General features: G+C 69.3%; 58 protein-coding genes (2 of these 58 running past the window's edge). 36 read left to right on the forward strand and 22 right to left on the reverse strand.

Annotated features, from left to right (window positions below; translation table 11 throughout):
- The 12 genes from prcB to MWM45_RS08900 form a co-directional block, all read left to right on the forward strand.
- Positions 1-200, forward strand: the end of a protein-coding gene (prcB, locus tag MWM45_RS08845) for a proteasome subunit beta (protein WP_247826139.1). 628 nt of this gene lie to the left of the window's left edge; only the last 200 of its 828 coding nucleotides appear in the window; its start codon lies beyond the left edge, outside the window; the stop codon is at positions 198-200.
- Positions 201-203: 3 nt separating this feature from the next.
- The gene (gene prcA / locus MWM45_RS08850) at positions 204-944 is read left to right on the forward strand and encodes a proteasome subunit alpha (protein ID WP_247826140.1); all 741 of its coding nucleotides are present in this window, start codon (positions 204-206) and stop codon (positions 942-944) included.
- Positions 944-2,305 (forward strand): Pup--protein ligase, encoded by a 1,362-nt coding sequence (gene pafA / locus MWM45_RS08855; protein ID WP_247826141.1) that lies wholly within the window; start codon positions 944-946, stop codon positions 2,303-2,305. Before prcA ends, pafA begins: the two co-directional genes overlap by 1 nt.
- 201 nt (positions 2,306-2,506) lie before the next feature.
- A complete protein-coding gene (locus tag MWM45_RS08860) occupies positions 2,507-3,478 on the forward strand; it encodes an FKBP-type peptidyl-prolyl cis-trans isomerase (RefSeq protein WP_247826142.1) in 972 nt (323 codons plus the stop codon).
- Positions 3,479-3,522: 44 nt separating this feature from the next.
- Complete coding sequence (locus MWM45_RS08865) at positions 3,523-3,918, forward strand: FKBP-type peptidyl-prolyl cis-trans isomerase (RefSeq protein ID WP_043445366.1); 396 nt, start codon at positions 3,523-3,525, stop codon at positions 3,916-3,918.
- Between the two features lie 119 nt (positions 3,919-4,037).
- Complete coding sequence (locus tag MWM45_RS08870; protein WP_247826143.1) at positions 4,038-6,026, forward strand: helix-turn-helix transcriptional regulator; 1,989 nt, start codon at positions 4,038-4,040, stop codon at positions 6,024-6,026.
- A 9-nt stretch (positions 6,027-6,035) separates the two neighbouring features.
- On the forward strand, positions 6,036-6,398 hold the full coding sequence (locus MWM45_RS08875; RefSeq protein WP_043445368.1) for a hypothetical protein: 363 nt from the start codon (positions 6,036-6,038) through the stop codon (positions 6,396-6,398).
- A gap of 37 nt (positions 6,399-6,435) precedes the next feature.
- Positions 6,436-6,825, forward strand: coding sequence for a Sec-independent protein translocase subunit TatA (gene tatA / locus MWM45_RS17660; RefSeq protein WP_269076541.1), 390 nt, complete (start codon positions 6,436-6,438; stop codon positions 6,823-6,825).
- Positions 6,826-6,894: 69 nt separating this feature from the next.
- The gene (tatC, locus tag MWM45_RS08885) at positions 6,895-7,680 is read left to right on the forward strand and encodes a twin-arginine translocase subunit TatC (protein ID WP_043446500.1); all 786 of its coding nucleotides are present in this window, start codon (positions 6,895-6,897) and stop codon (positions 7,678-7,680) included.
- A gap of 102 nt (positions 7,681-7,782) precedes the next feature.
- Positions 7,783-10,605 (forward strand): DEAD/DEAH box helicase, encoded by a 2,823-nt coding sequence (locus tag MWM45_RS08890; RefSeq protein ID WP_247829187.1) that lies wholly within the window; start codon positions 7,783-7,785, stop codon positions 10,603-10,605.
- A 48-nt stretch (positions 10,606-10,653) separates the two neighbouring features.
- On the forward strand, positions 10,654-12,294 hold the full coding sequence (locus tag MWM45_RS08895; RefSeq protein ID WP_247826144.1) for an amidohydrolase: 1,641 nt from the start codon (positions 10,654-10,656) through the stop codon (positions 12,292-12,294).
- Between the two features lie 420 nt (positions 12,295-12,714).
- The gene (locus tag MWM45_RS08900) at positions 12,715-13,440 is read left to right on the forward strand and encodes a polyprenol monophosphomannose synthase (RefSeq protein ID WP_043445373.1); all 726 of its coding nucleotides are present in this window, start codon (positions 12,715-12,717) and stop codon (positions 13,438-13,440) included.
- 67 nt (positions 13,441-13,507) lie between these two features.
- On the opposite strand, the gene MWM45_RS08905 is transcribed toward MWM45_RS08900, so the two are convergent.
- From MWM45_RS08905 to MWM45_RS08920, 4 genes are all read right to left on the reverse strand, one after another.
- Positions 13,508-13,855: an RNA polymerase-binding protein RbpA gene (locus MWM45_RS08905; protein ID WP_043445375.1), complete on the reverse strand. Its 348-nt coding sequence runs from the start codon at positions 13,853-13,855 to the stop codon at positions 13,508-13,510.
- Between the two features lie 204 nt (positions 13,856-14,059).
- Entirely contained in the window at positions 14,060-14,992 is a 933-nt protein-coding gene (locus MWM45_RS08910) for an SPFH domain-containing protein (protein ID WP_247826145.1), read from the reverse strand.
- A 72-nt stretch (positions 14,993-15,064) separates the two neighbouring features.
- Positions 15,065-15,541, reverse strand: coding sequence for an NfeD family protein (locus MWM45_RS08915; protein ID WP_043445380.1), 477 nt, complete (start codon positions 15,539-15,541; stop codon positions 15,065-15,067).
- A 103-nt stretch (positions 15,542-15,644) separates the two neighbouring features.
- Positions 15,645-16,535 (reverse strand): putative RNA methyltransferase, encoded by an 891-nt coding sequence (locus MWM45_RS08920; protein ID WP_247826146.1) that lies wholly within the window; start codon positions 16,533-16,535, stop codon positions 15,645-15,647.
- 72 nt (positions 16,536-16,607) lie between these two features.
- Here MWM45_RS08920 and MWM45_RS08925 point away from each other — a divergent pair, with 72 nt between their 5' ends.
- Positions 16,608-18,653, forward strand: a complete 2,046-nt coding sequence (locus MWM45_RS08925; RefSeq protein ID WP_247826147.1) for a S9 family peptidase — start codon at positions 16,608-16,610, stop codon at positions 18,651-18,653.
- 19 nt (positions 18,654-18,672) lie between these two features.
- On the opposite strand, the gene MWM45_RS08930 is transcribed toward MWM45_RS08925, so the two are convergent.
- Complete coding sequence (locus MWM45_RS08930; RefSeq protein ID WP_247826148.1) at positions 18,673-19,329, reverse strand: peptide deformylase; 657 nt, start codon at positions 19,327-19,329, stop codon at positions 18,673-18,675.
- A gap of 166 nt (positions 19,330-19,495) precedes the next feature.
- Here MWM45_RS08930 and MWM45_RS08935 point away from each other — a divergent pair, with 166 nt between their 5' ends.
- Entirely contained in the window at positions 19,496-21,883 is a 2,388-nt protein-coding gene (locus tag MWM45_RS08935) for an ATP-binding cassette domain-containing protein (RefSeq protein WP_247826149.1), read from the forward strand.
- Here MWM45_RS08935 and MWM45_RS08940 read toward each other — a convergent pair.
- The 4 genes from MWM45_RS08940 to cls form a co-directional block, all read right to left on the reverse strand.
- A complete protein-coding gene (locus MWM45_RS08940; protein ID WP_247826150.1) occupies positions 21,873-23,174 on the reverse strand; it encodes an alpha/beta hydrolase in 1,302 nt (433 codons plus the stop codon). The genes MWM45_RS08935 and MWM45_RS08940 overlap by 11 nt on opposite strands.
- A gap of 84 nt (positions 23,175-23,258) precedes the next feature.
- On the reverse strand, positions 23,259-23,723 hold the full coding sequence (locus tag MWM45_RS08945; protein WP_247826151.1) for a hypothetical protein: 465 nt from the start codon (positions 23,721-23,723) through the stop codon (positions 23,259-23,261).
- An 11-nt stretch (positions 23,724-23,734) separates the two neighbouring features.
- On the reverse strand, positions 23,735-23,953 hold the full coding sequence (locus tag MWM45_RS08950) for a hypothetical protein (RefSeq protein WP_247826152.1): 219 nt from the start codon (positions 23,951-23,953) through the stop codon (positions 23,735-23,737).
- 112 nt (positions 23,954-24,065) lie between these two features.
- Positions 24,066-25,550, reverse strand: coding sequence for a cardiolipin synthase (cls, locus tag MWM45_RS08955; RefSeq protein ID WP_247826153.1), 1,485 nt, complete (start codon positions 25,548-25,550; stop codon positions 24,066-24,068).
- A 425-nt stretch (positions 25,551-25,975) separates the two neighbouring features.
- On the opposite strand from cls, the gene MWM45_RS08960 reads away from it, so the two are divergent.
- The gene (locus MWM45_RS08960) at positions 25,976-26,737 is read left to right on the forward strand and encodes an alpha/beta fold hydrolase (protein WP_247826154.1); all 762 of its coding nucleotides are present in this window, start codon (positions 25,976-25,978) and stop codon (positions 26,735-26,737) included.
- 67 nt (positions 26,738-26,804) lie between these two features.
- On the opposite strand, the gene MWM45_RS08965 is transcribed toward MWM45_RS08960, so the two are convergent.
- From MWM45_RS08965 to MWM45_RS08975, 3 genes are all read right to left on the reverse strand, one after another.
- Entirely contained in the window at positions 26,805-27,005 is a 201-nt protein-coding gene (locus tag MWM45_RS08965) for an AsnC family protein (protein ID WP_247826155.1), read from the reverse strand.
- An 898-nt stretch (positions 27,006-27,903) separates the two neighbouring features.
- Positions 27,904-28,959, reverse strand: coding sequence for a PDDEXK nuclease domain-containing protein (locus MWM45_RS08970; protein ID WP_247826156.1), 1,056 nt, complete (start codon positions 28,957-28,959; stop codon positions 27,904-27,906).
- 103 nt (positions 28,960-29,062) lie between these two features.
- Entirely contained in the window at positions 29,063-29,239 is a 177-nt protein-coding gene (locus MWM45_RS08975; protein WP_247826157.1) for a CsbD family protein, read from the reverse strand.
- A 539-nt stretch (positions 29,240-29,778) separates the two neighbouring features.
- Between MWM45_RS08975 and MWM45_RS08980 the strand changes: the two genes are divergently transcribed.
- The 5 genes from MWM45_RS08980 (at position 29,779) to MWM45_RS09000 (ending at position 34,510) form a co-directional block, all read left to right on the forward strand.
- Complete coding sequence (locus tag MWM45_RS08980; RefSeq protein WP_247826158.1) at positions 29,779-30,273, forward strand: universal stress protein; 495 nt, start codon at positions 29,779-29,781, stop codon at positions 30,271-30,273.
- Between the two features lie 83 nt (positions 30,274-30,356).
- Positions 30,357-31,493: a lycopene cyclase family protein gene (locus tag MWM45_RS08985; protein ID WP_247826159.1), complete on the forward strand. Its 1,137-nt coding sequence runs from the start codon at positions 30,357-30,359 to the stop codon at positions 31,491-31,493.
- A gap of 229 nt (positions 31,494-31,722) precedes the next feature.
- Complete coding sequence (locus MWM45_RS08990) at positions 31,723-31,941, forward strand: hypothetical protein (RefSeq protein WP_247826160.1); 219 nt, start codon at positions 31,723-31,725, stop codon at positions 31,939-31,941.
- A gap of 75 nt (positions 31,942-32,016) precedes the next feature.
- Positions 32,017-33,558 carry a DUF4389 domain-containing protein gene (locus MWM45_RS08995; protein ID WP_247826161.1) on the forward strand — a complete coding sequence of 514 codons (1,542 nt, stop codon included), beginning with the start codon at positions 32,017-32,019 and terminating at the stop codon, positions 33,556-33,558.
- Positions 33,559-33,610: 52 nt separating this feature from the next.
- Positions 33,611-34,510, forward strand: coding sequence for a hypothetical protein (locus MWM45_RS09000; protein ID WP_247826162.1), 900 nt, complete (start codon positions 33,611-33,613; stop codon positions 34,508-34,510).
- Between the two features lies 1 nt (position 34,511).
- Here MWM45_RS09000 and MWM45_RS09005 read toward each other — a convergent pair whose 3' ends face one another.
- Both MWM45_RS09005 and MWM45_RS09010 read right to left on the reverse strand, forming a co-directional pair.
- Entirely contained in the window at positions 34,512-35,378 is an 867-nt protein-coding gene (locus MWM45_RS09005) for a universal stress protein (RefSeq protein ID WP_247826163.1), read from the reverse strand.
- Entirely contained in the window at positions 35,375-35,863 is a 489-nt protein-coding gene (locus MWM45_RS09010; RefSeq protein WP_247826164.1) for a universal stress protein, read from the reverse strand. Before MWM45_RS09010 ends, MWM45_RS09005 begins: the two co-directional genes overlap by 4 nt.
- Positions 35,864-36,075: 212 nt before the next feature.
- On the opposite strand from MWM45_RS09010, the gene MWM45_RS09015 reads away from it, so the two are divergent.
- Entirely contained in the window at positions 36,076-36,765 is a 690-nt protein-coding gene (locus tag MWM45_RS09015; RefSeq protein ID WP_247826165.1) for a response regulator, read from the forward strand.
- Here the strand turns inward: MWM45_RS09015 and MWM45_RS09020 are convergent.
- Positions 36,713-38,395, reverse strand: coding sequence for a GAF domain-containing sensor histidine kinase (locus MWM45_RS09020; protein WP_247826166.1), 1,683 nt, complete (start codon positions 38,393-38,395; stop codon positions 36,713-36,715). The two genes, MWM45_RS09015 and MWM45_RS09020, sit on opposite strands and share 53 nt — an antisense overlap.
- Before the next feature lie 142 nt (positions 38,396-38,537).
- On the opposite strand from MWM45_RS09020, the gene MWM45_RS09025 reads away from it, so the two are divergent.
- On the forward strand, positions 38,538-38,987 hold the full coding sequence (locus MWM45_RS09025) for a pyridoxamine 5'-phosphate oxidase family protein (protein WP_247826167.1): 450 nt from the start codon (positions 38,538-38,540) through the stop codon (positions 38,985-38,987).
- Here the strand turns inward: MWM45_RS09025 and MWM45_RS09030 are convergent.
- Entirely contained in the window at positions 38,917-39,840 is a 924-nt protein-coding gene (locus tag MWM45_RS09030) for a universal stress protein (protein ID WP_247826168.1), read from the reverse strand. The two genes, MWM45_RS09025 and MWM45_RS09030, sit on opposite strands and share 71 nt — an antisense overlap.
- Positions 39,841-40,136: 296 nt before the next feature.
- On the opposite strand from MWM45_RS09030, the gene MWM45_RS09035 reads away from it, so the two are divergent.
- A complete protein-coding gene (locus MWM45_RS09035; RefSeq protein ID WP_247826169.1) occupies positions 40,137-40,586 on the forward strand; it encodes a pyridoxamine 5'-phosphate oxidase family protein in 450 nt (149 codons plus the stop codon).
- Positions 40,587-41,005: 419 nt separating this feature from the next.
- Here the strand turns inward: MWM45_RS09035 and MWM45_RS09040 are convergent, their stop codons facing one another.
- Positions 41,006-41,374 carry a hypothetical protein gene (locus MWM45_RS09040; RefSeq protein WP_247826170.1) on the reverse strand — a complete coding sequence of 123 codons (369 nt, stop codon included), beginning with the start codon at positions 41,372-41,374 and terminating at the stop codon, positions 41,006-41,008.
- Positions 41,375-41,442: 68 nt separating this feature from the next.
- Positions 41,443-41,724, reverse strand: coding sequence for a hypothetical protein (locus MWM45_RS09045; RefSeq protein WP_247826171.1), 282 nt, complete (start codon positions 41,722-41,724; stop codon positions 41,443-41,445).
- Positions 41,725-41,904: 180 nt separating this feature from the next.
- On the opposite strand from MWM45_RS09045, the gene MWM45_RS09050 reads away from it, so the two are divergent.
- The 5 genes from MWM45_RS09050 (at position 41,905) to MWM45_RS09070 (ending at position 47,040) form a co-directional block, all read left to right on the forward strand.
- Entirely contained in the window at positions 41,905-42,174 is a 270-nt protein-coding gene (locus MWM45_RS09050) for a BON domain-containing protein (protein WP_247826172.1), read from the forward strand.
- 172 nt (positions 42,175-42,346) lie between these two features.
- On the forward strand, positions 42,347-42,988 hold the full coding sequence (locus MWM45_RS09055; protein WP_247826173.1) for an NADPH-dependent F420 reductase: 642 nt from the start codon (positions 42,347-42,349) through the stop codon (positions 42,986-42,988).
- Positions 42,989-43,030: 42 nt separating this feature from the next.
- Positions 43,031-45,031, forward strand: coding sequence for a heavy metal translocating P-type ATPase (locus tag MWM45_RS09060; RefSeq protein WP_247826174.1), 2,001 nt, complete (start codon positions 43,031-43,033; stop codon positions 45,029-45,031).
- Between the two features lie 279 nt (positions 45,032-45,310).
- Positions 45,311-45,883 (forward strand): MOSC domain-containing protein, encoded by a 573-nt coding sequence (locus MWM45_RS09065; protein WP_247826175.1) that lies wholly within the window; start codon positions 45,311-45,313, stop codon positions 45,881-45,883.
- 191 nt (positions 45,884-46,074) lie between these two features.
- A complete protein-coding gene (locus MWM45_RS09070) occupies positions 46,075-47,040 on the forward strand; it encodes a helix-turn-helix domain-containing protein (protein WP_247826176.1) in 966 nt (321 codons plus the stop codon).
- 4 nt (positions 47,041-47,044) lie between these two features.
- Here MWM45_RS09070 and MWM45_RS09075 read toward each other — a convergent pair whose 3' ends face one another.
- Positions 47,045-47,905 carry a helix-turn-helix transcriptional regulator gene (locus MWM45_RS09075; RefSeq protein ID WP_247826177.1) on the reverse strand — a complete coding sequence of 287 codons (861 nt, stop codon included), beginning with the start codon at positions 47,903-47,905 and terminating at the stop codon, positions 47,045-47,047.
- A gap of 4 nt (positions 47,906-47,909) precedes the next feature.
- Positions 47,910-49,184 (reverse strand): DUF998 domain-containing protein, encoded by a 1,275-nt coding sequence (locus MWM45_RS09080; protein ID WP_247826178.1) that lies wholly within the window; start codon positions 49,182-49,184, stop codon positions 47,910-47,912.
- 249 nt (positions 49,185-49,433) lie between these two features.
- On the opposite strand from MWM45_RS09080, the gene MWM45_RS09085 reads away from it, so the two are divergent.
- Complete coding sequence (locus MWM45_RS09085; protein ID WP_247826179.1) at positions 49,434-49,679, forward strand: lipopolysaccharide assembly protein LapA domain-containing protein; 246 nt, start codon at positions 49,434-49,436, stop codon at positions 49,677-49,679.
- Positions 49,652-50,755, forward strand: coding sequence for a glutaminase A (glsA, locus tag MWM45_RS09090; protein WP_269076542.1), 1,104 nt, complete (start codon positions 49,652-49,654; stop codon positions 50,753-50,755). The genes MWM45_RS09085 and glsA overlap by 28 nt, the downstream gene beginning before the upstream one ends.
- A gap of 49 nt (positions 50,756-50,804) precedes the next feature.
- Here glsA and MWM45_RS09095 read toward each other — a convergent pair whose 3' ends face one another.
- On the reverse strand, positions 50,805-51,368 hold the full coding sequence (locus MWM45_RS09095) for an isochorismatase family protein (RefSeq protein ID WP_247826180.1): 564 nt from the start codon (positions 51,366-51,368) through the stop codon (positions 50,805-50,807).
- 289 nt (positions 51,369-51,657) lie between these two features.
- Between MWM45_RS09095 and MWM45_RS09100 the strand changes: the two genes are divergently transcribed.
- The gene (locus tag MWM45_RS09100) at positions 51,658-52,086 is read left to right on the forward strand and encodes a DUF3054 domain-containing protein (protein ID WP_247826181.1); all 429 of its coding nucleotides are present in this window, start codon (positions 51,658-51,660) and stop codon (positions 52,084-52,086) included.
- A gap of 34 nt (positions 52,087-52,120) precedes the next feature.
- On the forward strand, positions 52,121-52,405 hold the full coding sequence (locus MWM45_RS09105) for an Lrp/AsnC family transcriptional regulator (RefSeq protein WP_043445421.1): 285 nt from the start codon (positions 52,121-52,123) through the stop codon (positions 52,403-52,405).
- A gap of 38 nt (positions 52,406-52,443) precedes the next feature.
- On the opposite strand, the gene trpD is transcribed toward MWM45_RS09105, so the two are convergent.
- Positions 52,444-53,505 (reverse strand): anthranilate phosphoribosyltransferase, encoded by a 1,062-nt coding sequence (gene trpD / locus MWM45_RS09110; RefSeq protein WP_247826182.1) that lies wholly within the window; start codon positions 53,503-53,505, stop codon positions 52,444-52,446.
- Positions 53,506-53,652: 147 nt separating this feature from the next.
- Here trpD and ctaE point away from each other — a divergent pair, with 147 nt between their 5' ends.
- The 4 genes from ctaE to qcrB all read left to right on the forward strand — a co-directional run.
- Positions 53,653-54,291 carry an aa3-type cytochrome oxidase subunit III gene (gene ctaE / locus MWM45_RS09115; RefSeq protein ID WP_247826183.1) on the forward strand — a complete coding sequence of 213 codons (639 nt, stop codon included), beginning with the start codon at positions 53,653-53,655 and terminating at the stop codon, positions 54,289-54,291.
- A gap of 84 nt (positions 54,292-54,375) precedes the next feature.
- Positions 54,376-55,167 (forward strand): cytochrome bc1 complex diheme cytochrome c subunit, encoded by a 792-nt coding sequence (gene qcrC, locus MWM45_RS09120; protein WP_247826184.1) that lies wholly within the window; start codon positions 54,376-54,378, stop codon positions 55,165-55,167.
- Positions 55,168-55,236: 69 nt separating this feature from the next.
- Positions 55,237-56,259: a cytochrome bc1 complex Rieske iron-sulfur subunit gene (gene qcrA, locus MWM45_RS09125; protein WP_247826185.1), complete on the forward strand. Its 1,023-nt coding sequence runs from the start codon at positions 55,237-55,239 to the stop codon at positions 56,257-56,259.
- Position 56,260: 1 nt separating this feature from the next.
- Positions 56,261-56,451, forward strand: partial view of a cytochrome bc1 complex cytochrome b subunit gene (gene qcrB / locus MWM45_RS09130; protein ID WP_247826186.1) — the 5' portion only. It continues 1,495 nt past the right edge of the window; only the first 191 of its 1,686 coding nucleotides appear in the window; it begins with the start codon at positions 56,261-56,263; its stop codon lies off the right edge, out of view.

Below are 56,451 nucleotides of genomic sequence, written 5' to 3' on the forward strand. Positions count from 1 at the left end.
CCGTCCGCGTGGCGGTCGAGGCCCTCTACGACGCGGCCGACGACGACTCCGCGACCGGCGGACCGGACACCGTGCGCGGCCTGTGGCCCGTGGTCTACGTCGTGGACGCCGCCGGCACGCGGCGCGTCCCGGAGCGTGACCTCGAAGCCGTGGCGCACACCATCATCGACGCCCGTTCCTCCGCGGGCCGGGAGGCATAGGCCATGACCCAGCAGTTCTACGTCTCGCCCGAGCAGCTGATGAAGGACCGCGCCGATTTCGCGCGCAAGGGCATCTCGCGCGGCCGATCGGTGGTGGTGATCAGCTGCCGGGACGGCATCGCCCTCGTCGCCCAGAACCCCTCGCCCTCCCTCCACAAGCTCGGCGAGATCTACGACCGCATCGCCTTCGCGGCGGTCGGCAAGTACAACGAGTTCGAGAGCCTCCGCCAGGCCGGGGTCCGCTACGCCGACGTCCGCGGGTACTCCTACGCGCGCGAGGACGTCACGGCGCGCGGCCTCGCCAGCGTCTATGCGCAGAGCCTGGGCGCCGTGTTCACGGCCGAGAGCAAGCCCTTCGAGGTGGAGCTCGTGGTCGCCGAGGTGGGCCGCTCCCAGGACACCGACCACCTCTACCGGCTCACCTTCGACGGCTCCATCGCCGACGAGGCCGGCTTCGTGGTCATGGGCGGTGCGGCCGACGCCGTCGTCGGAGCCCTCCGCGGCACCTGGTCCGCGGACGTAGGCCTGACCGACGGCGTCCGGGCCGCCGCCCGGGCCCTCGCGAGCGCCGCACCCCCCGCTGCCGACGGCGACCGGCCGGGGGCTCCCGCCCTCGACCCGTCCGTCCTCGAGGTCGCGTTCCTCGAACGCGACCCGGACACCCTGCGTGGCAGCCACCGCGCGTTCCGCCGGATCGGCGGACCCGAACTCGAGACCATGCTCCAGGGCGGACAGGACAGCTGATGGACCGGCGTATCTTCGGGGTCGAGACCGAGTTCGGCATCTCCTACTCAGGGCCCAATTCCCGCCCGCTGTCCCCCGAGGAGGTGGCCCGCTACCTCTTCCGCAAGGTCGTCAGCTGGGGCAGGTCCTCGAACGTCTTCCTGACGAACGGGTCCCGGCTCTACCTGGACGTCGGCTCCCACCCCGAATACGCGACGGCGGAGTGCGACGACCTCGCCCAGCTCGTCGCCCACGACCGCGCCGGAGAGCTGATCCTGGAGGACCTCGTCTCCGAGGCGCAGCGGAAGCTGGCGCAGGAGGGCTACGACGGGCGGATCTACCTCTTCAAGAACAACACGGACTCCGCGGGCAACTCCTACGGCAGCCACGAGAACTACCTGATCCCTCGCAAGCTCGAGTTCGCCCGGCTCGCCGACATCCTCATCCCGTTCCTCGTGACGCGGCAGCTGCTCGTCGGGGCCGGCAAGGTCCTGAAGACCCAGACCGGGTCCATCTACGCCTTCTCCCAGCGGGCGGACCACTTGTGGGAAGGGATCTCCTCCGCCACGACCCGCTCCCGGCCCATCATCAACACCAGGGACGAGCCGCACGCCGACGCCGAGCACTACCGCCGGCTGCACGTCATCGCCGGCGATTCCAACATGTCCGAGACCACCACGCTGCTCAAGATCGGCTCCGTGGACCTGCTGCTGCGCATGGTCGAGGCGGGTGAGCTCATGCGCGACTACCGCCTGGAGAACCCGATCCGCAGCATCCGCGAGATCTCCCACGACCTCACGGGCGGGCAGCTCCTCAAACTGGCGAACGGCCGCCACATGACCGCGCTCGAGATGCAGCGGGAGTATCTCGCGAAGGCGACGGCGTTCGTCCAGCAGCACGGCGCGCACAACCAGCACGTGCCTGCCATCCTGGACCTGTGGGAGCGGGTCCTCGACGCGGTGGAGACGGGGAACACCGCGCACATCGACCGGGAGGTCGACTGGGCGATCAAGAAGAAGCTGATCGACCGGTACCTGGCACGATCCGGCGAGGACCTCGATTCGGCGAAGGCGGCCCAGCTCGACCTCACCTATCACGACATCTCCCGCACGCGCGGCCTGTTCTTCCTCCTCCAGGCCAGGGGGGAGGCCGCCCGCGTGATCGAGGAGACGGCGGTGAAGGAGGCGGTGGACGTGCCGCCCCAGACCACCCGGGCGCGGCTCCGCGGCGAGTTCGTGCGGCGCGCCAAGGAGGCGAACCGCGACTACACGGTCGACTGGGTCCACCTCAAACTCAACGACAGGGCGCAGCAGACCATCCTCTGCAAGGACCCCTTCGCCTCCGTCGACGAGCGGGTCGAGGCACTCCTGCAGCAGTTGTGACGGCGACGGCGGCGGCCCGCAGCCCTGCCGCAGCCCTGCCCGTCACCCTCCTGACAGGGTGCTGACAGGGCGCTGACAGGGTGCTGACGCGGAGTTGGCAGGAGATTCACAGGAGCAAGCGCACCCCTGATGCCGTTAGGCTGGTCGGGGCCCATCGTTCCACGGGCACCCTGGACCGGACACCGAACCGAAAGTAGCTTCGTGCGAAAAGTACTCACAACCTCCCTTGCGCTCACGCTGGTCCTGTCAGCCTGTGGCGGGCCCACGACGGACGACCTGACGGGGGACTCGTCGGGGGATTCGTCCGGGACATCGGCCGGCGCCGCCGAGGTCTTCGACACCGTCACCGTCAGCGGAGGCTCCGACGAGGAGGCGCCGACCGTCGAGTTCGAAGCCCCGCTGGAGATCACCGGCGTGGCCGCGAAGACCCTGGAGGACGGCGACGGCGACGAGGTCGAGGCCGGGGAGCAGATCCGCTACCACCTCGTCTCGCTGAACGCCGAGGACGGCGAGGCGCTCGGGGACACCTACAGCCAGGGCGACCCTCAGGTCCTCCCGGTCGACGACATGCTGAAGGAACAGGACGCCGAGCTCTACGAGGTCCTGACCGGTTCGAAGGTCGGCGCGCAGGTCGGGTACACGCGTCCCGCACCGGAAGCCGCGGAGGGCCAGCAGGCCACCCCGGAGCAGCTGATCGTCCTGAAGGTCATCTCGGCCGAGCAGCCCCCGCCCGAGCCCGAGGTACTCTCGCCCGAGGAGGTCGAGAAGCTCGACGAGGAGGGCAAGCTGCCCACGTTCACCTTCGGGGAGGACGGCGCGCCCGCGGTCACCATCCCCGAGAACGAGCCCTCCGAGGACCTCGTCGTGAAGGTCCTCAAGGAGGGCACGGGCGAGGAGGTCGCCGAGTCGGACACCATTACCGCCAAGTACAGCGGATGGCGCTGGGAGGACGGCGAGCAGTTCGACTCCAGCTACGAGCGCGGCGAGCCCGCCGAATTCCCGCTGAACCAGGTCATCACGGGCTGGACCAAGGGCCTCGCCGGCCAGAAGGTCGGTTCCCAGGTGCTCCTGGTCATCCCCGAGCCGTGGGCCTACCCCAACGCGAGCGAGGGCCAGCCCTCCGGTACCCTCGTGTTCTTCGTCGAGATCACCGGCAAGACCGCCGCCGAGTAGCGACGGCCCGCCCAGCACCCACCCACCGCACCCAAGGAGTATCCATGTCATTCGGACACCGCGAATTCGACCGGCAGAAGCCGGAGATCGACTTCCCCGCCCACGACGTCCCCACCGACCTCGTCATCGAGGACATCATCACGGGCACCGGCGACGAGGCGAAGCCGGGCAACACCGTCTCCACCCACTACGTGGGTGTCGCCTTCTCCACGGGCGAGGAATTCGACGCCTCCTGGAACCGGGGCACCCCGCTCGACTTCAAGGTCGGCGTCGGCCAGGTCATCCAGGGCTGGGACCAGGGACTCCTCGGCATGAAGGTCGGCGGCCGCCGACGTCTCGAGATCCCGTCCCACCTCGCCTATGGCGCGAGCGGCGCGGGCTCGGCGATCGGCCCCAACGAGGCACTGATCTTCGTCGTCGACCTCCTCGGGGTCCGCTAGCACCACCCCGGCAACCGCGGATCCGCGGCCGCCCCGGGCACCACCACACGGAAGGGACGTACGTCGACCACGGTCGGTGTGCGTCCCTTCCGCCGCTCCCGTGAAGGTAGGGTTTCACCGTGTCCGCAAAACGTACCGAACGCCTCCTCACCCTCGTGATCATGCTCCTGTCGAGCCGCCGCGGGTTCACGAAGGAGGAACTGTTCGAGGAGATCGACCTGTACCGCGAGGCGACGTCGGTCGCGGCACGTGAGAAGCTCTTCGACCGCGACAAGGCCGCCTTGCGCGAGCAGGGCATCCCGCTGGAGGCCTTCAGCGAGGACGCCCTGTTCGACAACGACAACACCGTGCAGCGGTACCGGATCAGCGCCGAGGACTACCGGCTCGGCGGCGTGACCTTCCTTCCCGAGGAGTACGCGGTCCTCAACCTCGCCGCCGGGGTCTGGGACCAGGGCTCTCTCGACTCCGCGGCGTCCACGGCCCTGCGGAAGCTCAGCTCCCGCAGCATCGGCGGCGGCGTCGAACTCACGCCGCTCATCCAGCCGCGCATCACCACGGATGCGCCCTACTGGGACACTGTGTGGCAGGCCCTGACCTCCCGCACCCCGCTCCGGTTCCCGTACCGGGCCGCGAGCACGGGCCGTGAGGAGACCCGCACGGTGCATCCCTGGGGCATGGGCGCGCGCTTCGGCCACTGGTACGTGGTCGGCTTCGACACCACGCGCAAGGCCGAACGGTTCTTCCGCCTCTCGCGGATGACCGGCGAGCCCGTCATCCTGCAGGGGACGTTCGAGGTCCCGCCGTCCTTCGACATGAACCAGACGCTCTCCTCGCTGTCCCGCAGCGAGCCCGACCGGACCGCCGTCATCGCGGCGCGTCCCGGCTCCTGCCAGGTGTTGCGCGTCCGCAAGGACACCGAGATGGTGCAGGCGGGGGAGGAGTGGGACGTCCTCCGGGTGCCGTACGCGGCATCGAGCCCCATGGCCGCGACCATCGCGGGGCTGGGCGTCAATGCGAGGGTCGAGGAGCCGCAGGAGCTGGCCGCCGAGGTTGTCCGGCTCCTCGACGGCGCCCACCGGGCGGCCCTCGCCGCGCCCGAGCACCTCGAGATCACCGGCAGCGCCCGCCCCGCACCCCGGCGCAAGTCCTCCTCCCAGGATCACCTGCTGCGCCTGCTCGACCTCGTCCCGTACCTCCTGGCGAACCCGGGGGCCGAGGTGGCGGAGACGGCACGCAGGTTCGACGTGACCGAGAGCCAGCTCACCAAGGACCTCGACCTGCTGTTCGTCAGCGGGCCGCGCCACTACCCGGACGGGCTGATGGACGTGAACATCGAGGACGACCGCATCTACCTCACCAACGCGCGCGACCTCGCGGAGCCCGTGAAGCTCAGCATGGACGAGGCGTGCTCCCTGATCGTGGGGCTGCAGGCCCTCCGGGAGCTTCCCGGCATGAGGAACAACGAGGCGATCGTCAGCGCCCAGACCAAGCTGACCGCCGCGACCGGCGACGCGGCGCGTATCGGGACCGCCCTGGCGACCAAGCTCACGGAGGACGACGTCGACCCGACGCTCGAGGTGCTGCAGGCCGCCCTGCACTCGAACGTGCGCGTGGACGTGGACTACTTCGTGCCCACGCGCGACGAGATCACGCACCGCCTCCTCGAACCGGTCCGCATCTTCCTGCACCAGGACACGTGGTACCTGGAGGCCTGGAGCGTGGACTCCGACGGACTGAGGAACTTCCGGTTGGACCGCATCCAGCGGGCAACCCTGACGGAGCAGCCCGCCACCGCGGATTTGGACAAGGAGTTCCTCGCCCGCGACCGGCGGAGCGTCGCGCCCTACCGGTCCGGGGATGCCGATCTCGCCGTCACGCTCCTGCTCGAACCGCGGGCCCGCTGGATCGCGGCCCAGTACAACGCCGACGCCGTGCAGGAGCTCGGCGAGGACCGCCTGGCCGCCCGCCTCAAGGTGGCGTCCAGCACCTGGATCCCGGGCCTCGTCGCGGGCCTCGGAGGATCGGCGGCGGTCATCGCTCCGGCGGAACTGCGCCAGGAGACCCTCCGCTGGCTCGAAGCAGCCCGCGCGCACCAGGCACTGGCCTAGACTGGGATTATGTTCTGGTGGATGTGGATCGTGCTGTGGGTTGCGCTGGTGGCGGTCAGCGTCATCTTCCTCGCCGTCGTCGGCTTCCGCGTCTTCCGCCGCGGAATGCGAACACTCGGTGAATTCGGGGAGGCCATGGACCGTCTCCAGGTCGACGCACCCCCTGCCGACGCCGTCGACGAGGGCACGGGAGCAGCCCGCCCGGGAGCGCCCGGCATCCCCGTCCCGGCCGTCTTCTCAGCCCCCGAGGCGGTCCGCGCCGCCCGGGACCTGGCCAGGACCCGCCGCATCGACGACCGGCGCGCGCGCCGCGTCGCCAAGCGGGCCGAACGCGAACAGCCGCAGCTGCTGCACGACATGCCCCACCTGTGAACTAAACTCGAGGGCGAACCAACGAGAGGAATTGGGCATGAAGCTCGAAGGCTGGCATATCGTCATCATCATCGTTCTTGCGATCGTCCTGTTCGGTGCGCCGAAGCTGCCCGGGCTGGCCCGGAGTGTGGGACAGTCGCTGCGGATCTTCAAGTCCGAGGTGAAGCAGATGAAGGACGAGAACAACACGGGTGAGGCCGGGACGGATCCCGTGGAGGGCCGGGTGGTGAACACCCCGGCACCGCAGGCGTACACCCCCACCTACCAGGCGCCTGCCCAGCACCCCGTCCCGCCGCAGGGTCCGGCGCAGCCCCACGCCGGCGCCCCGTCCGCAACCCCGTCGCCGGAGGCCCGGGTTCCCGGTGCCGACGGTCACGGTCATGCGGGTCCGTCGCAGCAGAGCGGTAGCCCGCACCCCGGTCAGTAGGCAGGATCTTCTTTCGTGTCACCCGCATCGGCGCGCAAGCGCGGCAGGAAGGCCAACCCCGAGGGGCGGATGGCCCTGAAGGAGCACCTGCGCGAGGCCCGTAACCGGCTGTTCAAGTCCGCGATCGCGGTGATCGCCGCGACGGTGCTGGGTTTCTTCGTGTACGAGCCGGTGCTGCGCGCCCTGGCCGCCCCGATCATCGCGATCAACGGGCAGGAGGGTCGCACGGCGTCGCTGAACTTCGACAGTGCGGCGTCCCCGTTCGACCTGCTCATCCAGGTCTCGGTGTTCCTGGGCCTGGTGCTCTCGAGCCCGGTGTGGCTGTACCAGTTGTGGGCGTTCATCACCCCGGGGCTGAAGACCAAGGAGCGGCGGATCGCGCTGGCGTTCATCGCCGTCGCGTTCCCGTTGTTCCTGGCCGGGATCGGGTTGGCGTGGATGATCCTGCCCAACGCGGTGCGGGTGCTGACCGAGTTCACGCCGGAGGACTTCTCCAACTACATCAGCGTCTCGGTGTATTTCGCGTTTGTGCTGCGGCTGATGCTGGCCTTCGGGATCGCGTTCCTGCTGCCGGTGGTCCTGGTGGGCCTGAACATGGTGGGTCTGGTCTCGGGCCGGCAGGTCCTGAAGGCCTGGCGTATCACCGTGTTCCTGGTGTGCCTGTTCGCGGCCATGGCGGCGCCGGGCGGGGACGCGCTGAGCATGTTCTATCTCGCGGTACCCCTGCTGCTGCTGTTCTTCGTCGCGATCGGGCTGTGCCTGCTCAACGACAAGCGCCGGGCCCGCCGCGCCGCGGCCCGCGAGGCCGCCGTCGACGCCACCGCGGACACCGCCACACCCCTGGACGCCCTCTGACCCGAGGCACGCCGGAAGGCCCTCCCGCAAGGGTGGTCCGTGCCCGGGTGCGCTGCGGTGGCACCGCGTGCCCGTCTCCCGCGGAACGTCTAGGGTGGAATGATGAACACCCCCGCGGAGAGATACGCAGCTGCAAGGGCCCGCACGGACCACTCCCGGACGCAGCTGTTCCATTTCGAGCAGACCCTCGATTTCGAGCTCGATCCGTTCCAGCGGGAAGCCTGCACCGCACTCGAGGGGGGCAGGGGGGTGCTCGTCGCGGCGCCCACCGGGGCCGGCAAGACGGTCGTCGGCGAGTTCGCGGTCTTCATGGCGCTGCAGCACGGTCTCAAGGCCTTCTACACCACGCCCATCAAGGCGCTCAGCAACCAGAAGTACTCTGAGCTCGCTGCCGTGCACGGCAGCGAGCGCGTAGGTCTGCTGACCGGGGACACGAGCATCAACGGTGACGCCGACGTGATCGTGATGACCACCGAGGTGCTGCGCAACATGCTCTATGCCAACTCGGACTCCCTCGACGGCCTCGGGTACGTGGTGATGGACGAGGTGCACTACCTGGCCGACCGGTTCCGTGGCGCCGTGTGGGAGGAAGTGATCATCCACCTGCCCACCGAGGTGAAGCTGGTGTCCCTCAGTGCCACGGTGTCCAACGCGGAGGAGTTCGGCGCATGGCTGGACACCGTGCGGGGGGACACCGACGTCGTCGTGTCGGAGCACCGGCCCGTGCCCCTCTGGCAGCACGTGATGGTGGGCCACGACCTGATGGATCTGTTCGCCGGCGACGTCGCGTTCGACGAGGCGGCGCCCGCCGGGGCGGAAGCCGGCGCCCGCGACCAGTACGACGTGAACCCCGAACTGCTCGAGCTGGCCAGCAGCGAGATCCGGATGAACCAGCGGGCGGGCTGGGGCGCCGGCGGCCGGCGCGGCAAGCAGCGCAACGGCCGCGGCGGACCGCCCCCGACGACGCTGGTCCGTCGTGCCACGCGGCCGCAGGTGATCGCGGCCCTCGACCGCTCGGACCTGCTCCCGGCCATCACGTTCATCTTCTCGAGGGCCGGCTGCGAGGCCGCCGTCACTCAATGCCTGCACGCCGGGCTGTGGCTCACCACGGAGGACGAGCGTGACGAGATCAGCGAGACGGTGGACGCCGCCACGATGGACATCCCCCGGGACGACCTCGAGATCCTCGGATTCTGGACCTGGCGCGAAGGCCTCATCCGCGGGTTCACCGCCCACCATGCCGGGATGCTGCCCACGTTCAAGGAGATCGTCGAGAAGCTGTTCGCCGCGGGCCTGGTGAAGGCCGTGTTCGCCACCGAGACCCTCGCCCTCGGCGTGAACATGCCTGCCCGCACCGTGGTGCTGGAGAAGCTGGACAAGTTCAACGGTGAGGCCCACGTGAACGTGACGGCAGGGGAGTACACGCAGCTCACGGGCCGGGCCGGACGGCGCGGGATCGACGTCGAGGGCCACGCCGTCGTGCTGTGGCAGCCCGGCACGGATCCGGGAGCGGTGGCGGGCCTCGCCTCCCGCCGCACCTACCCGCTGAACTCGAGCTTCCGCCCCACCTACAACATGAGTATCAACCTCATGGCCCAGTTCGGGCAGGAACGGTCCCGAGAGATCCTCGAGACCTCCTTCGCGCAGTTCCAGGCGGACCGCTCCGTGGTGGGGCTGGCGAAGCAGGTGCGCAGTCGTGAGGACTCCCTCAAGGGCTACGAGAAGTCCATGACGTGCCACCTCGGGGACTTCCGCGAGTACGCGAACCTGCGACGCGAACTGTCCGACCTCGAATCCCGGGCCTCCCGGGACCGGTCGCGGACGCTGCGATCGGCGGCCGAGTCCTCCCTCGAGTCCCTGCGCCCCGGCGACGTGATCGACGTGCCCGGCGGGCGGAGCCAGGGGTTCGCCGTGGTGCTGGACGGCGACACGTCGAGGGAACCACGGCCCACGGTCCTCACGCTCGAGACGCAGATCCGCCGCGTCGGCGTGCAGGACCTGGACGGTCCCGTGGAGGTGCTCTCCCGCATCCGCATCCCGAAGCACTTCAGCGCGCGCAGCCCGAAGGACCGCCGCGACCTCACCTCGTCCCTCCGGAATGCGCTGCAGGAGAACCGGCCACCGCGCCAGGGTTCCGACCGGGTCTCCGCCGGGTACTCGGCGTCCGCAGCCGCGGAGGAACGCGCGATCACGGAACTCCGTCGGCGCCTCCGTGCGCACCCCTGCCACGGCTGCAGCGAACGCGAGCAGCACGCGCGCTGGGCCGAACGCTGGGGGAAGCTGCGCCGTGAGACGGACAGGATCGCCGGCCAGATCCGGGGCCGCACGAACACGATCGCCAAGACCTTCGACCGCGTCTCGGAGGTCCTCGGGCACTACGGCTACCTCGAATACACCGACGACGGCGTCGTCGTCAGTGCCTCCGGCCAGAAGCTCCGGCGGATCTACGGGGAGAAGGACCTCCTGATCGCGCTCTGCATCGAGGAGGGGGCGTTCGGCGACCTCGATGCCGCCGAACTCGCCGCGGTCATCACGGTGCTCGTGTACCAGGCAAAGCGGGAGGAGCGGGGACTGCGCCCGGTCATGCCGAGCGTGGCGCTGGAGGGGTCCGTCGAGACGATCATCCGCCGGTGGTCGCAGCTCAACGACGTCGAGGAGCAGCATCGGCTCCCTGTCACCGGAGAACCGGAGCTCTCGCTCGTGTGGCCGATGTTCAAGTGGGCGCAGGGCCGGTCCCTGCAGGCCGCCCTGAGCGGGACCGACCTCGCGGCCGGTGACTTCGTGCGCTGGTCCAAGCAGGTCATCGACCTCCTCGACCAGCTCGCGAAGGTGCCGGACCTGCCCGGGAACCTGCAGCAGACGTGCAAGCGCGCGATCGCCCTGGTCCGTCGGGGCGTGGTGGCATACTCGAACATCAGCGAGTAAGTCCCCGCCGTCGGACCCGCCCTCCACAGAAAGCCACCCAGCACCGCCATGCCAACTCCTGAGCGCCCCATGCCCGTCCTGTACCGCAACGGGTCCGTCTACAGCCCCGCCGACCCCTTCGCCACCGCCATGCTCGTGGACGGCGGGACGGTGGCGTGGGTCGGCACCGAGCACGCCGCCGCGAACCTCACCGGCCCGGGGGTCCGGACCGTGGACCTCGACGGCGCGCTCATCGCCCCCGGGTTCGTCGACGCCCACACGCACACCACGGAGACGGGCATCGCCCTCGGGTCGATCGACCTCACGGGGTGCCGTTCCCTGCAGGAGCTGCTCGACGCAGTGTCCGCTGCGGCGTCCTCCGGTGCTTCCACGATCCTCGGATTCGGCTGGGACGAGTCCCAGTGGCCGGAGAAGCGGGTGCCGACCGCCGGGGAGCTCGACCGCGCCGGCAACGGCGCCCTCGTCTACCTCGTGCGTGCCGACATCCATTCCGCCGCCGTCTCCGGCGCGCTGGCGGCCGGCCTCGGCCTGGCGGGCACGGACGGCTGGGACGACGGCTTCGTGGTCCGGGATGCCCATGAAGCAGCCCGCCGGGCCACCCGGAGCCTGTCGGCGGACCAGCGGCGCACCTACCAGCAGGCGGCACTGCTCCACGCCGCCTCCCGCGGCTACGTCGGACTGACGGAGATGGCCGCCCCGCACATCGCGCCCCTCGAGGACCTGGAGACTCTGCTCTCGATCGACGGCCCGGCACGGGAGCTGCCCCTGCCCGAGGTCATCCCCTACTGGGCGCAGCTGACGTCCTCACGGCAGGAGGTGCGCGAACTCATGCTGGGCTTCGGCGGACGCCTCGCCGGTCTCGCCGGGGATCTCAACGTCGACGGCTCGATCGGATCCCGCACCGCGGCGCTCCGCGAGCCGTACAGCGACGCGCCGGACAGCCGGGGCACGCTCTACCTGGGCGCGGACGACGTCGCCGGCCACCTGCTCGCCGCGACGGCCGAGACGGTGCAGGCCGGCTTCCATGTCATCGGCGACGCCGGGCTCGACGTCGTCCTGCAGGGTATCGAGCGGACCGCGCGGGAGCTGGGTGTGGAGGAGGTCCGCCGCGCCCGCCACCGCCTGGAACACGTGGAACTCGCCGACGACGCCGCGATCGCCGCGCTGGTGCACTACGGCGTGGCCGTCAGCGGCCAGCCCGCCTTCGATGCCCTCTGGGGCGCCGAGGACGGACTGTACGCCCAGCGACTGGGGGAGCGGCGCACCGGCATGAACCGCTTCGCCTCCCTCCTGTCCGCCGGCGTGCTCGTGGCGCTGGGCTCCGACAGCCCGGTCACGCCGCTCGACCCGTGGGCGTCGGTGCGGGCCTGCCTCCGCCACAGCACCTCCTCGGAGAACATCTCGGCGCGTGCCGCGTTCATCGCCCACACGCGCGCGAGCTGGCGGCTCGCCGGCCGCAGCCCCATGATGGGACAGCTCGCGCCGGGGACGCCCGCGTCCTTCGCGGTCTGGAAGGTCGACGAACTGATGGTGCAGACCCCGGACAACCGGGTGCAGTCCTGGAGCACAGACCCCCGCGCGGGCACCCCGCTCCTGCCGGCGCTCGATACCGAGAACGCTCCGGAATGTCTGGAGACCGTGCACGACGGGCGCCGCCTGTATGCGGCGGAGGGCTTCGCAGGCGCCTGACGCCCAGCCCGGCGCCTCACATCCGTCACCGAAAGCCAACAGCCCCCTGACCTGCACCGAAACACGTTTCCGCAGGTCAGAGGGTTGTTGACACGTCCTCCACAGCACGTAAGCTCTTGAGAACGGGTTAGAGGAACTCCTGCGGGAGGGAACCTGGCCGGTCTCCGCAAAGCGCAACGCATCGGCCTCTGTTCTGGCGCGCGTTGCCCATCCCGTCGGAGCCGGCATTCAAAGGGCAGGTCCACACGCCAGTAGAAAACGGTGGCCGCATTCGTGCGGGCACCGGTACGAAGGCGCGGGGACCTGCCCGACTGCTCTGCCCGACGGCCCGGCGGCGCCCGTCGCCTATACTTGCAGACTGGCTCCGCATCCGGAGCAGTTCCTGCGCGATGCGCATCCCGATGGAAAGGCCCCACCTGCGTGCGAGTCGTCACGATCATTCCCACCTACAACGAGATCGAGTCGCTGCCGGTGACGCTGGCCCGCCTGCGCGCCGCCGTCCCGGCCTCGGACGTGCTCATCGTGGACGACAACAGCCCGGACGGCACGGGTGACCTCGCCGACCGCGCGGCCGCGGCCGACGACCAGGTGCACGTGCTGCACCGGAAGGGCAAGGAGGGCCTCGGCGCGGCCTACATCGCCGGGTTCCGCTGGGGCCTGGAGCGGGACTACGACGTCCTCGTCGAGATGGACGCCGACGGCTCCCACAAGCCCGAGCAGCTGCAGGGCCTCCTCGACGCGGTGCACCGCGCCGACCTCGTGATCGGCAGCCGCTGGGTCCGCGGCGGGAGCGTCGTCAACTGGCCCCTGCACCGGAAGCTCCTCTCGCGCGGCGGCAGCACCTACTCGCGGCTCATGCTGGGCCTGCCCGTCCGTGACATCACCGCCGGATTCCGCGCCTTCCGCCGCTCCACGCTGGAGGCACTGGACCTCTCGGCGGTGGACTCCGTGGGCTACGGATTCCAGGTCGACATGACCTTCAGGGTCGCCCGCCTGGGCCTGACCATCGTCGAGGTGCCGATCACCTTCGTGGAGCGGGAGCTCGGGGACTCGAAGATGAGCGGGAACATCGTCTTCGAGGCCATTGCCAATGTGACCCGGTGGGGGCTCGGGGCGCGCTGGGCCAAGCTCAGCGGCCGGGCCTGAGACCGGACGACCGCATGGAAAAGGCACCCGCCGCGGCGGGTGCCTTTTTCGTGGAACCGTGTCCGGGTCAGGCGGACCGGCGCTCCCCGCGACGCTCGCGGAGGATCGTCAGGCGATCCTGCAGGATCTGCTCCAGCTCCTCGACCGAACGGCGCTCCAGGAGCATGTCCCAGTGGGTACGCACGGGCTTGTCGTTCGAGGTGTCGGGCTTCTCGCCGTCGACCAGGAGGGCTTCCTTGCCGGTCTTCGAGACCCAGGTCGCCGGGATGTCGGCCTCGGAGGAGAACGTCACGAAGACCCGCTCGCCGTCCTCGCACCGGTACTCCACGCGCTGCCGGGGAGCGGGCTCGACGCCGGACTCCGTTTCCATCGACTGCGCACCGAGGCGCATGCCACGCAGGCTGCGATCGCTCATATTGTTCTCCTCATTACCCTTGCCCCCGTCGCCGGGGACCGTTGCCGCTGTTGTTCCACCGGACGTATCGGCCCGCCCGTGCCGCCTGCACGGGCCGGATGCGCCGCCGGGAGGCGACGCGGAAGCTGTCTGTCATAACACCGCGCACCCCGGAGTTGTTCCTTCGGGGCGCACGGGTAAACAGCTAACTATACAGGGGCCCGCTCAGGTGCGGGTTGTCAGCTCCGGCCCGTCGGACGGCGAATCGGGCGTGGTGGTGCCCAGGACGCTGCCGATGCCCTTCAGGGCCTCGCCGACCTCGCTCGGGATGATCCACAGCTTGTTCGCGGACCCGTCGGCGAGCTTGGGGAGGGTCTGCAAGTACTGGTAGGCGAGGAGCTTCTGCGTCGGATTCCCCTTGTGGATGGCGTCGAACACCTTGTGGATGGCCTGGGCCTCGCCGTCCGCCCGGAGGATCGCCGCCTTCGCGTCACCCTCGGCTGCGAGGATCGCTGCCTGGCGCTGGCCCTCCGCGGTGAGGATCTGGGACTGCTTGGTGCCCTCCGCGGTGAGGATGGCCGCGCGGCGGTCACGCTCGGCGCGCATCTGCTTCTCCATGGAGTCCTGGATGGAGTGGGGCGGGTCGATCGCCTTGAGTTCCACGCGTCCCACCCTGATGCCCCACCGGCCCGTCGCCTCGTCGAGGACGCCGCGGAGCTGGCCGTTGATCTGGTCGCGCGAGGTCAGGGCCTCCTCGAGGTTCAGCCCGCCGACCACGTTCCGGAGGGTCGTCGTCGTCAGCTGCTCGACGGCCTGGATGTAGTTGGCGATCTCGTAGGTGGCCGCGCGGGGGTCGGTGACCTGGAAGTACACCACGGTATCGATGGACACCACGAGGTTGTCCTCGGTGATCACCGGCTGCGGCGGGAAGGAGACCACCTGCTCACGCAGGTCGAGCAACGGCAGCAGCCTGTCGACGAACGGGATCAGGATCGTGAGCCCGGGATTCAGCGTCCGCTGATACTTGCCGAGACGCTCGACCACCCCCGCGCGCGCCTGCGGGATGATCCGCACGGACTTCACGAGGATGACCAGGACGAAGATGATGAGGACGATCAGTACGAGGGTGAGCCCGATCGTTCCTGCGGAGGCGTTCATGTATCCCCTTCGGTGGTGGGTGCGCTCCGCCCGGCCGACCGGCCGGAGAGCGGGACAGCTAGCGGCGCGCGGTCACAGTTCGGCGACCGGAGGGCTGGGGCGCTCGAGCGCGGGCTCGACGACGGCCGTGGCCCCGTCGATCCGCGCGACGGCGAGGCGGGTGCCGGCCGGCAGGGAAGCGCCGTCGGCCGACCGGGCCGTCCAGGTGTCGCCGCCGATCTTGACCGTGCCGGAGTGCGCCGTCACGGGCTCGAGTGCGATGGCCGCGGCACCCACGAGGCGGTCGATGTTGTTCAGCTGGTCGGCCGGGCCCCTCTTGAGGTGGCGTACCGCCACGGGCCGGACGAGCAGGATCATGAGGAGGGACACCACGGCGAAGACGACGATCTGCAGGACCGGTCCCGCGCCGACGAAGTCGGCCACCAGGGCGGCGAGCGCACCGACGGCGAGCATGATGAAGAGCAGGTCGAGGGTGAGGGTCTCCACGATGGCCAGTACCAGGAACAGTGCCAGCCACAGGATCCAGCCGTTGGCGATCATCCAGTCCATCGAGCAACCCCCTTCATGTGGCACGCCTGATGCGGGCGCTACTCCCATCATGGCAAAAGGGCCCGCCATAACCTAGGGCCCGGTGGCACCGACGCCGGAGTTGTTACCCATCCGTGCCGTCAGCGGGAACCGGAGGGCGCCCGGGACCGCGCGGGGACCGGCCGGGACGGGTGAGCACCTGCACGGTGAAGCGCGCGGTGACCTCCAGCGGGGTATTAGGCCCGGTGGCCGTCGTCGTGCCCTCCGCCCCCGGGTGGCGCGCAGCGGGGCCCATCACGAGCGCCGACCGTGCGAGGTCCCAGGGCAGGGACATCGTGTAGTCGAGGTCCTCCCGACCGGTCTCCACGAGGGCGCCGTCGAAGGCGGCCCGCACGTCGTCGGCCTTCTGCGGCGGCACGGACAGGAGCGGCCCCACCTCCTCGAGGCCGGCGAGGTGGCCCGGCCGAGGGGTGACCACCACCAGGCGGCCACCCGGTGCCAGCACCCGCACGAACTCGCCGGCGTTCCGCGGCGCGAACACGTTGAGCAGCACGTCCACCGATGCGTCGGCCACGGGAAGCGTCCGCCAGACGTCCCAGACGATGCTGACGCCGCCCGGGAGGCGCCGCGCCGCGCGGCGGAGGGCGACCTTGGAGATGTCGAGAGCGACCGCGACGACGCCGGGCACCGCTGCGGCGAGGCCCTCCAGGTAGTACCCGGTCCCCGCGCCGGCATCGAGCGCCACCGCGGGCGCCTGCGCATCCCGCAGGGCGGCCGCGACCACCGCCTCGCGCAGTGGCGCGTAGTGGCCCGAGCCGAGGAACGCCTCCCGCGCCTCGACCATCCCGGCCGTGTCACCCTCGAACGGGGAGCCCCTGCCCGTCAGCAGGTTGACGTAACCCTGGCGTGCCGCGTCGAAGCGGTGCCCGCCCTCGCAGGCCAGGGCGCGGCCCACGTCCTGCAGCGCGAGCGCGCAGACCGGGCAGGTGAGGAGATGCTGGGGGAGTGCGGGCATCGTTCCATCCTAGGCAGGGACACAGCCCGTTACCCGTTGACTCAGGCCACTATTTCGGGTCTGATCGGGAGGGTGAAACCTGACCAGATAGAACTCCTGACCACCACCGGCGCTCCGACCCTCCATCCGGACGGCACGCGCCTCGTCGTCGCTGCCACCCGCCCCGACCTCCGCGCCGACGCGTACGTCGGCCAACTGTGGGAGGTCACGCTCGACGGCGGGTCCCGCCGTCGCCTGACCCGCGGCTTCCGTGACACCGCACCGCGCTACTCGCCCGACGGCGAGGTCCTCCTGTTCCTCCGCGCCGCGCCGGGCGGCAAGCCCCAGCTGTTCGCCGTCCGTGCCTCAGGAGGGGAACCCGTCCAGGTGACGGACCAGCCCCTCGGCGTGGCCCGCTTCGACATCTCCCCCGACTCGCGGACAGTGGTCTTCGCCGCGCGGGTGCCCGAGCACGGGCGCTACGGGACGCTCGACGGCGTCGACGCCGGGCTGGAGGACCCCCGCCTGGTCACGCAGTACAAGTACCGGATGAACGGCCTCGGCTACGTCACGGACAAGCGCTCGCAGCTGTTCACGGTGACGCTACCCGATGTGGACGCGGAGCCCTTCGTTGCGGCGGTCGGCCGCCTGAAGCAGCAGCACACGGACGGACCGGGCGCCCTCGAGGAGGAAGGCGCCGTCCCGAAGGCGACCCAGCTGACCACGGCCGACGCCGACCACGTGGAGCCCGCCTTCTCCGCGGACGGCCGCCGGATCTTCTTCACCGCGGCACTCCAGCCGGACGCCGACTCGACCCTCGTGACCGACGTCCACTCGATCGACCTCGACGGTGGGGATTCCCGGCAGCTCACGAACCTGGGCGGGAACACGCGCCTCGGCTGCGCGGCGCCGCGCCCGAGCGCCGACGGCGCCTCGCTGTTCTTCCTCGCCTCGGACCTCTCGCCGTCGGGCCTGGACTTCGTGGCCCGCAACACGGCCCTGTACGTCCTGCCGCTGGCGGACCCCCGGGGTGTCCGGCGCCTCACCGATCCGGAGACCATCGACTTCGGCGACGTCCAGGAGATCCTGCCGGACGGCCCCGACTCCGTGCTCGTGTTCAACCGCACCCGCGGGAGGGGTGAGCTCCTCCGCGTCTCCGCCGACGGGGTGTCCGGCACCCTCGTCACCGGGCCCACCGTCGTCACCGGGGCCGCGTCGGCCGGCAGCGCCGTCGTCGTCTCCTACACCGACCCCTCGACCTCCGGCGACGTCGCCGTCGTCGAGGGGGGCTCCCTGCGCACCGTGTCCGACTTCTCGGCCGCCCTGCGCGCCGACACGCGCGTCGGTGAGCTGCAGGAACGCACCTACACCGCACCCGACGGCACCCCCGTGCACGGGTGGGTGGTCCTGCCCGAGGGGGAGGGACCGCACCCGGTGCTCCTCGTCATCCATGGCGGACCGTTCGCCCAGTACGGCTGGGGGTACTTCGACGAGGCCCAGGTGTACGCGGCAGCCGGCTACGCCGTCCTGCTGTGCAACCCGCGCGGCGCCTCCGGCTACGGCCAGGCCCATGCGCGCGTGATCAAGGAGGCCATGGGCACCGTGGACCTCGACGACGTCCTCGCCTACGTCGACGGCGCGCTCGCCGACTTCGACGCCCTGGACAGCGAGCGGCTCGGCGTCATGGGCGGCTCCTACGGCGGCTATCTGACGGCATGGACCATCGCCAACGATCACCGCTTCCGGGCGGCCATCGTCGAGCGGGGCTACCTCGATCCGCCGTCGTTCGTGGGCTCGTCCGACATCGGCTGGTTCTTCTCGGAGGAGTACACCGGCACCGATCCGGCGCACGTCGCCGGGCAGAACCCGTTCGCGAGGATCGCCGACGTGCGGACGCCCGCGTTCGTCATCCACTCCGAGGAGGACCTGCGCTGCCCGATCGAGCAGGCCCAGCGGTACTACACGGCCCTGAAGAAGCAGGGTGTGGAGACGGAGCTGCTCGTGTTCCCGGGGGAGACGCACGAACTGTCCCGGTCGGGGTCGCCGTGGCACCGCAGGCAGCGCTTCGAGCACATCCTCCGCTGGTGGGCGAAGTACCTGCCCACGACGGCGAACCCCTCGGCCGTCGGCGCAGGGTAGGAGCGCGTGCGCGGCGGGGTCAGAAGCCGAGGCCCCGCCGCGCCTCGTCGATCGTCGGCTGGGCCCACCGGGGGTGCTCCTCGTCGGCGGTGAGCGAGCGCAGGATGGCCCGGTCGAGGTAGAGCATCCCGTCGAGGTGATCGGTCTCGTGCTGGACGATCCGCGCCGGCCAGCCCTCGAACCCCGCGGTGACGGTGCGCCCGTCCGGCTCCGTGTACGTCGCCTCGATGCGGTGGGGGCGTTCGACGACGGCCTGGTAGCCGGGCACGGAGAGGCAGCCCTCGTAGAACGCATCACGCCCGTCCTCCGCGGCCGTGTAGCGCGGGTTGATGAGCACCGTGAAGGGCAGCGGGCCTCGGGATCGCGCCGCGGCGACCACCGGGTCGGCGGCCCCCTGGTCCTCGAGGACGGCGATCCGCAGGGGGATGCCGATCTGCGGGGCGGCGAGGCCCACGCCCGGCGCTGCGTGCATGACCCGGCGCATCGTGTCGATCAGCCGCGCCAGGGTTTCGTCGTCGAGCTGCCCGTCGTAGTCCTGCGCCGGACGGCGCAGGACCGGGTGGCCCGCGGCGACGATCGGCGGGAGGTCCGCGGCGAGCACGGACCCGACGTGGGCTGCGATCACCTCCGGCGGCAGCGGGACGGCGGCATGGGTCTGCAGGGCATCGGCGGTCATCCCTCCAGCAAAGCACAGACGCGGACACGAACGGGTGCCCGCCCCATTGCCCCGGGGCCCGGGGAGGACCGAGAATCGGAGGTGCCGCCCGGGCCCGTCCCGATGACGCGGCGTTCGGCAGGGGTACTGGGGTGGCACGCGTGGTCACCCGGACATCGGAGGCACCATGAGCACCACCACGACCGACGTCGAGCATGCTGCTGCGCATGCGGCGGACAGCCACGACCTCATCCGGGTCCGCGGTGCTCGGGAGAACAACCTGAAGGACATCACGATCGAGCTCCCGAAGCGGCGGCTCTCGGTCTTCACCGGGGTGTCCGGCTCCGGCAAGAGCTCCCTGGTGTTCGGGACCATCGCGGCCGAGTCGCAGCGGATGATCAACGAGACGTACAGCGCGTTCCTGCAGGGCTTCATGCCCACGCTCGCCCGGCCCGACGTCGACGTGCTCGAGGGCCTGACCACGGCGATCATCGTCGACCAGGAGCGCATGGGTGCCAATCCCCGGTCCACGGTGGGGACCGCCACCGACGTCAATGCCATGCTGCGCATCGTGTTCTCCCGGCTGGGACAGCCGCAGATCGGCTCACCGCAGGCCTTCTCCTTCAACGTCGCCTCCATCAGCGGGGCCGGCGCCGTCACGATGGAACGTGGCGGCACCACCGTCAAGGAGCGCCGCAGCTTCACCGTGACCGGGGGGATGTGCCCGCGCTGCGAGGGGATGGGATCCGTGACGGACGTGGACCTCACCCAGCTCTACGACGACAGCAAGTCCCTCACCGGGGGAGCACTGACCATCCCCGGGTACAGCATGGAGGGCTGGTACGGGAGGATCTACGGCGGCTGCGGATTCTTCGACGCGGACAAGCCCATCCGCGAGTTCACCGAGCGCGAGTTGAAGGACCTGCTCTACAAGGAACCGACCAAGATCAAGGTCGACGGCATCAACATCACGTACGAGGGCCTGGTCCCGAAGATCCAGAAGTCGATGCTGTCCAAGGACCGTGAGTCCATGCAGCCGCACATCCGCGCGTTCGTGGACCGTGCCATCACCTTCACCCGGTGCCCGGCGTGCCACGGCACCCGGCTGAGCGAGGCCGCCCGATCCTCGAAGATCGGCGGGATCAGCATCGCCGATGCGTGCGCCCTCCAGATCAGCGACCTCGCCGCCTGGGTGCGGGGGCTCGACGAACCGTCGGTCGCGCCGCTGCTGTCGGCGCTGGGGGAGACCCTCGACTCCTTCGTGGAGATCGGGCTCGGCTACCTCAGCCTCGACCGACCGTCCGGCACGCTCTCCGGGGGCGAGTCCCAGCGGACCAAGATGATCCGTCATCTCGGGTCCTCGCTCACGGACGTCACGTACGTCTTCGACGAGCCGACGATCGGCCTGCACCCGCACGACATCCAGCGGATGAACGACCTGCTGCTGCGCCTGCGGGACAAGGGCAACACGGTGCTGGTGGTCGAGCACAAGCCCGAGATGATCGCGATCGCCGACCACGTCGTCGACCTCGGCCCGGGCGCCGGCACGGCCGGAGGGAGCGTCTGCTTCGAGGGGTCCCTGGAGGGTCTGCGCCGCAGCGGCACCCTCACGGGGCGCCACCTCGACGACCGCGCCGCGCTGAAGTCCGCGGTGAGGCCGCGGCACGGCGTGCTGGAGATCCGCGGGGCGACGGCGCACAACGTGCGCGACGTCGACGTCGACATCCCGCTGGGCGTCCTGTGCGTCGTCACGGGAGTGGCGGGATCCGGCAAGAGCACGCTCATCCACGGCTCGGTCTCCGGGCGGGACGGCGTGGTCGCCGTGGACCAGGCGGCCATCAAGGGCTCGCGCCGCAGCAACCCGGCCACGTACACCGGGATGCTCGAGCCCATCCGCAAGGCGTTCGCCAAGGCCAACGGCGTGAAGCCTGCCCTGTTCAGTGCCAACTCCGCGGGCGCATGCCCCACCTGCAACGGCGCGGGGGTCATCTTCACGGACCTCGCCATGATGGCGGGCGTCGCGACGACCTGCGAGGTCTGCGACGGCAAGCGGTTCCTGGCCGAAGTACTCGAATACACGCTGGGCGGCAAGGACATCAGCGAGGTCCTGTCGATGCCTGTCTCCGACGCCGCCGCGTTCTTCGGGGCCGGCGCGTCGAAGGTGCCCGCCGCCGCGGCGATCCTCCACCGGCTGTCCGACGTCGGGCTGGGGTACCTGAGCCTCGGACAGCCGCTGACCACGCTGTCGGGCGGCGAGCGCCAGCGCCTGAAGCTCGCCACCCACATGGGCGAGAAGGGCGGCATCCTGGTCCTGGACGAGCCCACCGCGGGGCTGCACCTCGCCGACGTCGAGAACCTGCTGGGCCTGCTGGACCGCCTGGTGGACGCCGGGAAGTCCGTCATCGTCATCGAGCACCACCAGGCCGTCATGGCGCACGCGGACTGGATCATCGACCTGGGCCCGGGGGCCGGCCACGACGGCGGCACGATCGTCTTCGAGGGCACGCCGGCCGACCTCGTCGCCGCCCGGCCGACCCTCACCGGGCGGCACCTGGCGGAGTACGTCAAGGCCTAGCGTCGCGCTCGCGGACCGCGGAGACGGCGTCGAGGATCGCCCGAGCGGTCTCCGCGGCGTCGTGGTCGTCGTCGATCAGCGAGCCGTGCGTCGCCCCGCCGACGACGCGGTGCAGCGAGTTGCTCGACAGCGCGGCGAGGGCGTCCTGCGAGGCCGCCCACCCCGGCCTCGCCCCTCTGCCCGCGGACAGCACGACCAGGGGCTTGTCATCGAAGGTCCGCAGGGCTGCAGCCTGATCCACCGAGAACCCGGCGAGGAGGTACTCGTCGACGGTGCTCTGCAGGTGGTCGGCCGACGCCACTCCGAGGAGCCGGCCGAGGCCGAGCCGTCCTCCGGCGACGACGAGCGCGGAGATCCGCTGCATCGTGTCATCGGGATCCGCCGCGGGAGGAGGGCCGGGCGTCGGGTCCGCTGCCGGCGCGGTCGAATCGATCAGCACCAGCCCGGCCACCTCCTCGGGGTACCGGGCGGCGAAGGTGAGGGCGTACAGGCCCCCGAAGGAATGGCCTGCCAGCACGTAGGGCCCGGGCTCGTCGCCGCGCCGCAGCAGCGTATGCAGGTCGGCGGCGATCCGCGCGCCGTCCTGCGGGACGTCGGAGGGGTCGCTCCACCCCCGCCCCGCCCGGTCGTAGACGCAGACCCGGGTCTCGCGGGCCACGGCGGGGGAGATCGGGGCCAGGTCCGACGACGTCAGGCCCGCGCCCGGTTCGATCACCACGGTGGGCCCACCGGACCCGGTGCAGTGCAGGTACAGGCGGTGACCGCCGACGTCGATCAGCCGGCCCTGCCCGGGGGTGCTCCCTGCGCGAACGGCGCCCCGCACGGTCTCGTACCCGCCGGTCAGTGACGCGAGGACCAGCAGCACGATCACGGGGTAGAGCAGCGCCCGAACAGCCCTGCTCCGGAGCTGCCGGCGGATCCTCACGGCCGCCCACATCATGAGCGCCAGCAGGGCAGGGGGCCACAGCCAGGCGAGCACCTCCCGCATCGGGTCTCCGAACAGGACCAGGAGCAGACCGCCCAGGCCCATGAACACCGCCGGGACCGCGGTCCACCGCTGCGGCTGGTCGGAGAATCTCACCGACAGGACGGCCACCAGAGCCCACCCGGACGCGAAGCCCAGCAGCAGGGCTCCCGTCACGCCGCTTTCCGTCGCCGGGATGAAGGGAGCGGCCGCCAGCACCAGGGCGATGAAGAGACCCGCACCCGACGCGCCGGCCACCAGGCGGCCGAGGCGCCCCGTCCGTGGTGGACCGGGAGGGTGCGAGGCCATCAGGGGATCTCCGTCCATCGCCCGAGTGTACGTACCGGGCCCCGCGACCTGCGTCGTCCCGCGCATGTCATCCCCGAGGCGTACGCGGCTCCCAACCGCGCATCAGCGGGCGAGGGCCTCCAGCTCGGCCCGCCTGATCCCGAGACGGTCGATGGCCCGTGCCGTGGTCCCGTATTCGAGATGTGCGGCCGCCGCGACGATATCGACGGCGCGCAGTGTCGCTCGCCGCTCCCGGGCGCGCTTTCGTGCGTCCTGGAAGACCGCCTGGGCGGATGCAGTGCTGTGCAGGACGCCCCGCGGGTGGTCGTCGATGGGAGTGCTGGTTCCTGCGAGGCCGAGGGATCCCAGGGCCTCGGCATGCACGGCGATGACCGCGTCGCGGAACCGCGGCGCATCGAGCGGGAGGGAGGCGAGGTCGGAGCGGTCGAGGTCCTCGCGGTCCAGCGCGGCGATGACCAGGTGTTCGGCGCCCATCACCGGGTCTCCCAGTTCATGCGCGACGCGTTCTGCGGCGGTGAAGAGCGACTTCATGAAGGAGACGTCGGAGACTGCGGTTCTGATGCCCATGATGATCCTGTTCAGTCGTTGGAGGGTCGGCGACGGCCGGGGGAGAGTCTCTTGTGTGCCGCCTGTGCACTGAGGTTCAGCGCGGCACCGATCTGGGCCCACGTCCATCCCTGGGCCAGGGCCTCGTCGACCGCGGACCGCTCGAGCGACGCGGCGAGGCGCCGGAGGGCGACGACAGCGGCGAGAGCGTCCGCCGGCCTGTCGGGAGGAGGCGTCGAGGTGAGGTCCATGGCATCAACATAAGTTGATAGTACGGATCTGTCAACGCTTGTTGATGAGGCGGATACTGGTCGGGGAATTCGCCGGAGCGGAACGGGGGAGTAGCCGTCGAGTGGCCGCCTGCTACTCCAGGGCCGACGTCAGCCGCGCAACGCCGTCCAGGGAGGTCGACGAGAGCGGCTCCCGCGCCCACTCTTCACGGGTCAACTCGCTGGAGACCGATCGGTAGTGCTCCTCGACGTCGCGCATCCGTTGCACGAAGACGCGACCGCGCACCAGCAGTGAGACCTCGAGATCCAGGTTGAAGGAACGGATGTCCATGTTGCTGGACCCGATGACCGCGATGTCGTCGTCGATCGACACATGCTTCGCATGCAGGATGTACGGCGCCGGGTATCTGAAGATCCGCACACCGGCGTCGAGGAGCTCTCCGTAGTAGGAACGCTGGGCATGGAACACCGGACCCTGATCGCCGATCTCCGAGACGAAGAGCTGGACGTCGAGGCCGCGCTGGCAGGCTGAGGTGATGGCGTACATCATCGCCTCATCGGGGACGAAGTAGGGGCTCGTGATGATCGCTCGTTTCGACGCCCCGTACAGCAAGGACAGGAACAGGCGCAGATTGTTCTCGGTCTCGTAGGACGGACCGCTCGGCACCACCTGACATTCGATCGCATCCGGGGACCGGTCGAAGACGGCAGAGCGAATAGGCAGATTCGCGGTCGGCGACGCCGGGTCGAGTTGCTCCCCGGTCTCGGTCAGCCAGTCGGAGAGGAACACGGCGTTCAGGCTCGTCACCACCGGTCCCTCGAGCCGCGTCACCAGCTCCTGCCACTGCAGGCCGCGTTTGATGTTCTTCGGAGCGTTGTAGCTGCGATCGATCAGGTTCTGGGAGCCCATGAAGCCCACCCGCCCGTCCACCACCACGAGCTTCCGGTGGTTGCGGAGGTCGGGCCGTTGATACTTGCCCTTGAAGGGCATCACCGGCAGCATGTAGCTCCAGTGCACGCCGATGCGGTCGAGTTCAGCGAAGGTCTCCTTGCTGTGCGCGATCCTCGCGGAGGAGACATGGTCGGCGAGCAGGCGCACCGTCACGCCACGGCCGACGGCGGCTTCCATGGCTGCGAAAAAACTTTTCGTCGTGTCATCGAAGGACACGACGAAGAATTCCACGTGCACGAACCGCTCCGCCGTGTCGATCTCCGCGGCCATGGACTGGATGGATTGCCGATACTCGCCCAGGAGAGTGCCGGTGTTGCCGCCGACGACCGGGATGCCGCCGAGCAACTGGTTCTGTCGGGTGACATTGGTGAACCACTCCGGCCAGCTGTCCCGTTGCGGGGTCAGGTCAAGTCCTTCAGCAGCGGCAGCGATCAGGGCGGTGATGCGGTCCTGTTCCGCACGGCGTCGCTTCGGGAGTTTGGGCGAGCCGATGACCAGGTAGAGCACCACGCCGATGACCGGGAGCATCACGATGGTGAGAATCCACGCCATTGCCGCCGTGGGCTTGCGCCGCTTGGGGATGACGATGAGCGCGGCGACGCAGACGACGAGGTGTGTGAGCACCCCGATGATCCACGCGAGGTTCGTGCTGAGTACCGGATCCATCAGTCTGCCCTTACGCGGTCAGTGATGAGGTATCGCCGTCGGGGGGTCATCGGACCACGGTAGAGCGGTGCCCCGCCTTACACATCACCCTCGGGGAATGACGTGGGGCGCCTGCCCGGGCGGTACCGTCGACGCATGATGGCCGGCGATCCGCGAGGAGAAGGGCACCCGGGCTGCGCCGGGCCGGGTGCTTCCCGCTGCCGTGACTGCCGCGCACGGTTCCGTGCCGACCCTCGAGACCCTTCCGCCCTTCCCTCACCCCCGGAGGCGACGTGACGACCAACGTGCCAGGCCAACCCAGGTTCCAGCGTCGGGGACGCCGACTGCCCAGGCGTGCGGCCTCGGCACTGGCGGAACGGTGGACGACGGTCGACGGGGTCCACGTCTTCTACCGGGAATCGCCCGCCCCGCCCGATGCACCCGTCATGATGCACGTCCACGGCTTCGGCCTGTCCGGGCGGTACCTCCTGCCGACGGCGGAACGTCTCAGCGACGAATTCCACACCCTTGTTCCCGACCTTCCAGGGTTCGGACGCAGCGGCAAGCCGATCGACCCTCTCGACGTGCCGGATCTCGCGCACGCGGCCGCCAGGTTCCTCGACGACCGTCAGGTCACGTCCGCCACGCTCGTCGGCAATTCGATGGGCTGTCCGGTCATCTGCGAGTTCGCCTACCGCTATCCCGAGCGTCTGGACCGGGCGGTCCTCGTCTCGCCGGCCGGGGGAGTGAACAACCAGCCGCTACGGCGCGCCGTGCGGCAACTCGCCCGCGACGGCACACGCGAGCCGGTCGGGATGATCCGCGTGGCAGCCCCGGACTACCTCAGGTTCGGTGTCCCCAGCACCGTCAGGATGTTCCGCGCCCTCACCCGGTACCCGTCCCTCGATCGCCTGCTGGCCTTGAAGGTCCCGACCCTGGTGGTCATCGGCGACAGGGATCCGCTGATGCCGAACCCTGACCGGATTCGCGAGGTCGCGAGCAACACGGACAACCATGTCCTCGTGGTGATCATCGAAGGGGCGGCGCACGCGATCAACTTCAGCAACCCCGGCGAACTGGCCCATGTCATCCGCCAGTTCATGGCAGATCAACCGATCGTCGACGATCCCGATGAGCCCGGGCACTCCCACTCCTACGAGATTCACCGCGGGACTCTCCATCCGCACCACAGACCACCAACTCGGTAGCTGGCGGAGGGCTCGCAACCCGACGGCGTGACCGGGCCGATCCACTGCGACGCGGGGATCGGCAGGACTACTGCCGGCCGTACCTCTTGTGGACGGCCTGTTTGGACACCCCGAGGCTCTGTGCGATGGCCTCCCAGGACAGCCCGGACTGGCGGGCACTGCGGACAAGCCCGGCCTCGCTGCGCGCCACCTCCCGCTGAAGCTCGGCGACGATCCTCAGCGCTTCCGCCGGCCCCTTGCCATCCATCGATCCGACAAGCGTCTTCATCCTGTCCACCTCCATTCGTCAATGATAGTTGACGACTGGAGACGGACACAATGGGGCGTCCGATCGGAGTGCCGGGAATCGGTTCCGCCCACGGTGCAATGATGCAAAGCCTCTACTGCCGGCATCGCGGCCGCCCGGGGCCTCCTCGACGTCGACGGACGCTGACATCGCTACGCGGGCGCATGCGGACCTTTCCGCGATCCGCGTCATCCGATGGGGGAGGTGTACGTCCTCGGCGCACACTGCTACACCAACGAAATATGGGTACATACATGGTGGGGTTCGACCGGACGCCCGAATTCGGTGCATCCGTATGGATAACAAACGCCGTGGTTTTGATCGTCTGTGCCGCAGTAAACGGATGTGTGACCTGCTGGAAGTCGAACACTGCATGCTGGGCGGGATCATCCTGACGTCGGGCGACCATCGATGATCACCGATGGGTTCCCGTAGGCGTCGTGACGCACGAACGATCAGTGGAAAGACAAGCACCGCCGCCTTGCGTCCTGGTTTCTGGGTCCCGACGTTCGTGACTGGCATCCACCGGTGGAAGCCCGGCGTGGCAGTGGCCAGTCGGTGAAAGCTCGTAGGTCGAGTGGCGCTCGGGCCGTCTCGAATGCGGACGCCGAACGAGACGTCGGCGACAGGCGAGGTGAGCGCGTCATGGCTGACGGGACCGGTTGATCGGAGGTTCGGAACCCCCGCTCGGGCGACCTGGTTATTTCGCCGATAATCTACATTATGTCAACTAAAAGATGTTCCGTTGCAGGATCTGCGGCCCTGGACCCGGTGATACGACTCCCCCTCGGCCGGGTTGCCGGGCGCCTGGTCCCGGGCCGTCGAAAGGTGAGCCCTGCACTGGCCCGTGCATTCGTCGGGTCAGTATCACCTCCGTCGATCAGGAATTCCGTGATTCGGGAGCATCTGGTTGTTCGTGCTCCAGTGCAGCGGTGATGGCGGCCGGCGATGGCAGGGAAGCTCGCTCGTCGGCCGGAAGTGCTTCGTACGTGTAGGACGTGACGGCCAGGGGTTGTGTGGAGCCCTCGAGTGCATAGCGTACGACTCGGTCGCTCTTGGACCCGCACACGAGGATACCGACAGTCGGCGCTTGCCGTGAGAGTCGCAGGATGTCGTTGACGGCTGCGACGTAGAAATTGAGCTGGCCCAGGTTCTCCGGTTTGAACTTGCCGGCCTTGAGCTCCACGACCACGTAACGGTCGGAGGGAACGTGGTAGAGCAGCAGGTCGATGTAGAAGTCGTCGCCGTCGATGTTCAGGTGATGTTGACGCCCGACGAACGCGAAGCCCGGTCCGAACTCGGCCAGGGTCTGGGCCATCCGCAGGGTCATCGCCTCCTCGATGGCGTGTTCCTGGGCTTCCTCGGTCAAGCCGAGGAAGTCGAGCACCAAGGGGTCCTTGGCCACTTCCCGTGCCAGGTCTGTGCCTTCGCTGGGCAGCCGCGCTTCGAGGTTGTTCGGTGCTGCACCTACCCGAGCGTGGAGATTGGTGAGGATCTGGTGTTCCAGCACGGCCACGGACCAGCCATGCTGGGCGGCACGTAGTGCGTACCAGGTGCGTAGCTCGTGGTTGTCCACCTTGTTCAGAAGGGTGACGTTGTGGCTCCAGCTCAATTGTCCAGACGGCGTCTGGACAATCGGTGTCGAGGTGTCCCATGCCGCTGCGAAGGCACGCATGTTGTACAGGTTCGTCCGGGAGAAACCCCTCATGTGCGGGAACTCCGCCTTCAGGTCCTGCGCCAGACGGTTTAGGACCCTACTCCCCCACGGTTCGTCCGCCTGCCTCTCCAAGATGGACCGCCCGATGTTCCAGTACAGCTCGATCATCGCGGTATTCACGACACGCTGCGCATGATGCTGGGCTTCCCGGACCAGCGCCTTCAGAGCCGTGAAGGCGACGGCGTAATCTTCGGGAAGGTCGGGCTCGAGCTGAGGCATGAAACAACCCTAGTCGGACGCGTGGGCGTCCCTTTCCACGCGCTGAGGATCGCCTGACGGGCGGTCCGAACGGCCTCATGCGGGGTCGCCCCCCGCTCGGCCGTCAGCGCTTCCGGAAGGCGTCCCTCACCTTCTCGGCCGCCTGCCTCAGGTCCGCCTTGACCTGATCCCTTTTTCCCTCCGTCTCGAGTCGCTCGTTTCCTGTTGCCCTGCCCGTGGCTTCCTTGGCCCTGCCTGAAAGCTTCTTCGCTGCATTCTTGATCTTGTCGCCCAGACTCATCGAGTTCTCCTTCGGCGTGCAGGCCCCGCCGCCTATCGGCAGGCAGAGCCTTTCGCGGCGCAGGCCGGGGCTGGATGCTTGCCCGTTCCGTGACGATGAGTGGCCCCTGAACCTGCCGGTTCGCGGTCGCGCAGGAATGCGACGCGCAAATTGGTCCTGGACCCCTCGGGACGTCACCTGGTGCTTGCCGGCTGGTGCTGCCATGTGATCCTTTCACCGGCGATGCGGGACTCCTTCACATGTCCGCGCCACGAACTCCCGCACCAGACTGTGCTTGGGGCTCGCATTACGGCCTGGACGATCCGCGTTGTCCGATGAGATGCAGGTCACCCGGCAATTGTTGCTGGGAACCTCCGACCCCATCAGGGTCTTTGGTCCCTGATTCAGGCGTGCATCCCACCGCCGGCGCGATCCTCCGGCCTTGTAGCATGGCCCCCCCCACTCCTCATAGGACGAAAGGCCCTATCGTCCATTGCGGCCGGTGGGCACGCTTCAGGCAGCAGGACCACCTGATCGCAGCAAGCCTGAGGAGACACTCCATGAGCACAGCAGCCGCCCCGCGAATCGTCGTCGGCGTCGATGGTTCGCAGCAGTCCGTCGAGGCGTTGCGTTACGCCCAGCGGCTGGCCCCCGCCTTCGACGCGACGATCCTGGCGGTCGCGGCATGGGACTACCCGGCCGAGTACCCCGGGTACGTTCCGCTCGGCACCAGTGAGTTCGCCGACGCCGCGAAGATCCATCTGGAGCACGCCGTCACGAAGGCCTACGGAGGGAACGTCCCGAACGGCCTCGAGACCACGGTGGTCTTCGCCCATCCCGGCAAGGCGCTCGTTCAGGCCTCCCGCGATGCCGCCCTGCTCATCGTGGGCCGGAGAGGTCACGGAACATTCCGGGGGCTGCTCCTGGGGTCCGTGAGCGCCAGTTGCGTCTCGCACGCCCACTGTCCCGTCCTCGTGATTCCTCACGTGGCTGAAGAACCGGCGTCGGAGAACAAGCCGGCAGCCGGCAAAGTGGCCGAAGACGCAGACGCTTGAAGGATGTGCCACCGCTCCCCCGGCGTCGCCGCTGCGTCCTGACGCACGCGTGGCCTGCCGGGTGAGCGCGGACACCGGCCCCCGTGAGTCGTGAACCGGCGGACTTCGACATCATCCTCGCCGGCGGTGGTCTCGCCGGACGGAGCCTCGCCTATTTCCTCAGCAGGCAACCGGGTCTGGATGACGCGCGGATCCTCCTCGTCGACGACAGCCGCCACTACCAGCACCGTGCCATCGTCTACTGGTACGACGGCGTGCTGCCCCTGCACCTGACCCCGTCAGCGAGCTACACGACGCTCGCGGTCGATACAGCCACAGGATTGCGCAGGCTGTCACTCGATCGCCACACGCTGTCCCTGACCTCCTCACAGAGGATCTTCCGCTCCCTGGATCAGGTGATCGATGCCGATCCGCGCATCACGCGGCTCGACGCTCACGCCGCCCGGATCCATGCCAGAGGGGACCGGGTCGCGGTGACCCTCACCGACGGCCGATCCTTCACGGCCTCGCACTGTTGCGACAGCACCGCCCCTCCGTCCGGAGTGGCCCCTCCCCTGCTCATGACCGGCGAGATCAGACAGGTCCGGACCGTGCGCGACTCCTTCGACCCGGCGGTGGCCACCTTCATGGACTTCAGGTCGGGCGACGGCGAGCACCCTGCCCGCTTCCATTGCCTCCTGCCGGTGTCCGCACGCGAAGCCTTCGTGGAGACGACGAGAATCACGCGCGGCGATACACCAGCCATGGGTGGGCCCTTCGAAACGGCGGCCTCGGAGTATCTGCGCAGCACCTGCGGAGTGACGGACTTCTCCACGCTGACCGTTCAACGGGGTGCGATCCCGCTCGGCCTGCATCGCCAGGCGTCGCGGGGACGGCACCTGTATGTGGGTACGGCCTCCGGGATCATCAAGGCCACGACCGGGTACGGCTTCACCCGCATACTCCACCAGGCCGAGCGTGTCGCGTCGTCGTTCGCCGCGACAGGATCGCCACGCAGCCCCGAGCCGTCGCGCCGCTTCCACTTCTACGACAAGCCCGTCCTCGGGATGTGGCTGCACGACCCCGAAGCGGCAGTCCGCTTCATGAGGGCCGCATTCGCAGCGCTGGACGTCGATCTGATCCTCGACTTCCTCGACGAACGCACCACCCCGCTGCAGGAACGCGAGCTCCTCGGAGCCATGCCGGTCCGGATGCTCCTGCGCCCGCGCCTCTGGCTGTGACTCCCGGACGCGTCCGGCCTCCTGTCGGATCGCGCAGTGCGCCTCGTGCTGTCCTCAACGACGCGGTGGTGGCCGCAATGGTGACGAAAGTCCCTACAGGGCCGTCCCGCCTCGCAGGACACTGGGACGCAACCCTTTCGGGAGTGGTCGTCGTGCGACGCCGGCAGGAAGCACACGGGAAGCATCCGCCGGTCGGCAACCACTTCACGAGCGAACAAAGGACAGATGAATGAGCTCGACAGAGCGCCCGATCGCCCCACCAATGCCCGCAACACCCCCGATCCACCTCGATCCCTCCACCGAAGACGACACGTTCAGGACCATCGGTCTCAGGCCCAGCGGATCCGACCTCAAACGCCTCATGGAGCGTCGGCGGGAAGCAGAGCGGAAGCTCGCCCTGCACATCCAGAAATATCGGGAAACACACCCGCTCCCCTCCAAGGAGTGACCCAGAAGCTCGCGCCCGTGCCGGTGTGAGGGCTGCTCCTACCTCATCCAGGCACCACCACGGAGGACGCCCGCCATGAGTTCGAGTTCGTCGAGTACCACTCCCCCTCCCGCTCGGACGCCCATGCGGGCAGGTCCGCTGGTCATGGTCCTGGTCGGCGCCCTGCTCGTCTCGGTAGCAGGGGGCCTGGCGTTCGGCGGTCTGCTCATCAGCGCTCTCGCCGGGTTCCAGCGGGATGGACAATTCCTGAACACCTCCACGGAACGGTTCGAGTACGACTCCTACGCACTCACCACCCAGCCGCAGGACATCCGGCTGGACACCGGGGAGGGCGCCCTCCCCGCGGGTATCGCAACGGTCCAACTGAAGGCCACAGGCGTACCGAGCACGAAGGCGGTCTTCGTCGGCGTGGCCAGACAGGCCGACGTCGACGCATACCTGTCGTCCGTGCAGCACACAGAATTGATCGAGGTACGGACCGACCCCTTCCGCGCCGCATACCGTGACATCCCGGGTTCCTCCGTTCCGGCCTCGCCCGCCGAACAGACGTTCTGGACGGCATCGGCCTCCGGCACCGGGACGCAGGTGATCTCCGTGGACGTGCGCTCCGGGAGCTGGGCGGTCGTGGTGATGAACGCCGACGGCAGCCAGACCGGCGCCGTGGACCTCCAGGCGGGTGTCCGGTCGGGCCTCTTCGGGCCCGTCGGCATGACGCTGCTCCTGGTGGCGGGCCTCCTGGTGCTGGTCGGCGTCCCCCTCCTGCTGATCGGGGCGAACGCGCTCGGCAAAGGGCTCGTCCCGTCCCCGGCAGCCGGCGGGAACCGGCGTGGAGGGCTGACGGAGGACGCCCACCACACCGCGTCGGGCGATCCGATACGTGACTTCCTGCCCTACCCGGCGCGGCTCACGGGCTATCTGCAACCCAGACTCTCGCGGTGGCTGTGGCTGGTGAAGTGGTTCCTCGTCATCCCGCACCTCGTGGTGCTGTGGCTGCTCTGGACCGCGTGCTTCGTGAGCACGGTGGCCGCCGGCGTCGTCATCCTGTTCACCGGGCGCTACCCGGCCGGCCTGTTCGCCTTCACCGTGGGCGTCTTCCGCTGGACGTGGCGGGTGCAGTTCTACGCCTCCGCGCTCGGGACGGACCTGTATCCGCCCTTCACCCTCGCCCGCGTCCCGGACTATCCCGCCGATTTCGAGGTCCCCTACCCGTCCCGGCTCCACCGCGGCCTCGTCCTCGTGAAGTGGTGGCTGCTGGCCCTCCCGCACCTCCTGATCGTCGCCGCCCTGACGGGTGCCGCGACCACGACCGTCGTCGTCGCCCCCGGGTCCGGCGACCTGATCAGGACCACCGCACCGTCTCTGCTGGGCCTGCTGGTGATCATTGCCGGGGTCGCCCTCCTGTTCACGGCGCGCTACCCCGCGCCGCTCTTCGGCCTGGTGATGGGGATCCACCGCTGGACGTACCGCGTGGCAGCCTACGTGTTCCTGCTGCGTGACGAATATCCACCGTTCCGCCTGGACCAGGGGGCGGAGGAGACGGAGGCCCGGCCACGCGAAACCGGTGGGTGGGAAGCCGTGGGGATGAAGGCGCCTCCACCCCGTCCGCCCGGCTCCTGATCGTCCTCGACATCTCCCACCCGACGAATCACGACGGAAAGGCCCATCGACCATGACACCCACCCACCCCCACGAGATCCTGGATCTCGCCCTCCTGCAGCGTGGCACGGAGGGCACCGCAGTGCTGGGCCGCAGTACTCCTGTGAGTGTGGAGATCCGCGCGACCCGCCGCGTGCGGGTGACCTCGGTCCAGTTCACCCTCGTGCACTCGCTGGAGCTCACGCAGATGCGGGGCAATCAGTTCGGTGGGACCTACCATGCCGCAGAGCGCAGCTCGAAGGACATCGGGAGCACGCTGGTCCGCACCGGCACCACCCTGCGTGAGGGCGAGTCGTGTTTCGAGGTGAGCCAGCTGATGGTGCCCGCCGACGCGATCCCCACTCTTCACGGAAAGCTTGCGCTGTCCGGCTGGGCCGTGCGCGTCCGGGTGTCCTCCGACGGCAATCCGGACGTCGTCCGCTCCCAGCCGCTGGTCGTGCAGTCCGACGGATCCACGGCCGACGGCGAACCCGACACCCACCCGACGGACGGACGCCACCCCGGAGCGGACCTGCACGTGGTGGAGCTGTCCACGCGCTCCGTGCATCCAGGGGTGGAGCTGTCCGGTGTCGTCACGGTCGGCGAAACCAAAGCACGCGCCCTGGACATCAGCATCGTCATGCAGGAGGAAGTGATGTTCTGGGCCGGCCAGCGTCCCCAGGAGGACCGTCACCCCGGGAATTTCCTCATCGAGGAGACGGTGATCGACCAGGTCCGTCTCCCGGCCCATGCGGCCAGGGGATCGATGGTCCCCTTCACCCTCACGGCCGGCACCGTTCCCGCTCCGACGGTCACCTCACCCGTCCTACGGGTTCGCTGGTTCCTGCGGGCTGCACTCGAGGTACCGTTCCGGCGCGACCCTGAAGTGACCGTGCCCCTGGCCGCGGGCACCAGGATCCATTCCCGGGCCTGATCTATCGCACGACGACGACGTTGCCGCCGGCATGGTGCAGTACCGCATGGACCGTGGATCCGAGCCGGATACCCAGTGTGTTGCCGCCCTTGGCCCCGAGGACCACACACGCGGCCCTCTCGGTCTCCTCCACGATGCGACCAGGCACTGACGCAGCGAGGACGAGGTCCCGGGTTGCGGTCAGGCCCGCGCGCTCGCCGAGCAGCGCGGAGGCCTGCTCCAGGATCGGATCCTGCTCCACCTCCCGCGACGACGCTTCGGCAATCCCGTCCCGGTGAGGGGCGCCCACGTGCAGGAGCCGAAGCGACTTGTGCAGGATGCGGGCCAGCTCGGTCGCGACCATCACCGCCCGGTCGCTTTCGGGAGAACCGTCGACCGCGACCAGGACGGTGTCGTGCGTCGGACGGGCATCACGGACCACCATGACGGGACAGGACGCGGTGGAGACGAGGTGGAGGCTCACCGATCCGATCAGCAACCCGGAGAAGCCGCCGAGGCCCCGCGTCCCGGTGACGAGGAGGGAGGCCTCGTTCGAGAGCGTCGTCAGGACGCCGGTGGGTGCACCTGTCACCATCCGGTCATGCACCTCGAGATCCGGCTCGGAGCGGCGCGCCAGATCGAGTCCTTCCGCCAGGATCCGGTGTGCATCCCCGCGCAGCCCGCTGTCCTCGACGCCCGCCACCGGTCCCAGCCGATCCGTGAAGTACGGCCAGATGAAGGCGTGCGCGACGACGAGCGGCACCTCGGCCGCCCCGGCATAGCGGGAGGCCCACAGGACGGCTCTCTTCGATTCGTCGGAACCGTCATAGCCGACCATCACCGGCTTGCCTTCGCGCATCCCCGCGGTGCCGCCCCTGCCGGACGTCATGCCGAGACGCCGGCGGGCTGGGCGGCGGCGGGATCGCCGTCGGGTGACCCGAGCGGGCCGTGCGCGATGATCACCGGGCAGGCGGAACGCTCGGCGACGGCGGAACTCACAGACCCGAGGAGGAGTCCCACGAACCCACCGTGACCGCGCGAGCCGACGACGACCATCGACGCCGTCCGGCTCTCCTCGATGAGCACCTGGGCCGTCGGCCCCTGCAGCACCCGGCGCTCCACCACGCACGGTGGCTCCTCCCCGAACGCCGCCGACAGCGCGTCGTCGAGTGCCGTCTCGGCGAGTTCGTCGGGGTTCCAGGTGATGGGGGCGAAGGTGCCGAAACCTATGGGGTACTGCCACACCGTCACGGCCCTGATGACATCACCGGCGAGGGGGACGAGGCTGCCCGCGAGTTCCAGAGCGGCGATCGACTGCTCCGACCCGTCGACGCCGACCACGAGGACGCGGGGCTTGCGGGGTGGGGTGGTCATGTCCATGATGGGGGTCTGCTCCTTCGCGACAGGTGAACGTGCGCCCCGTCATCGTCTCCAGCCCCTCATGTGCTGGGTAGGGTCGAAAGGCCCGCCCGATGTTGGGCCGTTGTGCCCTGACGACGCGCACGGTACCGGATGATGATGGTGCTTGAACACGAGGCACCCCGGCCCGGTAGCGCCGGGCGCGTCGACGACGTCGGAGGTTGGAGATGGACTACCCCGTGACCGGAGTGCATCCCGAGGATGCCACGGTGTTCATCCTCGACGACCATGAGCTGGTCCGGCGTGGGTTGCGCGAACTGTTGGAGAGCGAGGGTTTCTCCATCATCGGAGAATCCGGATCGGCCGAGGAGGCGGCCCGGAGGATCCCTGCCCTGTCGCCGGACATCTCGATCCTCGACGCGAGGCTGCCCGACGGCACGGGCATCGAAGTGTGCCGCGACGTGCGCTCGGTCGACCCCTCCCTGGCGTGCGTGATCCTGACGAGCTATGACGACGACCAGGCGTTGCGCGGTGCGGTGCTCGCGGGTGCCTCCGGGTACATCCTGAAGGAGATCCTCGGATCCGACCTCGTCGAGAAGGTCCGCCGGGCGGCGTCCGGTCAGTCGTTGTTCGCGGCCGGCGTGACGGAACGGATCACCTCCGGGCTCCAGGACGCCCCGGTCGAGGACCCGCGGCTGGAAGGCCTGACCAGTCAGGAGAAGAAGGTCCTGGCACTCATCGGGGCCGGGCTGACCAATCGGGAGATCGGCGCGGAGCTGTTCCTCGCGGAGAAGACCGTGAAGAACTACGTGTCGTCCCTGCTGTCGAAGTTGGGATTCCAGCGCCGCACCCAGGCAGCGGTGTTCATCTCCCGCCCGTCGGGTCCACCGTCTCCGTCGCATTCAGAGGGATCCTGAGGCGGATCTCCGTTCCCTCCCCGGGTTCACTGAGGATGGAGATCGTGCCGTCGCAGAGTTCGGCACGGCGCTTCATGTTGGCGATGCCGCTGGTGCGGGTGGGATTCTCGAACCCGCGGCCGTCGTCGGTGATCTTCAGCTCGAGGTGGTCGTTGATCGCTCGCAGCGTCACCGTGATGGTCTGCGCGTCGGCATGGCGCAGCGCGTTCGACAGCCCTTCGAGCAATACGGCCCTGACATGGTCGGCGCGCTCATCGTCCAGCGCCGCGTCGAGCGGGCCGGACAGCTGGAGGACCGGAGCAAGATCATGGCCGTCGAAGGCATCCGCGACGAGGGAGAAGATCGTCGAGGTGAACGTCGGAGTGACCTGCGGAACCGTGCGCAGCGAGTAGATGGTGTCACGCAGTTCCCGGATGGTCTCGTCCAGTTCCGTCGTCACCGCGGAGATGCGGGTCAGAGCCTCTCCGTCGGGCGTGTACTTGCGCAGGCTCTGGATGCTCAGTCCGGCCGCGAAGAGCCGCTGGATGACCAGGTCGTGCAGGTCCCGTGCAATACGGTCACGGTCGCCGAAGACGGCCTCCTGTTCCCGCTGGCGGTGGACGCGCAGCAGTTCGAGGGCCAGGGACACATGGGATACGAAGGTGGTCATCATCTCGTGGTCGACGTCGGAGAACGGCGACCCACCCGATGGTCGGCCGACGACGAGGAAGCGGCGGTCGCCGTCGCCCGGGAGCTTGCTGCACAGGGCCGTCCCGATCATGCCTTCCGGAGCGCCGGGCAGCACCTGCGCGAATTCGTCAGCATCCAGGACGATGGGTGACAGCGTGGTCGGAAGCCTGTCGAGCAGCGTCGGATCCAGGTTCGACTGGCCGAGAAGGGCCTCGACCTCGACACCGTCCACTGCCTCGCAGCCCACCCCCCGGTGGCTACCGAAATCCCTGAGGACGGCCGCGAGGATACTCTGCGACGCGTTCAGCGCGTGGGTGGCGAGGATGTCCAGGTCGTGCCGTGCTTCGTCGTGCTGGCCGAGCAGTTCCCTCACGGCATTCAACCCGCCCTCGAGCCACCGGGTCCGCCGATTCGCTTCATCGAAGAGCCGCGAGTTCTCGATCGCGACCCCCGCGGCGGAGGCCAGGGCCACGACGAGCTGTTCGTCGTCGACGGAGAAGTCCTCACCTCCGTTCTTGTCGGTCAGGTACAGGTTCCCGAAGACGCGGTCGTGGATGCGGATCGGGACACCGAGGAAGGACTTCATCGGCGGGTGGTCCGCCGGGTAGCCATAGGCGAGGGGATGTTCGCGCAGATCGGAGAGGCGGAGCGAATGCGGCACGGAGATCAGCAGGCCGAGGATCCCGTGTCCCGTCGGGAACTGGCCGATCCGCCGGATCTCGTCGTCCTCCAGGCCCACCGTCGTGAAGTGACCGAGTGTACGGTCCGGGCCGATGACTCCGAGGGCCCCGTAGCGGGCATCCACCAGTCGGCAGGCCGCCGAGATGACGCGTTCCAGAACCGTGTCGAGCCCGAGGTCGTCCGCTATGGCTGCGAAGGCGGCGAGGAGGTCTTCCATCCCGGCGAGCGCCGTCGTCCGCGAGGGCGCTCCGTTGGGCAGTTCTTCAGAATAGGTGACCACGTGCCGCACTCCGTACTGTCGACGTGATGTCCCGCCCCCAGGAGAATCACGATCCGTCATCCATGACGAGACCTGACCTGCTGTCCGGCAAAAGGGTCAGAGTGCCCTATCCGGCCCGTAGGTCACTTCGTAGTGTCGATCTATGGAAGCCGAGAATACACCTACGGAAATCCTTCCAGCGCATGAATGCTGGAAATTGCTCCGGGATGCTCCCTTCGGGCGCCTCGCTCTGTGCGTTCAGGGGATTCCCGGCATCTTTCCGGTCAATTTCGTCGTGGATCACGGCACGATCGTCTTCCGGACCTCGGAGGGGACGAAGTCCCGATTCTCCGAGAAAGCGCCGGTCGCATTCGAGACGGACGGCTTCGTCGACGGCGGAGCGCGGGTGTGGAGCGTGATCGTTCACGGGCAGGCTACGACCATCAACCAGACGAGTGAACTCCTGGACACCGTCCACCTGCCGCTGCATCCGTGGGAGATGGGCCGTAAGGACCGCTTCATGCGACTGGTTCCCGAGACGATCACCGGACGTTCATTCGCTCCGCTGTACGCGTCGGCGAACCGTCAGGAGGCTCGGGCTCGCGATGAGTGAGGACCAGGGTGGGGCAGGGTGGCTCCAGGAGCAGCGTATGCGTGACCGAGCCGAGGGACATCGCTGATCGCGCACCGCTCCCGTGGCGGCCGATCACCAGCAGATCCGAGCCGGTGCCATAGAGCGCGAGCGCCTCGACGGGCGTGTGCAGGTCATCGACGACCCAGCTCACGAGGAGGTCCGGGTAGCGTGTGCGCACGGCCAGGAGCATCGGCGCCGCACCGACCGCCATACGTTGCGGTGACGAACCCAGTGCGGTCACCACCGTCAGGCCCATTCCTGCCGAGTGGGCCTCCTCGGCCGCTCTCATGAGAGCGGCCCGGGACACCTCCGAGCCGTCCACACCCACCACCACTCCCCCTCCGGCCTGGCCGGAGTCCGTCCGATAGCCATAGGCCGGCGGCACGACGGCGACGGGCGTCGCGGAGTTCAGCGCCACCTGCAGGGCCACGGAGCCCTTGTACTCCCCGCTGGTGGGATCCCTCCGGTCCGCGCCCACGACGATCATGGGTGCGGCGGCCGAGAGGCCCAGGAGCGCCTCGACGACGTCGCCGCAGTGGAGATACGTACTGACCCGCAGACCCGGGTACCTGTGGGCGACGCGCGACGCTTCGCGGCTGACCATCACTCGCCCGGCGATCACCTCGTCGCCGTAGAGGCGGCCCGGTGGCATCAGGGACGGGTCGGTGATGGCGTGCAGGACCGTCAGCGGGGCGTCGAGGGCCGCAGCACGTGCGGCCGCCCATTCCACCGCAGGTCGGTCCGCCGCGGAATCGCGCATCGCGACGAGCATCGGTTCGGAGCGCTGGACCGGTGGTTTCGTTGCTGTCGCCTCTGGAAGGACCGTCGTCATGGTGCATTCCTCACATGCTTGTTCTGATCAGGAACGATGACGGCTCGCCCCCACGCGCATCCTTCCCGGCGGCGGCGACGGCCGTCGGACCGACCCGGAGGGCGTCCGTGAGTCTCAGGCGTCGCGGGGAGGGGCACCCTCCCACGATCACAGATCCGGGGAATGCTGATCAGGGCCTTTGGGCCCTGATACGGAGGCCGAAGTATTTGTAGCGTCGATAAAAGGCACCCTTCCGTCCCGGAATCACCGGGTACGACGCCGCGATCGAACCATCACTACGGACGAAGGACGACACCGTGTCAACAACGCCACGCCAGGACAGCTACTGGGACATGCCCGGCGCCCTTCATGCGTCGGAAGCCCTCACCCCGTCGCAGTGCTGGGCGCTGGCTACGACGCAGTCGCTCGGGCGTCTCGGCTTCTTCCACGAGGGGTTCCTGAACATCTTCCCCGTCAACTACTTCGTGCTCGATGAGCACCTGTATTTCCGGACCAGGGCCGACGGCACCATTGCCAGCAGCTATCTCGAGCACGCAGGATTCCAGGTCGACCTCACCGACCGGAACACCCAGAGCGGGTGGACCGTCCTGGCCAACGGACCAGCCACCCGCGTGGAGGACCCGGCCCTCCTGACCACCCTGTGGGGGAAAGTGTCGGAGGAGCCGTGGGCGCCCGGTCTGCGCGACCTCTTCTACGAGATGGCGCCGATCCGGCTGCGTGGTCGTCGCCTCTCGACCGCACGCTAGCCCTGATTGCCATGTCGACGATCCGGCTCGGAACCAAGGGGCCAGCTGCGGCCCATACCTCGACGACGGCGGACGCGGAAGGACACACCCTGGACACGAGGGCAGTCCGTGAACGGGCGCTGCATGGCGAACGTCCTCGTGGACTGGCCCCGGTCTGCCTGACCTGCGGCTCGGACGACGCCCTCGTCTATTCCACCTACTCCGAACAGGTGGTCCTGCCCAACGGCCGGACCCGACATGCCCGGGCGAGATACTGCTGCGCCCGCTGCGGGCGCAGCCGTGATCACGAGGTACCGGCCGGCTGGCGCCCGCCGGGCTGGTTCTGGTGCACCTGACGGGACACGTGCAACCGGCCCCGCCTCGGTGCACCCCGCGCTCGCCGTTGAGCCCCGGGGTGCACCTGTTCACTGCCCTGCACCTCACGGTGCAGGAGGAATGACCCCCAGGGGGAAGGGCGCCGGTGCCGTGCCCTGCGCAGTCAGACGCGCGGTGATGGACTCGGGGTGCAGGTCGGCCCGCACCGAGTCCCACGCCTGGGCTTCGCTCAGGTCGAGGACGACGTTCGTTCCCGGTGACAGGGTGGCTGCCCGTCTCACCACGAGGTCGAGCGCGTGCAGATTGACCGCCGACACGCAGCCGTGGACGAGGATCTGCACGATGTGGGCCTCGGCGTCGGCGCTGACGAGGATCTTCAGCTTCCGGTTGGAGGCCGACGGGTGCATCGCCATGGCGCGCCGCCGCATCGTCTCGTCCGATTCCGCACCGAGCGCGGATGTCCCGGAAGCCATCGCTCCCCGGCGGTAGGCGGTCCTCGCCGATCCCTGGGTCACGCCGGCGGACGTGATCGGACGCCTTCTCACCGGTCCAGCATTTCTGCGTGGTCGTCCCACCGCAGGCGTTCGCGCCCATCGGTGGTGAACCTGCCCAGTTCCTGCGCACGACGGCGTGCCTTCAGGAACACGAGCTCTTCCCCTGAGAACCAGTACTCCCCGTGGGCGTCCGCATGCAGGCTCTCCCCGATGGTTGCTTCCACCCGGTTGACCAGGGTGCGCGGAAGGACTACGCACCCCGGATTCTCAAGAACCCATTGCTGAACGCCCGGATCGATCCTGGTCCAGATTGAACTGATGTTGGTCACTGTGCGAACCTCTCGGATCGGTGTCTCGCCTTGCACGAACATCACACGCGAGACCTCAACCGACGACTAGGGCCTTAAGTCCCATCCGACGTCGTCCACCGCCCGCACCGTGGGTTACGTAGGCAGGAGAGAGGACCTTCGACCCTGCAGACATCACCATGCCTGGCGCACAGTGGACGCATGACGATGTCACTCGACAACCATGCCCTCGGGGGTGGCAGAAGGCGCGCAGCAGATGATCACGCGTCACTCGAGGACCTTCTGCGCCAGGCGGTGCGCCGCGCAGCCGACTGCGCGAGCCTCGACATCACCGTGACCGAGGGCATCGTGATGCTCTCCGGGGTGGTGCTACGGCGCGAGGACAGGTCGCGCGCCGGTTTCGCCTGCTGGTGTGACCCGACCGTCCGCGCCGTCTACAACAACCTGACCGTCGCCTCGAGCCCTGCGTGAGCACCTCGGGCGATGCCCTGACCTGTCAGCCGATCAGGACCTAAGGCCCCTGCACGCCTTCCGTAACGCGTCCTAGGCTGACGCTCATGCTGCAGCGCAGGATCCTCGCCGCGCAACCGGGTGGCCTGTCGGAAAGGCGCTCCCGGGTGGCCTGTCGGAAAGGCAGAAAGACATGAGCACAGTGACGATCGTCGGAAGCGGCAAAATGGCCCGGGGTATCGCCCTCCGCATGCTGCATGCCCGATGCCAGGTCAGGATCCTCGGGAGGAACGGGGAGCAGACGCGCGCCCTGGTGGAAGAGCTCGGACCCGGCGCCCAGGGCGGCTACCCGGGCGAACCCATCGACGGCCACGTCGTTGTCCTCGCCATCCCCTACGCCGACATCAGGGAGCTCGTCCTCGAGTACGGGGCGGGCCTCGATGGGAAGATCGTAGTGGATATCAGCAACCCGGTCGACGTCGCCGGCTTCGATCGGCTGCTCACGCCGGCCGGCACGTCCTCGGCGGAGCAGACCGCGGAACTCCTGGGAGACCGGGCCGATGTGGTGAAGGCCTTCAACACCGTGTTCGCCGGCACACTCCAGGAGGGCAAGGTGGCCGGCGAACCGCTCGATGTCTTCCTGGCGGGCGACTCCGAGGATGCCAAGGCCGTGGTCAGCAGACTCGTGGCGGGTTCGGGTCTGCGCCCCGTCGACGTGGGGCCGTTGCGCCGTTCACGGGAACTCGAGGCGATGATGCTCCTGATCATGGGGCTGCAGGTCGGCGATGCCCACCCGCACTTCAACTGGGACACCGCGCTGAAGATCCTTCCGTGACCGCCCTCGCAGGCACACAGCCCTCCGGGCGCGACAGCCGCAGTGCCCGCTGACACCCCCGCCCGGTCAGGCGGCCCACCGGGTCCCGACCGGGCGGAGACTCTCGCCCGGCCACCTCTCCCCGGAGGACAACGGGACACGCCGTCGGGGGCTCCCGGGGTACAGGGCCGGACCTCGCTGCCGCGACTCCCCTGGCTGGTCGTCCTGACGTGCGTCGTGATCGTGGTGACGATCCTCCTCGATGCGGCGGGGGCCGGTGCCGCCGCGCAGATCACTGCGACGTCCTACTCCCTGGCCGTCGCAGCCGTGCAGGCCTTCGGCATGCTCCGGGACATCCGGAAGGGCCACTGGGGCGTGGACCTCCTGGCGCTGATGGCCATCATCGCCACGGCCGTCACCGGCGAGTACTACGCGAGCATCGTCGTCGTGCTGATGATCGCCAGCGGGCAGGCCCTGGACGACTTCGCGTCCGCACGCGCCCAGACCCAACTCCGGGCACTGCTCGAGCGGGCACCTCGCTCGGCTCACCGGATCACGGAGGACGGACGGGAGTCGGTCGCGGGCGAGAGTGGGCCGATCGAGGACGTACCGATCGACGACCTCCAGGTGGGCGACCTCCTGCTGGTGAGACCCTCGGAGGTCGTCCCCGCGGACGGGACCCTGACAACGGACTCCGCGACACTCGACGAGTCCATGCTCACGGGTGAGAGCCTGCCCGTCGACAACCGGCGTGGTGCACACATCCTCAGCGGATCCCTGAACGGCGCGGACGCCCTGATTCTGCGGGCGACGGCGACTCCGGCGCAGTCGCAGTACAGCCAGATCGTCGCGCTCGTCGCCGAGGCGTCGGCCAGCCGGTCACCGACGGTCAGGCTCGCCGACCGGTTCGCCGTTCCCTTCACCGCCTTCGCGTTGGCCCTCGCCGCGCTGTCGTGGTTCCTGAGCTCCGATCCGACGCGGGCTGCCGCAGTCCTGGTCGCTGCCACGCCCTGCCCCCTGCTGATCGCTGCTCCGGTGGCGTTCCTCGGGGGAATCAGTAGGGCGGCCCGCGCCGGCATCATCATCAGGAGCACCCAGGCGTTGGAGCAGCTCGCGCGGGCCCGGAGCGTGGCCTTCGACAAGACCGGCACCCTGACCTCCGGCACACCGCTGGTGGGCGGGATCGTCCTCGCCCCGACGGCGGGGCCCCTTACCGAGGACGAGGTCCTCGCCTTGGCGGCCTCCGCGGAGCAGTATTCCACCCACGTCCTCGCCGCGGCCATCACGGCCGAGGCCGCGCGCCGCGGACTGGCGCTCCGTCCGGCGAACAGGGCACAGGAGTTCGCGACCGACGGCGTCCGCGCGGAGGTCGCGGGGACCATGATCGCCGTCGGCAAACGCCGTTTCGTGGAAGGCCTCGTCGGGCGCGTCCCGGACCCTTCCCTGTCACCGGGGGAGACCGCCGTCTACGTGGGGGTCGGCGAGCGCTTCGCCGGGGTCATCCTGCTGCGGGACACCCTGCGCAGCGCGGCGCCCTCCACCGTCAGCTCGCTCGTCGCCCTCGGCGTGCGCGAGGTGCTCATGCTCACCGGGGACGTCGAAGCCACCGCGCGCCACATTGCGCGGGAGGCGGGCGTGACCACGATCCACGCCGATTGCCTGCCCGGGGACAAGGTGGAGATCGTCCGGACCCTCCCCGAGCGTCCCGTCATCATGGTGGGTGACGGCGTCAACGATGCCCCGGTGCTCGCTGCCGCCGACGTCGGCATCGCCATGGGGGCGAGGGGATCGACGGCGGCCAGCGAATCGGCGGAGGTGATCATCACCGTCGACGACCTCGCGAAGGTCACCGAGGCCGTGCTCATCGGCAGGAGGACCCTGCGCATCGCACTGCAGAGCATCGGGATCGGCATCGCCCTGAGCCTCGTGCTGATGATGGCCGCCGCCCTCGGACTCGTGCCCCCGCTGGCCGGCGCATTCGGCCAGGAGGGCATCGATCTGCTGACGATCCTCTACGCGCTGCGTGCGGCACGTGCCCCCCGGTCCGGGGCCCCCCGCACGTAGGGACATCACCCCTTCCCGGTTTCCTCGACATCACCTCGTTCTCAGGGTGAAAGACCCGTCGATTCCCTGAAGGACAACGGTCAGGTTCCCCGACGCCGTCGTCCGGCCGGGCGCTCGACCGGCAGTGACGGACCGCGCGGACCATCGCCTCCCACACCCCGCCATCTACAAGGCCCGCCCACTGGGCTACTGGGCGGTCCACGGGGAGCGCGAGCCGCAGGCGGCGGGTGCCTGAGCGGGAGGGCAACGCCACGGGCGTGACCGGCTAGCGTGGGGACCATGACGCAAGAGTTCCGGTACGAGGTCGAGATCCTGCACCTGCTCGTCTCGCCCGGGCACGCCTACTTCGGACGTGCCCGGGACGGAGCAGCCGAAGTGGCCACCGTCGACGCGGACCGCGCGGAGGTCGTGGCGGGCAAGGGCATCGTGGGTGACCGGTTCTTCGGCAAGGCCGCCCACATGGACGCCGCCGTGACGCTCTTCGCCATCGAGTCGCTCGAGGCCATCGCGGCGGAACTGGGAGCGGCCCCCTTCGATCCGCTGCTTCCGCGCCGCAACGTGGTCCTCCGGGGCGCCGAACTCACGCCGCTCATCGGCCATGACTTCGTCCTCGAGGGCGCCGGCGGGGGTGTCACCCTGCACGGCGGCCGGCACGCCCACCCCTGTGCCTGGATGGACCGGGTCCTGGCGCCGGGCGCCCATCCGGCCATGCGCGGCCGGGGTGGTCTGCGGTGCCGGCCATTGAGCAGCGGAACCCTCCATCGGGGGCCGGCCGTCCTGGTCAGCCCCGTGCCGCTGGACCCGGCACGGGCGCCGGTGGCATCGGTGCTCAGGCCCTCCCGGCTGCCCTGAGGCGTGTTCCGGCGCTGCTGCGCGGGCACCCGGAGAAGCAGGGACCGGTGCCGTTCACCCTCGGGAGGTGATCCCGGGAGCGCTCGGCCGTCGCACGCTGGGGAGGAACCGCCGGGACAGGACCGGGCGCTGCCATCCCCGGCCGTCGCGGTGAGAAGGGCACGGGGAACGCCCGGGGAAGGAGCCGACCAGTGCCCGCACCCGCCACAGCACCTTCCCGGCCCACCGCGCAGGAGGACTGCACGGGGGAACGCGCGGTCCCGAAGGATTCCGGGCGGGGCCGCGCCGGCGAACCGCACCCGCCACCTGGCCCCTTCATCACGGACCGGTCGCGCACGATCGGCGAGCTGACGATCCTCTGCCTCCCCGGATCGGATGTCCCCGCCCTGCAGGCGCGGGAACCCACGGGCCGGCGACTCCAGGCCGTCATCCCGCTCAACGGGCCGATCACCCTGGGTGGGCCTGCGGGGCCCCTGCTCGCCCTGACGCAGGGGGCGCTCGCCGTCGTGCAGGGAGACCTGCGCCTCGGGCGCGACGGCGGAGAGGCCGCGATGATCCTCCTCCTCCGCCTGCCGGCGCACGTCCTTACAGGCCGTGGGCTCCGGCTGCGCGGCGGTCCTGCACGCGCCTGCCCGGGCAGGTCCCTCTCCCTGCCGCTCGGCGAGTTCGCGTACGCGCTGCTGCGGTCGGTTCCCGCCCCCGGGGATACGAGGACGTCCAGGGCCACCGAACGCAGCATCGTGGACCTCCTCGCGGGCGCTCTTCTCGAGTCCGACCCGCCGAGGACCGACGGCGCGGCGCTCAGAACGCTCCTCCGCGAACGCGCGGTCCGCATCGTCGAGCGGCGGTTCGCGGATCCGTCACTGCGACCGGCAGGAATCGCCCGTGAGCTGAATGTGTCGCTACGGCACCTCCAACGCAGTTTCGAGGGGTCGGGCACGACGCTCGCCCTCGAGATCAGGCGCGCTCGCAGCGAATACGCCGCGCTCCTTCTGACCACGCCCACCGGCGCGGACTGCTCGGACCTGCGGATCGCCCTCCGCTCCGGTTTCACCTCGGCCGATCAGTTGCGCGCCGCCTTCGAAGGGCACTTCGGCGTGTCGACCGCGCGCTGCAGCCAACCGCGCGTCGCGGAGGTGCTGCAGGCCTCCGCCTGAGGGGTCACGGCGGGACGACGGGGACCTGGCGGCCGACCGACGACCCGGACCGGCGCAGTTCCGACGGCGGGACACCGAATCTCGCGCGCACCCGTGAGCGCAGTTCGAAAGCGGACGAGAAACCCGACCGCCGCGCGACCTCGGCGACCGTCAGCTCACGTGAGGCGGGTGCGGCGAGCAGCATGGAGGCGTTCTCGGTCCGCCGGTTGCTGATCTCCGAGGCGATGGTCGTCCCGCTTCCCTCGAAACAGCGCTGCAGGTGCCTGAGCGAGACGCCGACGTCGGCCGCGATGGCCGCCGGCGTCAGCAGGGCATCGCTGAAGCGTTCATCGATCAGGTCGATCGCCGCGCGCCGCACCCGGCGGCGCTGGTCCAGCCGTGGGTCCGTTTCCTCGTGCGCCTCGCCGTACACCGCGACCACGAGATTTTCCAGGACCCGGGCCGCGACGACGTCACTGATCGGACCGGAGTCCCCCGGCCCTTCCGCGAGCGCGGAGGCGAAGGCGGCGACGGGGCCGGCGAGCGCCCCTCCGCGCTTCTCGCACAGCCCGGCGTGGACCGGGACACCACGTTCGCGCAACCTGGTCGTCGTGACGAGCACATGGACCCAGCGCGCGGGTGCCGGGCTCTCCATGACGACGTCGCGCGGTTCGGTGAGGATGACGGCCTCGCCCCGGTGGACGGACACCGGGGCGAGGCCCGGCGCGCGTACCTCGGCACGTCCGTGGACGAGGAAACCGAGGTAGGTCATGCCCTGGAGCTCGGGCCCGGTCACCGTGAGCCTGGGCGCCGAGTGCGCCGTCGTCGCCACGACCATGGTCCCTACCCGGCGGACCGTCCCCCCGTGAGCCAGGTCCTCCCACATGAGGTCACCTCCTGTCGCCGTTCCCTGCATCGCCGGAGAGGCCCGTGACGGTGAATTCCACGCTCACCGGCGGTCGGGCGGCGCGATGGCCGACGGCGGGGCCGCCTGCTCGTCCGGCCTGCGCGACGGCCGCTGCGGCGGGCGGCGGCGCGGTCGAGGCCAGCGCGTGGAGGAAGCGGACGAGGAGCGCGATCCAGCAGAAGATGATGACCGAGGTGCACAGCTCGAACGCGGTGAGATTGAGGTAGCCGACAGGGCTCCACAACGCCGTGCAGACGATCAGGGCGCCCAGCGACCCGTAGGTACCGATGTGGAAGCACGCCGGCAGCCCGGCGAGGACCACCGGGCTGAGGATCATCAGTGACGCGAAGGAGATCGTCATGCCGACGGCGCACGAGATGTGCAGCAGCCCCCTGCCGTGCGACGGGAAGATTCCCACGCCCACGAGGAGCATGCCGCTCGCCGTGATGCTGGCGAAGGTGACATCCGCGCTCCACGCATGGTGCAGCACGTGCCGCCCGTGCAGGCGTCGCAGTTCCCGCTGGAGATGCGACGCGAAGGTGGTGAGGAAGATGCCCGCCACGACCAGCGTCACGTTGAACAGTCCGCCCGATCTCTCGCTCGGGTCGCCGAGCCTGCTGAAATTGTGCTGCCACCACGTCCGGTCCTGGACGGTCGCCATGCCGGCCACGACGCTGAGCATCACGAGAACGACGAAGAGGCCGTACAACCTGCCGAGGGTGAGCGAGAACACCGAGGTGTAGGTCCAGTACGCGGCCAGTCCGCAGCCGAACCCCACGATCATGGCTGCCGCGAAGGGGTGGAGACGCAGGCCCTCGAAGCCTCGCTGGAGCAGGAGGTAGCCGATCGGGGCGGTGGCGGCGATCACGGCGTACACGAGGGCCACCGACAGTCCGTCCAGGAGCCGCCGCCAGGTGGCCTGCATCTGCCGGTAGTCGTGGCCCGGCTGGTTCCTCGACCGCGAGTAGCCCACGAGCCCGACGACGAGTCCGGCACCGAAGGCGCCCGCGGTCGTGGCCGCACCGATCGATGTCCCGCCCCAGAGCGGGGCGGGACTCCCGTCGAAGAGGATCGCGGCCGCGGCAGAGCCCGCCGCCGTGACCACCGCCGCGACGATGGCGGCTTCGGTCTCGACCCTCACGGGTGACACCGGCCCGGCGGCCGACCGGCCGTGTGCCGGATCCAGGTCCGGTGCCGCCGCTCCGCCGTCCCGGGTCCGCCGCGCGGCCGTGGTGCCGGGTGTGCTGCCGACGTTCATGGGTCTGCTCCTGACCTGGCGCGGGCCGCCGCCCGTGGTCCACAACCCCTTGCCCGTGATCCGCTCAGCGACTCCGGCCAGCTTCTGCCACGTGACGGGCGGCGCCCACACCCAGGACGGGTGATCCGCGCCAGCATGAGGGTGAATCGGCGACCGGCGGCACCGGCACGCGGGGCGGAGGGACATACTGGGAGCCCCGTCGGCCGGCGAGCCGACGGGGCCACGACCCGTCGAGATGAAGGGATCGTCATGTCGAACCAGAACAAGGTCAAGGGCGCCAATGCAACGAAGCCGTGGTGGCACCGGCTCACCCTCCGCCAGATCACCGCGGTCCTGCTCGCCATCCTCGCCGTGATCTTCATCGGCCAGAACAGGCAGGAAGCGACCGTCTCCCTGCTGTTCGTCACGGTGACGCTCCCCCTGTGGATCACCCTCGCGTGCGCCACCGTCGTCGGTATCGCCGTCGGGTGGCTGGCCCACCGCCGGTCGGCCTAGTGGACCCCCGGGAGAGCGGCGCCCTCGACCTGCTCAGCCCGGTCCGCGCCACCGACCCGTCCGGCGGCAGGCGCTTCAGCTCGACGGGGCACCTCCCGCCCCGCCTCACGGTGAGCGGCCTGCTGCGCGACGCCCATGCAGCCTATGCCGCGCTCGACGACGGCACGGTGGCCGACTACATCCCGTCGCTCGCAGCCGCCGATCCCGGCCGTTTCGGCATCAGTGTCTGCGGGGTGGACGGTACCTCGTTCTCGATCGGCGATGCGCAGGACGCGTTCTCCATCCAGTCCATCTCGAAGGCCTTCACTTTCGCCCTGGTGTGCGACGCCATCGGCCACACCGTCGTCCGGGAGGCCGTCGGGGTGAACAACTCGGGGCTGCCGTTCGATTCGGTGATGGCACTCGAACTCAACGGTGGCAGCCCCAGGAATCCGATGGTCAACGCGGGGGCGCTCGTCATGATCAGCCTCGCCCCCGGTGACTCGGCCGCAGCCAAGTGGCAGTTCCTCCAGGAAGGCATGTCCCGCTTCGCCGGTCGACGACTGCTGCTCGACGGCCAGGTCTACGACTCGGAGGCAGCGACCAATCACCGGAACCGTGCGCTCGCGGCGCTGCTCAGGAGCTACGGGCACATGTCCTACGATCCCCTGCTCACCACCGACATCTACACCCGGCAGTGCTCGCTCCTGGTCTCGGCCAGGGACCTCGCGGTGATGGGCGCCACGCTGGCCGATGGCGGGGTCAACCCCCTGACGCACGAGCGGGTCGTCGATCCGTCCGCCTGCCGGGACACCCTCGCCGTCATGGCGACCTCCGGGCTGTACCAGCGCTCGGGCGACTGGCTCTACGAGGTGGGGCTGCCGGGCAAGAGCGGCGTGTCCGGCGGCATCGTCACCGTGGCACCGGGCAAGGGCGGAATGGCCACCTACTCGCCGAGACTCGACGCAGCCGGTACGAGCGTCCGTGGGCAGCACGCCACACGGAGCCTGGCGCGGAGTCTCGGCCTCGATCTCTTCGCGTCCGCGCCGGAACCCGACGCGGCGCCCCCGGGCAGACCGGCGGAGCACACCGGTTGAGCGTCGGGGCCCGGCGGGATCGCTTCGGCGGGTCACGGGAGCCGGCCCCTCAGCCGCCGCCCTCACCGAAGTGCACGTCCTCCGCCGGGGTGACGTCCGCCGTCCGGCCCGGCGCGGATTGGTGCTGCCAGTAGAGGTTGGTATGCCGGATGACCTGATCCGGAGCCGGCGCTCCGAAGGCGCTGAGATCCTCGGTGGTGTGCGCGTCGCCGACCAGCGTCACGTCGTAGCCCCGGACGAACGCCCCGTGGATGGTCGACCGGATGCACGCGTCGGTCTGCGCACCGGTGACGACGAGGCGCCCCACTCCTGCCAGACCGAGGACGGACTCGAGGTCGGTGGCCTCGAAGGAATCTCCGTAGGTCTTGTGGACCAGCGGATCCGAGGCGAGGCGCTCGAGCTCGGGCACGAGCTGCCACGCGTCGCTGCCCTTCTCGAGCCCGGCGTCGGAGTGCTGGACCCAGACGACGGTGACGTCGGCGTCGCGTGCCCTCGATACCAGTCCGCGGATGGACGAGAGCACCGCGTCGCGGGCGTGCGCTTCACCGACCACTCCGTTCTGTGCGTCGATGACCATCAGTGCGGTGTTCGGACGGTTCTGCAGCGTGGTCATCGGCACTCCTGGACGCGGCGAGGAGCGGGGGCCCGCTCCGGTGGGTATCGGCTGAGGGAAGCGTAGCCGCCGGGCGGACCTGGGCCACGCGGAATGCGGACAGGACCGTTCCGCGACAGCCCGCCCTGCTGCGGGACGGTCCTGCGGGTGGACCCTGCGGTGGCCGCCGGCACCGAGGATGCCGCGCTCCACGGTCTTCGCCGCAGCGTCCGCCCGGGTGAGGGAGCCGGCCGCGACGGCGGGGTCGAGCTTCTGCTGCATGCCCGGCGACAACCACTACGCTGGTGCCATGCCCCGCAGCACCCCCCTTCGCCCAGCCGACCCGTCCCCGTCCCGGCCTGGACGGGCGCAGGCGGTCCCGGTCGCGTGGGGCATCGCCGACGTCGCCCTGATCCTCGTCTTCGCCGCCTCGGGCCGTCGCACGCACGAGCACGGTGTCACCGTCGCGGGCGTGCTCGAGACCGCCTGGCCGTTCCTCCTCGCCTACGCGGCTGCGACCCTGGCCGTACGGGCCTGGCGTTCGCCGGGCGCCCCCTGGCCCACCGGGGTGGTCCTCTGGGTGGCGACCGTCGCCGGCGGACTGGCGGTGCGCGCCCTGTCGGGCGGCGGGGTCGCGCTCAGCTTCCAGGTCGTCACGCTGATCGTCCTCGGTGCGTTCCTGCTGCTCCCGCGCGTCGTCCTCCGCGTGGTCCGGCGCCGCCGGCGGCCGGTAGCGTAGGTCCGATCCCTCTCCGTCCCCCGAAAGGCATGCCATGATCACCGCATTCGTCCTCATCCAGACCGACGCCTCCCGCATCCCCGAGAGCGCGCAGGCGATCTCGGAGATCGCGGGCATCAGCGAGGTGTACTCGGTGACGGGCGAGTGGGACCTCATCGCCATCGCCCGCGTGAGCCGCCACGAGGACCTGGCCGACGTCATCGCCGACCGCCTGTCGAAGATCGAGGGCATCCGCTCGACGACGACGCAGATCGCCTTCCGGTCCTACTCCCAGCACGACCTCGACGCGGCCTTCTCCCTCGGGTTCGACAGCGAGTAGGCACCGCATCGCCCCGGCCGAACGGTCGGTAGGAACGGTCAGTACGAGCGGCTGACCTCGACCCAGCGCTCCAGCACTGCCGCGGCGGCTCCGGAATCGATCGACGTACGCGCCCGCTGCATGGCCGCGGTGATGCGCTCCACGAGACTTCCCTCCGCGGCGGGATCCAGGGCCACGAGCCCGGCTGCGGCATTGAGGACGACGGCGTCCCGCACCGGCCCGGTCCCGCCGCCCAGTACCGACCGGACGACCGCGGCGTTCCCCGCGGCGTCGGTGCCGCGCAGCGCATCGACGGGCACGACCTCGAGCCCGAAGTCCTGGGGGTGCACCTCGTGGGCCGAGACCAGGCCGTCGCGGACCTCCCACACCGTGGAGGACCCGCTGGTGGTCAGCTTGTCCCTGCCGTCGTCGCCCCGGAAGACGAGCGCCCGGATCCCCCGCGCCGCGAGGACGCCGGCCATGAGGGGCGCCATCCTCGCGTCCGCGCACCCGAGCGCCTGCGCGCTGACGCCTGCCGGGTTGCTCAACGGCCCCAGGAAGTTGAAGGCCGTGGGGATGCCGAGTTCACGCCGCGGCACCGCGACGTGCTTCATGGACGGGTGGAAGACCTGCGCGAAGCAGAACGTGATGCCGGCCCGTTCCGCCGTCCGGGCGACGTCGGCCGGCGGCAGGTCGAGCCGCACCCCGAGCTCCTCGATCACGTCCGCGGCGCCGGAGGCGGACGAGGCACCGCGGTTCCCGTGCTTGACGACCCTCGCCCCGGTGCCCACCGCGACCAGCGAGGACATCGTCGAGATGTTGAGCGTGCCCAGTCCGTCGCCTCCCGTCCCCACGATGTCCAGCGTGGGGCCTCCCACGCGGATCCGGTGCGCCCGGCCGAGCATCGCCTCGACCAGTCCGGTGAGCTCGTCGACGGATTCCCCCTTGGCTCGCAGCGCGACCAGGAAACCCGCGATCTGGGCGTGGCTCGCTTCGCCCGCCATGATCGTGTCCATCGCCCAGCGGCTCTGTCCCACGCTCAGGTCGGTGCCCGCGAGGAGGGACGAGAAGATCGACGGCCAGGTGGGTTGCACCGCGGCGGGGCTTGTTGTCAGGCTCACCGTCCAAGATTATCTACGAATTGTAGAAAGTCATCCCGGGGAACTTCCGCGGAATCACGGGCGTAACACGTCCCCCAGCGCGCCAGGGCCTGTGCGGCGGCCGTTTCGCGTTGGTGATCGCCCTGATCTTGGGGACATAATGAGTCTGTGACATCTGCGACCCAAGCCCCCAGCGCCGCCCCGCATCCCGCCCTGAACCGCCCCAACATGGTCTCCGTCGGAACCGTGGTGTGGCTGTCCAGCGAGTTGATGTTCTTCGCCGGCCTCTTTGCCATGTACTTCACCCTGCGCTCCACCTCCGGCGAGCTGTGGGCCATGGAGACCGAGAAGCTGAACGTCCCCTTCGCGCTCGTGAACACCGTCATCCTGGTGTCGAGTTCGTTCAGCTGCCAGTTCGGCGTGTTCGCCGCGGAGCGACTCCAGCCCCGCAGGACGGGCGGCCTCTTCCAGCTCTCACGCTGGGGCATGGTCGAGTGGTTCCTGCTGACCTTCGTCATGGGAGCGATCTTCGTCTCCGTGCAGGCCTACGAGTACGCGGAACTTGTCGCCGAAGGCGTCGCCCTGAGCTCGAACGCCTTCGGGTCGGCCTTCTACATCACCACCGGCTTCCACGGCATCCACGTGGTCGGCGGCCTCGTGGCCTTCCTGCTCATCATCGGACGGGCGTTCATCGCCCGCCAGTTCGGGCACTTCGAAGCCACCTCGGCCATCGTCACGTCCTACTACTGGCACTTCGTCGACGTCGTGTGGATCGGCCTGTTCATCATCATCTACTTCCTTCAGTAACTCCTCCTGTACGCTCTTCTACTAGAGGTAGAATTCATTGAAGAATCTCCGTAGCGCTCGCATCGACAAGGCAGGAACCACCCCGTGAAGGCACTCTCCCAGAGGCGGCGTCACCCACTCGCAGCGTTGGCGCTGCTCCTGATGGCGCTCCTCGTCACCGGCGGAATCTACGCCGCCGCCAGTACCGCCAACGAGGCGCAGGCACAGACCACCACTGCCAGTGCCGACGACATCGAAGAGGGCAGCAAGCTGTTCACGGCGAACTGTGCGTCCTGCCACGGCATGGGCGCCACAGGGTCGGACGCAGCGCCGTCGCTCGTCGGCGTCGGCGCCGCATCCGTCGACTTCCAGGTGGGCACGGGCCGCATGCCGATGCAGATGGACGGCCCCCAGGCGCAGGCGAAGCCGGTCCAGTTCACCGACGAGCAGATCAGCCAGATGGCCGCGTACGTCGCTTCGCTCGGCGCCGGTCCGTCGATTCCTTCCGGGGACATCATCGACTCCTCCGAAGGCGACCCCGCCCACGGTGGCGAGCTGTTCCGCGTGAACTGCGCGATGTGCCACAACGCTGCCGCTGCCGGCGGCGCCCTGACCCGCGGCAAGTACGCGCCGGGCCTCGCCGACGTGAGCGAGAAGCACATCTACGAGGCCATGGTCACCGGCCCGCAGAACATGCCGGTCTTCAGCGACGCCAACGTGAGCCCCGAGGACAAGCAGGACATCATCGCCTTCCTGAAGACGATCGAGGAGCAGGGTTCCCCCGGTGGAGCGGACCTCGGCTCGCTCGGCCCGGTGTCCGAGGGCCTGTTCATCTGGGTGGCAGGCCTCGGCGTCATCATCGCCTTCACCGTGTGGCTCACGTCGCGGTCCTCCTGACCATCCAGGAGCGCCGCGTGAACGAATCAATCACAGACTCGCAGGACCTAATGAAAGATAAGAGGGATCATGGCCGACTCTAGCCACGGCGCTCCCGGAAGCTCGGTCACCGTTGCTGCGCCCGGGCGGGCGCTGGACGAGTTCGAGAACCCGGGGCTCCCGCCCCACCGCCCGCGCCTCGCTGATCGCGATCCGCGCGCGGAGAAGCGTGCCGAACGCCAGGTCGCCCTGCTGTTCTTCATCTCCGTCCTCGGGACGCTGCTGTTCTTCGCGGGATACTTCCTCGTGGAGCTCGATGAGACCATCGCGCAGTTGCGCCTCCAGAACCTGCTGCTCGGCCTCGGGACCGCCTTCGCGATGCTGGGCATCGGCGTCGGGATCGTCCACTGGGCCAAGACGCTCATGCCGGACCACGAGGTCACGGAGGAACGCCACGAGATCCGTCCGGAGCAGGACCGCCGGGACGCCGAGAAGATCGTCAACGACATCCTCGACGAGTCCGGCATCAAGCGCCGTCCCCTCATCCGCAACACCCTCCTCGGGGCTGCCCTGCTCGCTCCGCTGCCGGCGATCGTCATCTTCCGTGACCTGGGCCCCCTGCCCGGCAACGTGCTGAAGCAGACCATGTGGGATGCCGGCGTCCGGCTGACCCGGGACCCGAGCGGTACCCCCATCCGTGCTTCGGACGTGACCATCGGTTCGGCGTTCCACGTCATCCCCGAGGGACTCAACGAGGTCGAGAACAAGCTCGAGGAGAAGGCCAAGGCCGTCGTCCTGCTCATGCGCCTCGACCCCGAGGAGCTCAACCCCTCCCCCGAGCGTGAGGAATGGGCGTACGAGGGCATCGTCGCGTACTCCAAGATCTGCACGCACGTCGGCTGTCCGGTAGCACTGTACGAGCAGCAGACGCACCACCTCCTGTGCCCGTGCCACCAGTCCACCTTCGACCTCGAGCAGGAGTGCAAGGTGATCTTCGGACCGGCTGCACGTCCCCTGCCGCAGCTACCCATCGGAGTCGACGACCAGGGATACCTCGTTGCGACGAGCGATTTCCAAGAACCCGTAGGACCTAGTTTCTGGGAGCGAGGCTGACATGAGCAGTTCAACTGTGACGCAACCGTACGTGCCGAAGACGCGCGTGGGTAAGGTCACCGACTACGTCGACTCGCGGGTCGGCGGCTCCGGGATCGTGAAGGAGTTCGGCCGGAAGATCTTTCCCGACCACTGGACCTTCATGTTCGGCGAGGTGGCGCTGTACACCTTCGTCATCCTGCTGATCTCCGG

The organism is Arthrobacter antioxidans, from assembly GCF_023100725.1.
Classification (GTDB): domain Bacteria; phylum Actinomycetota; class Actinomycetes; order Actinomycetales; family Micrococcaceae; genus Arthrobacter_D; species Arthrobacter_D antioxidans.

Coding starts and splice junctions, on each gene's coding strand:
- prcA (WP_247826140.1), top strand. CDS start 204: ATGACCCAGCAGTTCTACGTCTCGCCCGAGCAGCTGATGAAGGACCGC.
- pafA (WP_247826141.1), top strand. CDS start 944: ATGGACCGGCGTATCTTCGGGGTCGAGACCGAGTTCGGCATCTCCTAC.
- MWM45_RS08865 (WP_043445366.1), top strand. CDS start 3,523: ATGTCATTCGGACACCGCGAATTCGACCGGCAGAAGCCGGAGATCGAC.
- MWM45_RS08875 (WP_043445368.1), top strand. CDS start 6,036: ATGTTCTGGTGGATGTGGATCGTGCTGTGGGTTGCGCTGGTGGCGGTC.
- tatA (WP_269076541.1), top strand. CDS start 6,436: ATGAAGCTCGAAGGCTGGCATATCGTCATCATCATCGTTCTTGCGATC.
- tatC (WP_043446500.1), top strand. CDS start 6,895: ATGGCCCTGAAGGAGCACCTGCGCGAGGCCCGTAACCGGCTGTTCAAG.
- MWM45_RS08890 (WP_247829187.1), top strand. CDS start 7,783: ATGAACACCCCCGCGGAGAGATACGCAGCTGCAAGGGCCCGCACGGAC.
- MWM45_RS08895 (WP_247826144.1), top strand. CDS start 10,654: ATGCCAACTCCTGAGCGCCCCATGCCCGTCCTGTACCGCAACGGGTCC.
- MWM45_RS08905 (WP_043445375.1), bottom strand. CDS start 13,855: ATGAGCGATCGCAGCCTGCGTGGCATGCGCCTCGGTGCGCAGTCGATG.
- MWM45_RS08910 (WP_247826145.1), bottom strand. CDS start 14,992: ATGAACGCCTCCGCAGGAACGATCGGGCTCACCCTCGTACTGATCGTC.
- MWM45_RS08915 (WP_043445380.1), bottom strand. CDS start 15,541: ATGGACTGGATGATCGCCAACGGCTGGATCCTGTGGCTGGCACTGTTC.
- MWM45_RS08920 (WP_247826146.1), bottom strand. CDS start 16,535: ATGCCCGCACTCCCCCAGCATCTCCTCACCTGCCCGGTCTGCGCGCTC.
- MWM45_RS08930 (WP_247826148.1), bottom strand. CDS start 19,329: ATGACCGCCGATGCCCTGCAGACCCATGCCGCCGTCCCGCTGCCGCCG.
- MWM45_RS08935 (WP_247826149.1), top strand. CDS start 19,496: ATGAGCACCACCACGACCGACGTCGAGCATGCTGCTGCGCATGCGGCG.
- MWM45_RS08940 (WP_247826150.1), bottom strand. CDS start 23,174: ATGGACGGAGATCCCCTGATGGCCTCGCACCCTCCCGGTCCACCACGG.
- MWM45_RS08945 (WP_247826151.1), bottom strand. CDS start 23,723: ATGGGCATCAGAACCGCAGTCTCCGACGTCTCCTTCATGAAGTCGCTC.
- MWM45_RS08950 (WP_247826152.1), bottom strand. CDS start 23,953: ATGGACCTCACCTCGACGCCTCCTCCCGACAGGCCGGCGGACGCTCTC.
- cls (WP_247826153.1), bottom strand. CDS start 25,550: ATGGATCCGGTACTCAGCACGAACCTCGCGTGGATCATCGGGGTGCTC.
- MWM45_RS08960 (WP_247826154.1), top strand. CDS start 25,976: ATGATGCACGTCCACGGCTTCGGCCTGTCCGGGCGGTACCTCCTGCCG.
- MWM45_RS08965 (WP_247826155.1), bottom strand. CDS start 27,005: ATGAAGACGCTTGTCGGATCGATGGATGGCAAGGGGCCGGCGGAAGCG.
- MWM45_RS08970 (WP_247826156.1), bottom strand. CDS start 28,959: ATGCCTCAGCTCGAGCCCGACCTTCCCGAAGATTACGCCGTCGCCTTC.
- MWM45_RS08975 (WP_247826157.1), bottom strand. CDS start 29,239: ATGAGTCTGGGCGACAAGATCAAGAATGCAGCGAAGAAGCTTTCAGGC.
- MWM45_RS08980 (WP_247826158.1), top strand. CDS start 29,779: ATGAGCACAGCAGCCGCCCCGCGAATCGTCGTCGGCGTCGATGGTTCG.
- MWM45_RS08990 (WP_247826160.1), top strand. CDS start 31,723: ATGAGCTCGACAGAGCGCCCGATCGCCCCACCAATGCCCGCAACACCC.
- MWM45_RS08995 (WP_247826161.1), top strand. CDS start 32,017: ATGAGTTCGAGTTCGTCGAGTACCACTCCCCCTCCCGCTCGGACGCCC.
- MWM45_RS09000 (WP_247826162.1), top strand. CDS start 33,611: ATGACACCCACCCACCCCCACGAGATCCTGGATCTCGCCCTCCTGCAG.
- MWM45_RS09005 (WP_247826163.1), bottom strand. CDS start 35,378: ATGACGTCCGGCAGGGGCGGCACCGCGGGGATGCGCGAAGGCAAGCCG.
- MWM45_RS09010 (WP_247826164.1), bottom strand. CDS start 35,863: ATGACCACCCCACCCCGCAAGCCCCGCGTCCTCGTGGTCGGCGTCGAC.
- MWM45_RS09015 (WP_247826165.1), top strand. CDS start 36,076: ATGGACTACCCCGTGACCGGAGTGCATCCCGAGGATGCCACGGTGTTC.
- MWM45_RS09025 (WP_247826167.1), top strand. CDS start 38,538: ATGGAAGCCGAGAATACACCTACGGAAATCCTTCCAGCGCATGAATGC.
- MWM45_RS09030 (WP_247826168.1), bottom strand. CDS start 39,840: ATGACGACGGTCCTTCCAGAGGCGACAGCAACGAAACCACCGGTCCAG.
- MWM45_RS09040 (WP_247826170.1), bottom strand. CDS start 41,374: ATGGCTTCCGGGACATCCGCGCTCGGTGCGGAATCGGACGAGACGATG.
- MWM45_RS09050 (WP_247826172.1), top strand. CDS start 41,905: ATGACGATGTCACTCGACAACCATGCCCTCGGGGGTGGCAGAAGGCGC.
- MWM45_RS09055 (WP_247826173.1), top strand. CDS start 42,347: ATGAGCACAGTGACGATCGTCGGAAGCGGCAAAATGGCCCGGGGTATC.
- MWM45_RS09065 (WP_247826175.1), top strand. CDS start 45,311: ATGACGCAAGAGTTCCGGTACGAGGTCGAGATCCTGCACCTGCTCGTC.
- MWM45_RS09075 (WP_247826177.1), bottom strand. CDS start 47,905: ATGTGGGAGGACCTGGCTCACGGGGGGACGGTCCGCCGGGTAGGGACC.
- MWM45_RS09080 (WP_247826178.1), bottom strand. CDS start 49,184: ATGAACGTCGGCAGCACACCCGGCACCACGGCCGCGCGGCGGACCCGG.
- MWM45_RS09085 (WP_247826179.1), top strand. CDS start 49,434: ATGTCGAACCAGAACAAGGTCAAGGGCGCCAATGCAACGAAGCCGTGG.
- MWM45_RS09095 (WP_247826180.1), bottom strand. CDS start 51,368: ATGACCACGCTGCAGAACCGTCCGAACACCGCACTGATGGTCATCGAC.
- MWM45_RS09100 (WP_247826181.1), top strand. CDS start 51,658: ATGCCCCGCAGCACCCCCCTTCGCCCAGCCGACCCGTCCCCGTCCCGG.
- MWM45_RS09105 (WP_043445421.1), top strand. CDS start 52,121: ATGATCACCGCATTCGTCCTCATCCAGACCGACGCCTCCCGCATCCCC.
- qcrA (WP_247826185.1), top strand. CDS start 55,237: ATGGCCGACTCTAGCCACGGCGCTCCCGGAAGCTCGGTCACCGTTGCT.